A 57,671-nucleotide genomic window follows, 5' to 3' on the forward strand; every position below is an offset into this window, starting at 1 on the left:
ATTATTACGAAGCTTAATCCTAATGAAATTATTATTATACCAATGGTTAGTTTTGAGTTTTTATTCCTCAACTCATGGCGGCTAAGTATTTTTCCTTCGTCAATCATAATATTCGCCTTCCAGCCGCCAAGAGGATATTTCACTTGGTTATATTACACAGTCATATTAATACTCTAGGCTATTTATCTATAGGATAAATGAGCATTTTCCTAAAGTGGTTTGATTAATATTTATTCTGTGGAAATAGAAATACAATGAGTTGTTAAATCAGGATTTCATCTTGACGATAGTGGTTAGCTGAAAGGTGCTGGCACCTTTTTACAGCATAAATCAGGTAACAAGCTAAGTGTGATGCCTTTCACGAGGCTGACTTACAGTGTAAGATGCGTGCATATTTATGTGGGTAGTTTTGGGTTTGAGTCCATCGCTGTGTCCACCAATAATTAATTAAAGACAACGACTAGAGAAAAATTCATATAAATGAAGCACATAAGAAACTTTTCTATTATTGCCCATATTGACCACGGTAAGTCGACACTATCGGATCGCATTATCCAGATTTGTGGTGGTTTATCTGAGCGTGAAATGGCGGCTCAAGTGCTGGATTCCATGGATCTGGAGCGTGAGCGTGGTATTACCATCAAGGCACAGAGTGTGACACTTGATTATCACGCGAAAGATGGTCAAACCTATCAACTCAACTTTATCGATACCCCTGGTCACGTTGACTTCTCTTATGAAGTTTCCCGCTCGTTGGCGGCTTGTGAAGGGGCTCTATTGGTCGTAGATGCAGGGCAGGGCGTTGAAGCTCAGACGCTGGCAAACTGCTATACCGCGATGGAAATGAATCTGGAAGTGGTTCCAGTTCTGAATAAAATCGATTTACCTGCTGCAGACCCTGAGCGTGTTGCTGAAGAAATCGAAGACATTGTTGGTATTGATGCAACTGATGCTGTGCGTTGCTCGGCAAAAACCGGCGTAGGTGTACCTGATATTCTTGAACGGCTGGTGCGCGATATTCCACCGCCTCAGGGCGATCCGGACGGCCCATTGCAGGCGCTGATTATTGACTCCTGGTTTGATAACTATCTGGGCGTTGTGTCATTAATCCGTATCAAGAATGGTTCGTTGCGCAAAGGCGATAAAATTAAGGTCATGAGTACTGGTCAGACCTACAACGCCGACCGTTTGGGGATTTTTACACCAAAACGTGTTGATCGTGATGTGCTAAATTGCGGCGAAGTAGGCTGGTTGGTTTGTGCGATAAAAGACATTCTTGGCGCGCCAGTCGGCGATACCTTGACATTGGCTCGTAACCCGGCTGAAAAGTCATTACCTGGTTTTAAGAAAGTTAAACCACAGGTTTATGCAGGACTGTTCCCGATTAGCTCCGATGACTATGAGGCTTTCCGCGATGCGCTGGGCAAGTTGAGTCTGAATGACGCCTCTTTGTTCTATGAGCCAGAAAGTTCAACTGCATTGGGTTTTGGTTTCCGCTGTGGCTTCCTTGGCTTGCTGCATATGGAAATCATCCAGGAGCGTTTGGAGCGCGAGTACGATCTGGAGCTTATCACGACGGCCCCCACGGTGGTGTACGAAGTGATTACTACTGCTCAGGAAACGGTCTATGTTGATAGCCCTTCCAAACTGCCTGCTCTAAATAATATTGAAGAACTGCGCGAACCTATTGCCGAATGCCATATGTTGTTGCCACAGGAATATCTGGGTAACGTCATTACATTGTGTATTGAAAAGCGCGGCATGCAGACCAACATGGTTTACCACGGTAACCAAGTGGCACTAACCTATGAAATTCCAATGGCGGAAGTGGTTCTTGATTTCTTCGACCGTCTGAAATCGACATCTCGTGGTTATGCATCATTAGATTACAATTTTAAACGTTTCCAGACTTCCGACATGGTGCGTGTTGATGTATTAATCAACAACGAGCGGGTGGATGCCTTAGCGCTTATCACTCACCGTGATAACGCACAGTACCGTGGTCGTGATCTGGTTGAGAAAATGAAAGAACTGATCCCGCGCCAGCAATTTGACATTGCGATTCAGGCCGCTATCGGCAACCACATCATTGCTCGTTCGACTGTGAAACAGTTACGTAAAAACGTACTGGCGAAGTGTTATGGCGGCGACGTTAGTCGTAAGAAGAAACTTCTGCAGAAACAGAAAGACGGTAAAAAACGTATGAAGCAGGTCGGTAACGTTGAATTACCGCAAGAGGCTTTCCTGGCTATTCTGCACGTCGGAAAAGACAGTAAATAAGGAGTTTTGATGGCTAACATGTTTGCCTTGATTTTAGCGATAGCAACGCTGGTGACAGGGGTTATCTGGTGCTTCGAGCGGTTTAAATGGGGGCCGGCCCGTCAGGCAAAAATTGCGGCTGTTAATGCGCAAACTGCGGCTATCAAGGCGCAAACCGGGAGTGCTGTTGATAACAAGACTCTGGCTCCGGCGGCAAAACAGCCGGGCTGGATAGAGACTTGTGCTTCAGTCTTCCCGGTGTTAGCTCTGGTCTTTATCGTGCGTTCGTTTATTTACGAACCCTTCCAGATTCCTTCTGGTTCGATGATGCCCACGTTATTGATCGGTGATTTCATTCTGGTAGAGAAATTTGCTTACGGTATTAAAGACCCGATTACTCAAACTACGCTGATTCCTACCGGACAGCCGAAACGCGGTGATATTGCCGTGTTTAAATATCCGTTAGATCCTCGTTTGGACTATATCAAGCGCGTGGTGGGTTTACCGGGTGACCGCGTAAGTTATAATCCAATCAGCAAAGAAGTGACGGTTCAGCCAGCATGTAATACCGGCGCTTCTTGTGATAGCGCATTGCCGATTACTTACAGTGCATCTGAGCCGAGTGATTTCGTACAAACATTCCGTTATAGCGGTAATGGTGAGGCTTCTGCCGGTTTCTTCCAAATTCCGCTAAATCAGGCGGTACCTGATGGTGGTGTGCGTTTGAGAGAGCGTACCGAAACCCTCGGCCCGGTTGCACACCAGATTTTGACCGTTCCTGGGCGCCAGGAGCAGCTAGGTGCTTATTATCAGCAACCTAATCAGCCGTTAGGTGTATGGGTTGTTCCAGAAGGTCATTACTTTATGATGGGTGATAACCGGGATAATAGCGCTGATAGCCGTTACTGGGGTTTTGTGCCAGAACGTAATCTGGTCGGCAAAGCCACTGCTATTTGGATGAGTTTTGAAAAGCAAGAAGGTGAGTGGCCAACGGGTGTGCGTTTAAGCCGTATTGGTGGAATACATTAATACTGGCTCTACCTTGAGTCATCGGGGTGGCAGCGGCACTGAATACCGCTGTCACTTCAAGCCCGCAGGGTATTTAAACGCAGCATTATATTTCCACTCGTTGTAGAATAACCTTTCGAGCGATAAAAGTTGGCTCTTTTATGGGGGCCACTGCAAACGAAACAGTTTTGTCTTGGTAATATTGGCCGATCAGACCTGTTCCGTCTGCTGTAGTTTTTGACGCATTCTTGATCTATTGGTAACTCATGAACCCCATCGTAATAAATAGGCTACAGCGGAAGCTGGGCTACACTTTTCAACAGCAGGAGCTCTTGCTGCAAGCACTGACTCATCGTAGCGCCAGTAGCAAACATAACGAGCGTTTGGAGTTCCTGGGTGACTCTATATTAAGTTTCGTTATTGCCAATGAGTTGTACCGCCGTTTCCCTCGTGTTGATGAAGGGGATATGAGTCGGATGCGAGCAACCTTGGTTAGAGGTAATACGCTAGCCGAAATGGCCCGTGAGTTTGACCTCGGTGAGTGTTTACGCCTTGGGCCGGGTGAATTGAAAAGTGGTGGTTTCCGCCGTGAATCAATTTTGGCAGATACAGTCGAAGCGCTAATCGGCGGTATATTCTTAGACAGCGATATTCATACGATTGAACGGCTGATTCTCGCCTGGTATCACAGTCGATTAGAAGAAATCAGCCCTGGTGATAAGCAGAAAGACCCAAAAACGCGCCTGCAAGAATATTTGCAGGGCCGTCATCTGCCATTACCTTCTTATCTGGTTGTGCAGGTTCGTGGTGAAGCACATGATCAGGAATTTACTATCCACTGCCAGGTGAGTGGCTTGAATGAACCGGTAATCGGTACCGGCTCAAGTCGCCGTAAAGCTGAGCAGGCGGCAGCGGAACAAGCGCTGAAACAGTTGGAGCTTGAATGAGCGAAGTAGAAAAAACGTATTGTGGATTTATTGCGATTGTAGGTCGCCCGAATGTGGGTAAATCTACCTTGCTGAATGAATTGCTGGGGCAGAAAATCTCCATCACTTCACGTAAACCGCAAACCACACGTCACCGTATTATGGGGATCCACACTGAAGGGCCTTATCAGGCCATTTATGTTGATACCCCAGGGCTGCATATTGAAGAAAAACGTGCGATTAACCGTTTAATGAATCGCGCGGCCAGCAGCTCTATCGGTGATGTAGAATTAGTTATTTTTGTGGTTGAAGGGACGAACTGGACTGCTGACGATGAAATGGTGGTTAATAAACTGCGCAGTTTGCAATGCCCGGTATTATTAGCTATCAACAAAGTCGATAACGTAACAGATAAAACTAAGCTGTTGCCACATATCCAGTTCTTAAGCCAGCAGATGAATTTCCTGGATGTTGTTCCTATCTCTGCGGAAAAAGGGATGAATGTGGACACCATCGCCAGCATCGTGCGCAAGCATATGCCGGAGGCTGAACATCACTTCCCAGAAGACTACATCACGGATCGTTCCCAGCGTTTTATGGCCTCAGAGATCATTCGTGAGAAGCTGATGCGCTTCCTGGGTGAGGAGTTGCCTTACTCTGTGACAGTGGAAATTGAACAGTTTGTACCAAATGAGCGCGGTGGTTATAACATCCATGGTCTGATTTTGGTGGAACGCGAAGGCCAGAAGAAAATGGTCATCGGTAATAAAGGTTCAAAAATCAAAACCATCGGTATCGAAGCCCGTCAGGACATGGAACAAATGTTCGAAGCTAAAGTGCATCTTGAGCTGTGGGTGAAAGTGAAATCCGGCTGGGCAGATGACGAACGTGCATTGCGCAGCTTAGGCTATACCGACGATCTGAAATAAGACTCGTCGATGGAAGGTTGGCAACGCGCATTTGTCCTGCATGGGCGACCTTACAGTGAAACCAGTTTAATGCTGGATTTGTTCACTGAAGGGGAGGGCCGCATGCGGGTGTTGGCAAAAGGTGCGCGGGGTCGTCGTTCCAATCTAAAGGGCTGCTTGCAGCCTTTTACACCCTTACTGGTTCGCTGGACCGGGCGTGGTGAAGTCAAAACATTACGTAGTGCCGAGCCGGTTTCATTGGCTCTCCCATTGACCGGCTCAATGTTGTACAGCGGCCTATATGTTAACGAGCTGCTCTCACGGGTTCTCGAACACCAAACTAATTACTCTGCGTTATTCTTCGACTATCTGCATTGCTTACAGTCACTCGCGGGCAGCGATGGTTCACCTGAATATGCTTTACGCCAGTTTGAATTGGCGATACTGGCCCATCTTGGCTATGGCGTTGACTTCCTCCATTGCGCTGGCAGTGGTCAACCGGTGTCAGACACCATGACCTACCGCTATCGTGAAGAGAAAGGGTTTATTGCCAGTTTGGTTGTTGATCACTACAGCTTTACCGGTCGCCAGTTATTGGCTCTGGCTAATCGTGAGTTTCCCGATGCTGATACCTTGCGTGCCGCCAAGCGTTTTACTCGCATTGCGCTGAAGCCCTACCTGGGGGGAAAACCGCTCAAAAGTCGCGAACTGTTCCGCCAATTTGTGATTAAACCGCCATCTGAACCCTTACCCTAGCACCGACCGCTCGATGGTTTACACTGCTCATTATCAATTTTCCCCTGCTGTAGCCTATCCGCTGGCCGCCTACTCGGTGTAAACTGCCAGGCACTTACACGTTTATTGGCAAGCATTTTTGCATGCTCATTAACCTATTAAAGATGCATCCATATCTGGAGGGCTGTCATGGCTGATTTGTTGCTGGGCGTTAATATTGATCACATTGCGACATTACGAAATGCACGTGGGACCATTTACCCCGATCCTGTTCAGGCAGCTTTTATTGCTGAGCAAGCGGGTGCCGACGGCATTACTGTCCATTTACGTGAAGATCGCCGCCATATCACTGATCGGGATGTGCGCATCCTGCGTGAAACCATCCAAACCCGCATGAATCTGGAAATGGCCGTCACCGATGAAATGGTGGGGATTGCCTGTGAGATAAACCCTCACTTTTGCTGTTTAGTACCAGAAAAACGTCAGGAAGTGACGACCGAAGGTGGGCTGGATGTTGCCGGTCAAATTGATAAAATGACCGTCGCGGTGAGTCGCCTATCTGAGGCCGGTATCCTGGTTTCACTGTTTATCGATGCCGATATGCGCCAAATTGATGCTGCTGTTGCGGTCGGAGCTCCCTACATTGAAATCCACACTGGCGCTTATGCTGATGCTACTTCAGATTTGGCACGGCAGGCTGAGCTGGTTCGAATCGCTAAAGCGGCGACCTATGCTGCCAGCAAAGGGTTAAAAGTTAATGCAGGTCACGGCCTGACTTATCACAATGTCCAACCCATAGCCGCCTTGCCGGAAATGCATGAGCTAAATATTGGCCATGCAATCATTGGTCAGGCTGTTATGTCGGGACTTGCTGCTGCGGTGACCGATATGAAAGTATTGATGCGGGAAGCGCGTCGTTAATGGCTATTCTTGGGTTAGGTACTGATATTGTTGAGATTTCACGGATAGAGGCGGTAGTTGAACGCAGTGGTGAAAAGCTGGCCCGGCGCATCCTTAGCCCAGCGGAATGGCAACATTATCAGCAACACCAGCAGCCAATTCGTTTTTTAGCCAAACGTTTTGCCGTTAAAGAGGCGGCCGCTAAAGCATTCGGTACCGGTATCCGTAATGGTCTGGCATTTAACCAGTTTGAAGTGGTCAACGATGTATTGGGTAAACCAACGCTACGTTTGCATCAACGAGCGGCAGAGTTGGCGGCCGAACTTGGGGTCAAATCTTTGCATGTGACTCTGGCTGATGAGCGGCGTTATGCTTGTGCGACGGTGATTATTGAAAACTAAAAGATTTCTCTGGCTGCCAGAGCGTGGCTAATCGATCTTAAGGGGTGGCATGAAAATGCCGCTCCTTTTTGTTGCCCACTCTACTTGCTGGTAGGTCATGACGCCGATATTCCCCCATTTTCCATCTGAAAGCTGCGCGCTTTATACCCCACCTGCATGTGAAAATTCCCCAGAATAAATCTTAATTTTGCGATCTGCCCGACAAGTTGGTTAACCAATGCTTCATTTGGTCAGCCAATTGGTGGTACTTGTAATACCAAATGGCTGGATATGATGAACAATTTGCACGTATGAGTACGAATTGGCACAAAAATTTCCAGTTTTAAGGCGATATTATAGCCATAAAAAATCACTAAATTTGGCCTGACCAATATAACAACAGTGATATCAGCAAAATTTGATGTTTAACTACTGGGGAAAGTAAAAGATGGAATGGATTAATATCCTATGGGTGGTATTGGGTATTGGCTTAATGCTGGTGCTGAATATACGCTATCAGATCAATTCAATGATTGCATTGCTGCTGGCAGCTCTGCTGGTGGGAACTCTCGCCGGGATGGACTTGCTCAAACTTCTGCATACCATTAAAGCGGGGTTTGGCGGGACACTCGGTGAACTGGCGATAATCGTCGTATTTGGTGCCGTTATCGGCAAGCTCATGGTCGACTCTGGTGCTGCTCATCAGATAGCCCAGACACTGCTGAGCCGGTTTGGGCTTAAGTACGTTGAATTTGCAGTCATTATCATCGGGCTGATCTTTGGTCTGGCGATGTTCTATGAAGTTGCCTTTATCATTCTGGCGCCATTGATCATTGCTATTGCTGTTGAAGCTAAGATCCCATTTCTTAAGTTGGCAATCCCAGCGGTTGCTGCTGCGACCACCGCGCACTCTCTTTTCCCACCACAGCCAGGGCCAGTTGCATTGGTGAGTGCGTATGGTGCTGATATGGGGATGGTTTATATCTACGGCGTTTTGGTTGCCATCCCTTCGGTGATTTGTGCCGGGCTGATTTTGCCCAAATTCCTTGGCAACCTGGAACGGCCAGTGCCAACCTTCCTGAAAGCAGAGAATCCGCTGGATGAGAACAACTTACCGTCGTTCAGTACCTCAATCCTGGTGCCGTTAATCCCTGCTTTTATTATGATTTTTACCACCGTTGCCAACATCTGGCTGGTGAAAGGGACAACCTCGTACACTATCCTCAACTTCCTCGGTTCATCACCTATTGCCATGTTTATCGCCATGCTGGTTGCCTTTGTACTGTTCGGTACCGGGCGTGGTCATAAGATGGAATGGGTTATGCACTCATTTGAGGGGGCAGTAAAAGGCATTGCGATGGTCATCTTGATCATTGGTGCGGGTGGTGCGCTCAAGCAGGTCATCATTGATACCGGTATTGGCGATACTATCGGCATGTTGATGTCAGCAGGCGGTGTGTCACCTTATATCATGGCCTGGCTGATTACTGTGCTTATTCGCCTGTCAACCGGGCAAGGTGTGGTGTCGGCAATGACTGCCGCAGGTATTATTGGTGCTGCCGTTATGGATCCTGTGACACATACCATTACCTCGGTCGATCCGGCGTTGTTGGTGCTGGCAACGGCGGCCGGTTCCAATACCTTTACCCACATTAATGATGCTTCATTCTGGCTGTTTAAAGGCTATTTCGACTTGTCCATTAAAGACACGCTAAAGACCTGGGGCTTGCTTGAGTTGACTAACTCAGTGGTGGGGCTGGCAATGGTATTGTTGATCAGCCTGTTTGTTTAGTGCGGATTTGAGTTGATTTTATTATCAGTGCTTCAGTGGAGGCACTGATAATTCAGCCGTAAAATCAGAGACGATCGGCGTGATGCAGTTGGACAAATTTGTCCCACAATTGTTCGTTAGTTTCAACCCAAGCCGGATCGATAGAAATCGTATTATCAATAGGGCAAACCAACTGACAGGTTGGAGTTTCGTAATGACCGACGCATTCTGTACAGCGCATTGGGTCAATTTGATAGATTTCTGCGCCCATAGAAATTGCCTCGTTAGGGCATTCTGGCTCGCACATGTCGCAATTAATACATTTACGAGTGATCAACAGGGCCATGGTTCCTCTTACCTTAGGTCGGTATTCTTAACAGCGGGGGATTATACCCCTCTGGCATCCTTAGACCAGTTTTTTCACCAGTGCGGCACTGTGCTTAATATGATCTTGCGCACTTTCAAGGTCTTGCTGAATCATTGCCATAAATAGCAGATCAGTTAGCGCGTATTGTGCGGTGCTCGATGAAATGGCTGCGCTGCGTATGGCTGGTTCTTCGGAGATGGTGTACAAACAATGATCAGCCCGTTGCTGCAAGCTATTTGGGGTAAAACTGGTCAATGCCAACACTTTGGCACCACATCGTTGTGCTTCTTCAGCCGCCAAATTAATCTCACGGCGCTCACCGCTGAAGGAAATAGCCAATAGTAGATCTCGCGAATCCAAAGCCTGCACCGCCGCTAATTGTGCATGCATATCTGTTTCGGATACCGCCATAACGCCAATCTTCAATAGCTTATAAGCAAGGTCTTTCGCCACTAAACCAGAGGCCCCCAAGCCCGTCAAAATAACGCGGCGCGCTGAGCGCAGCATATCTAATGCGTCAGTCAGGCGCTGCTCGCTATTGATATCCAACGTCGCTCGTAGTGCAGCAGCCTTTTCGGCCAATAACTTTTCGCCCACTGTTTTTAAACTGTCGGTACTTAAAATTTGGTTATGAAGAGTGACGGCTTGCTCAGGAGCCGCCACCATCTCACTCAAGGCTTGCTTAAGTGCCGGGAAGCCCTTATAGCCTAACTTTTGTGCGAATTTCACTACCGCAGATTGGCTAACGCCGGTTTGCTGTGCCAATTTTTGAGAACTGAGGTAGCGTGCCAGCTCAGGATTGGTCAGCAAGAAATCAGCTAACTTACGATCATTTTGTGCCAGCGTTGGATAGAGCTGACGAATGCGAAGAAGACTACTCATAAATCAGTTCCTGAATATGGGAGGTTATTCTGCCAGGTTGGTTAATAATACCCATAAATAATAAAATCAAAGGGCCAAGTGAGGGAGCATAGCACCCTTTTTTTGTGCGAGTCCGGTGAATGGGACAAGAAAACAGTCACTTTTATACATTTTCAGTTATAACGAAATCATTATGAACAGAAAATCTAATGAGGAAAAATCATGAACTTGGGTGCTTTGATTTCTGAAAGTCGCAATCCAGACACGATGGATCTGGATACGCTCTCCACATTGGAGATGTTGACCCGCATTAATGATGAAGACAGAAAAGTACCCGAGGCAATTCGTTTGGTGCTACCACACATTGCTCAGGCGGTAGACTTAGCGGCTAAAGCCTTACAGGACGGAGGCCGGTTGATCTATCTGGGGGCGGGTACCAGTGGGCGGCTTGGTGTTTTAGATGCCTCGGAATGTCCGCCGACCTTCGGTGTGCCTCATGGTAGGGTTATCGGCTTAATTGCCGGAGGCCCCGGTGCATTACTCAAAGCGGTGGAAGGTGCCGAAGATGATGCATCACTCGGCGAGCGGGACTTGCGAGATTTGCAGTTGACCACAACAGATATGGTGGTCGGGCTGGCCGCTTCTGGCCGTACCCCCTATGTTATTGGCGCACTGCGTTATGCCCGCCAACTTGGATGCCCCACTGCGGCTATTTCCTGTAATCCTGATTCTCCTATCGCGCAAGAAGCGCTGATCGCGATTTCGCCGGTTGTTGGACCAGAAGCGCTTACTGGTTCCACCCGGATGAAGTCGGGCACGGCACAAAAACTAGTCCTGAATATGTTATCGACCGGCGCGATGGTGAAGTTAGGTAAGGTCTATCAAAACCTGATGGTGGATGTAAAAGCCACTAATGTGAAATTAGTCGATCGCGCATGCCGCATTGTGGTTGAAGCCACTGGAGCCAGCCGTGCCGAGGCGGAAAATGCCTTATCGCAAACTGAATTTGAAGTTAAACCGGCTATCTTGATGATCCTAAAAGGGGTCAGTGCTGAGCAAGCTCGTTTGGATCTACAGCAACATAATGGATATTTGCGGGCGGCATTGTAAGGTTGGTTATCGCGGACCTTTAGCTGCCAGTAAAATGATATTGTATTGAACCGTAATAACAGATTTTAATTGATTAAATTTATGGGATTCCAATGACCAAGGCTTCGAATGCAGAACCAGCAAGTACAATAGTCGAGCCACCATCGACAAGTGCCAAACGTATTGTCTTCTTTGATTTAGATGGCACTTTGCATCAGCAAGATATGTTTGGCAGTTTTTTGCGTTTTCTGCTGCGCCATTTGCCACTGAATCTATTGTTAGTTATTCCATTACTGCCTGTTATTGGTTTGGGGCTATTGCTCGGTGGGCGTTGTGCGCGCTGGCCGATGAGCCTGCTGTTGTGGGCGATCACTTTTGGCCGACGTGAAGCTCATCTGAGGGAGTTGGAATTGCGTTTTGTGAATGAGTTTCGCCAAAAAGTTACTGAATTTCCAGTGGTGATGATGCGGTTACGTCAATATTTAAGGAGCAGCGACGCGCAAGTATGGCTGATCACTGGTTCGCCACAACGGCTGGTCGAGCAGGTTTATCACGATTCGGACTTTATTCATCATTTACGGCTGGTGGGTAGCCACATGGTACGGCGCAATGGTGGGTGGGTGCTGCCACTGCGCTGTTTAGGGCCAGAAAAAGTGGTGCAGCTAGAACAGCGTTTAGGTTCACCGCTGAAACTCTACAGTGGTTACAGCGACAGTAAGCAAGATAACCCGCTGCTGCATTTCTGCGAACACCGCTGGCGGGTCAGTAAGAACGGTGAATTACAACAGTTGGATTAAGCCACCATGGGTGTCAAAGCCCACAGTGGCTTATTCGCCACATCACACTAGTGAGTCACATCATTTTCGTGATGACCAAGCCGCCAGATCCGCTCAGCGTGTCGCCCCAGTAACCACAAACTGATGCCGAGCAACAGGAAGAAAATTGTTTTCGGCATTGCATCCCAGAAGAATTCAAAGAAACGGGTATACAAGTTGATGGCCAAAAATGTCAGGCCAAAGCCGCGTAACATGGCATCATCGCGTTTTAACCCTAGCCAGATGGCCGCTGCTGCCGCGAGAGCAAACAATAAACTCCAATGAAGCAGTTCAATTTGGCGTACTTGATACCAATGGTCGATATCGCCGTAATTACCAAAAATAGACAGTAGCCACAGGGCAATAAACAGATAAAGCAGCCCCATGGCCTGCGAAACCCGATCCAGCCGACGTGCAGCCAACTGCGGTTGTAGTGTCAATGCACTGGCGCAAAGCAGCAAGCCAAAGGCGATAAAGCGAACAGGGTAGCTCATTCCCAACCAGTATGCGCCCCAACCGGACAGATAACCGGTTTCTGCGCCAAATGCATTCCCCAGTGACAGTAGAGCAAACAGCCACACCAGTGGTGAGCGCCCAAACCAGCCAACCACCCCGTAAATCACTGTGCCAAGCAACAATAATACCGAGATGCGGCCACTGCCGTTATCCAGCCATTCGCCAAGTTGGCCGATAGCGGCGGCAGTAAAAATGACACCGAGGAACAGCACGGCCTCATTGCTATAGATTTTGCTGGCATCTTGTCGGCGGCGGTAAAACCCCCAGCTGTAACAGGCCGCAGCCAATATGCCGGTGACGGCCACTCGAACGGGGGGATCAAAACGGAAAAATTGGCTGATCCAGGCGAGCAGGAAGGTATCAGCCATCAAGCTGCCAATGGCGATGACCAGCGATGCCAGTGCTGCCAGAAAGGCGTAACCCGCCAATCTGCGCCAGTCGAAAGGTTGAATATCAATTTTCCCCAGTAAGTGCTGATGCTCGTCTGCGGGAATAACGCCTTCTTTGGCCCATCCATCAAGGGCTTTGCGTACAATGGCCGCATTCTTCTTGCTCAGCTTCATATTTTTGGCTTCCATATCGAGTTATTTATGATTTACATCGGGAATGGTTCTTACCCTGTCGAAACATTAACCGAACATTATGCATTGAGCTACTTTATAGTGAATTTAGTGGGTATAGCGGCTGTCGATTGCTGTGTATAATGCACGCCGCAAAAGTGCCAGAGAGGTTAATGTGTCTACTGATAATAATTTGTCTTCTGAATGTGATTCGCCAGCGGAATACAGTGATGAATACTGGATGCAGCGGGCATTGGCATTAGCGCTACGTGCGCAAGCAGAAGGTGAAGTTCCGGTGGGCGCAATATTGGTGCTGGATAATCAGGTGATTGGTGAAGGTTGGAACCGGCCGATTCGTGATAACGACCCTACCGCGCATGCTGAAATCATGGCGCTGCGTCAGGGGGGGCAAGTTGTGCAGAATTATCGCCTGATAGATGCCACTTTATATGTCACTCTGGAGCCGTGTGTGATGTGTGCCGGAGCGATGGTGCACAGCCGGATCCGCCGGTTAGTGTATGGCGCGAATGATCTGAAAACCGGCGCAGCAGGATCATTGGTCGATATTTTGCGCCACCCGGGAATGAACCATCAGATAGAGATAACGGCGGGTGTGCTGGCCGACGCCTGTGCTCATCAATTGAGTGCGTTTTTCCGCCTGCGGCGCGAACAGCAAAAAGCACTGAAACTCACCATGCGCGAATCAAATGATAAATGAGTTTTTAAACTCAGAGGTTAATGACAAACTTCCCGCAGTGGTGAAAACAGGCAGATCGTAAAGACGCCGTAAACCCATCCCTGGGGGCTCGAGCCGCGCCATCCCTGGCGCGGACGCTTTACTCTTCTACCTGTCTTCACCAGCCAAGATCGAGTGTTCGAGGTTTTTCAACAGCGGATAAGTTCTTAAACTCTCTAATTATTGATTGACCAGCCGGGGCCAACCACCGGATAAGCTTTGCCGAGTTCTGCTTCAATCGCGGCGTGCTGTGCTGCTTTTTTCTCTTTTTCCTGCAAATAACCCACCAGACTGACCTGATAGCGGCGGATGTTTTCGACGTAGTTATAGGCTTCGTGACCGCGAGCATAGCCATAAGTGGTGCTTGGGTAGTAGCGCTTTTGACTCAACATAGGTAGCCGCATTTTGACGTCAACCCAACTGTCCGGATTGCCATTCTGGTTTTTGGTCAACTTGCGGGCATCGAGCATATGGCCGTAACCCAGATTATATGCCGCCAGTGCGAACCAGATTCGTTCATCTTCGGGAATGGTATCTGGTACCTTTTGCATCAACCGCTGTAAGTAAACCGAACCGCCTCTAATGCTTTCCTCTGGATCAACCCGGTCTTTGACGCCCAAACCACTTGCGGTGGCTCGCGTGAGCATCATCAGGCCACGTACCCCCGTGGGGGAGGTGGCTTGTGGATTCCAATGGGATTCCTGATAAGAGATGGCAGCCAGTAACTTCCAGTCGATTTCACCGGCATGTTTTTCAAATAATGGCTGGAAAGAGGGTAGAACATTGTCGATGGCGGACAGGAATGTTTTCGTATCGACATAATCAAAACTGCCGACATGACCCAGATATTTTTCCTCCAGACGCGCCAAACTGCCGTCTTCTACCATTTCACTGTAGAAATCAAGCATCGCCGCATACAGGCTGTCATCATGGTTTTGTTGGAAATACCAGGTCACCGGCTCTTCATCCGTGACATCAAAAGCCACTGCCAATTGCGGATGGATACGTTGCAGCAGAGCAATGGTGACCGAATCGCCAAGGGTATAATCGAGTTTGCCATCCGCGACCTGCTCCAGTAACTCTTTTCCTGAGCGATCGACAGACGACCCCCAGTTCAGATCCGGATATTTGGTCTGTTTAAGTTGTTTTAATGTGGTCATATGGGCCGAACCGGAGGCCACAATCAGTTGCCCTTTCAGATCACTGAATGACTTTGGTCGTGGAGAACCCAGCCGGTAGACCAATTGTTGCGACACAGAATAATAGGCAGGGCCAGTGCGCGCCCGGTTAAGACGTTCACTGTTATAAATCAGCCCGGCAGCAATTATGTCTGCATCATCACTATCTAAAGTATCAAACAGATCGTTGATATTATGACGCGGGGTCATCACCAGCTTAACCCCCAGATAGTCAGCAAAACGTTTTGCCAGCTCATAGTCGAGACCGGAAGGGCCATCCTTTCCGGTGGTGTAGATAAGCGGTGAACTTATTGTGCTAACTCGCAGTTCACCACGGGCTTTTATACGGTCAAGTTGCCCCTCTTGGCCATTACGCCAAGGAATATTGGGCCACAGTGCAAGGGCCAGAAGTAAGGCAACTACACCGATGACAAAGTAATTTAATTTTATGCGCGTCAAATAGTTATCTCTCGGCAGCGCTCTTTATAGATGTGTCGTGAAGCTGAAATCGACATGGTTAAATCCCCAGTGGAGTGGCATTTTGCGCAACAATTCGTCAGTGTGCAACTTTATTGCGAGCTTATTTATTCCGTATTCACCTTCTTAAGATAACGACACTTTCTGATGCAATTATTAATAATAGCTACGCAAACGGTTTCGTCGGCGGCTCAGATTCACTATAATGGCGCGCGTTTTCCCCTGTTTTGCGCCAATGAGTGCTGCGCCCAATGAAGTGCTGTTCCAGTCGCTTCGAAGAGAGAGAAACTTAGATTATGGAAATACTGCGTGGTTCGCCCGCTTTGTCGGCTTTTCGCATTACCAAACTGCTGTCCCGTTGCCAGGATGCTCATCTGCCAGTAGATGATATCTATGCAGAATATGTTCACTTTGCCGATGTTAGCGCCCCATTGAGTGCTGACGAACACGCCAGACTCCAGCGGCTGCTACAGTATGGGCCATCTCTCCCCGAACATGCGCCACAAGGGCGTTTACTGCTGGTTACCCCAAGGCCAGGCACTATTTCTCCGTGGTCTTCCAAAGCAACAGATATTGCTCACAATTGTGCATTACCACAGGTGCTGCGCCTCGAGCGCGGTCTGGCTTTCTATATACAAGGCCCGAACCTGACTGAATCTCAATGGCAACAATTATCGGCACTGCTGCATGACCGCATGATGGAAACGGTCTTTACTGATTTGCAGCAAGCCGGGCAACTGTTTTCTCACCACCAGCCAGCCCCGGTGCAACGGGTGGATATTCTGGCGCAGGGCCGCAGTGCACTGGAGCAGGCCAATATTAAATTAGGTCTGGCACTGGCTCCAGATGAAATTGATTATCTGCTGACCGCCTTTACTGGCCTGGGGCGCAACCCGACAGATATTGAGCTGTATATGTTTGCTCAGGCCAACTCTGAGCATTGCCGCCATAAGATTTTTAATGCGGATTGGAAAATTGATGGTGTTGACCAGCCTAAGTCGCTGTTTAAGATGATCAAAAACACCTTTGAACATACACCGGATTACGTGCTGTCTGCTTATAAAGACAATGCCGCGGTGATGGAAGGTTCTCAGGTTGGGCGCTTCTTTGCTGCGCCAGAAAATGGTGTTTATGGCTACCATCAGGAAGAGGCACATATCCTGATGAAAGTTGAAACTCACAACCACCCGACGGCGATATCGCCGTGGCCGGGGGCGGCTACCGGCTCTGGCGGGGAAATCCGTGATGAAGGTGCTACCGGGCGTGGTGCCAAGCCGAAAGCCGGGTTGGTGGGGTTCTCTGTATCTAACTTGCGTATCCCCGGTTTTGAACAGCCGTGGGAAGAGAATTTCGGTAAGCCGGATCGCATAGTGACGGCGCTGGACATCATGACCGAAGGCCCATTGGGTGGCGCGGCATTTAACAATGAATTTGGTCGTCCGGCACTGCTGGGTTATTTCCGTACCTATGAAGAGCGCGTGAACAGCCATAATGGCACTGAGTTACGCGGCTACCATAAGCCGATTATGTTAGCGGGCGGAATTGGTAATATCCGCGCGAATCATGTGCAGAAAGGCGAAATTACCGTCGGTGCCAAACTGGTGGTGCTTGGCGGCCCATCAATGAATATTGGTTTGGGGGGCGGTGCTGCTTCTTCCATGACATCCGGTCAATCTGATGCCGATCTGGATTTTGCTTCGGTACAGCGCGATAACCCGGAAATGGAGCGCCGCTGTCAGGAAGTGATTGATCGCTGCTGGCAGTTGGGTGACCACAACCCAATTCTGTTTATTCATGATGTCGGCGCGGGCGGTTTGTCCAACGCCATGCCGGAGTTGGTGAGCGATGGTGGCCGTGGTGGTCGCTTTGAACTGCGCGATATCCTCAATGACGAACCGGGCATGAGCCCGCTGGAAGTGTGGTGTAACGAATCCCAGGAGCGCTATGTTCTGGCTGTTGCTCCTGCGCAAATGGCACAATTTGCAGAAATTTGCCGCCGTGAACGCGCGCCATATGCTGTTATCGGTGAAGCCACGGAAGAAAAACATCTGACCCTGAATGACCGCCATTTCGACAATCAGCCGATTGATATGCCGCTGGATGTGCTGTTGGGTAAAACACCGAAAATGCTGCGTGATGTCACCCGTCTACAGGCGAAAGGTGAGGCATTGCAACGGGCTGAAATCAGCATTGCTGATGCAGTGAAACGTGTTATGCATTTACCAACAGTTGCCGAGAAAACCTTCTTGATAACCATTGGTGACCGCACTGTAACTGGTATGGTAACCCGTGATCAGATGGTTGGCCCATGGCAGATTCCGGTAGCTGACTGCGCAGTAACCAGCGCCAGTCTGGACAGTTATTATGGCGAAGCTATGTCACTGGGCGAACGTGCGCCAGTGGCCTTGTTGGATTTCGCCGCTTCTGCTCGCTTGGCCGTCGGCGAAGCTTTGACCAATATTGCGGCGACTCAAATTGGCGAACTTAAGCGCATTAAGCTGTCGGCTAACTGGATGTCCGCAGCGGGTCACCCCGGTGAAGATGCCGGTTTGTATGACGCGGTACGTGCAGTCGGTGAAGAGTTATGTCCTGCACTGGAAATTACCATTCCAGTGGGTAAAGACTCCATGTCGATGAAGACCCGTTGGCAGGAAGGTGGCGAGCAGCGTGAAATGACCTCGCCGCTCTCCTTGGTGATTACGGCTTTTGCCCGTATCGAAGATGTTCGCCACACCGTGACGCCACAGCTGCGCACCGATAAAGGTGATAATGCGCTGCTGCTGATTGATTTGGGCGCGGGCCATAATGCGCTGGGTGCTACGGCGTTGACTCAGGTTTATCGCCAGCTAGGGGATAAACCGGCAGATGTGCGCGATGTGCAACAGCTGGCTGGTTTCTTCAACGCGATGCAGCGTTTAGTTGCTGATCAGGCCTTATTGGCCTATCACGACCGCTCTGACGGCGGCCTGTTAGTGACACTGGCTGAAATGGCTTTTGCTGGTCATTGTGGTGTGGAAGTCGATATTCAATCCTTGGGTGATGATGCGCTGGCTGCCTTGTTTAACGAGGAGTTGGGGGCCGTTATTCAGGTGCAGGCCGAGCAGCGCGCCGCAGTGGAAAAAGTGCTGGCAGACCATGGTCTGGCGAATTGTACCCACTATCTGGGCCGCGCTGTTGAGGGGGATGTTTTTGACATCCGCAGTGGCACTGATGGGGTATACAGCGAAAAACGCAGTACCTTGCGCTTATGGTGGGCGGAAACCACCTGGCAGATGCAGCGGTTACGCGATAACCCAGATTGCGCCGATCAAGAGCATCAGGCGAAACAGGATGAACGTGATCCTGGCTTAAATGTGAAACTGACCTTTGATCCGGCAGAAGATATCGCCGCACCTTACATCATCAAGCAAGTGCGACCAAAAGTGGCCGTGCTACGTGAGCAAGGGGTTAACTCTCACGTCGAGATGGCTGCCGCTTTCCACCGCGCTGGTTTTGATGCAGTTGATGTGCATATGAGCGACTTGCTGGCAGGGCGTACTGATTTGCAATCCTTCCAGACCTTAGTGGCTTGCGGTGGTTTCTCTTACGGTGACGTGCTGGGGGCGGGCGAAGGTTGGGCGAAGTCTATTTTGTTCAATGATCGGGTACGTGATGAGTTTGAAGCATTCTTCCATCGTCCTGAAACATTGGCATTGGGCGTGTGTAATGGCTGTCAGATGATGTCTAATCTGCGCGAGCTGATTCCGGGCGCTGAGCACTGGCCACGTTTTGTCCGCAATCTGTCTGATCGTTTTGAAGCACGTTTCAGTCTGGTTGAAGTGACAAACAGCCCATCACTGTTTATGCAGGATATGGCGGGTTCACGGATGCCAATTGCTGTTTCACATGGTGAAGGGCGAGTTGAAGTGCGTGATGCCGCGCATCTTGCGACACTGGAGCAAAGCAATTTGGTGGCGTTACGCTTTGTGAATAACTACGGTGTCGTGACCGAGCAGTATCCGGCTAACCCGAATGGTTCTGCTAACGGCATCACGGCGGTAACCAGTGCTAGCGGGCGGGCTACGGTAATGATGCCGCATCCTGAGCGCGTTTTCCGCACTGTCAGTAACTCATGGCATCCAGAAGAGTGGGGCGAAGATAGCCCGTGGATGCGTATGTTCCGTAATGCGCGTAAGCAATTGGGCTAAGTTAATTTGTTTTGAATATGACAGCAGGGGCATCGGATGATGCCCCTTTCTTTTATTAGGCTGTTTTCACTATTATTTAAATATTAGTGGAAAAATCTTTTTAGCTGATACTTTCTCACTATTATAAACTTCTACAACCAGATCGTAATCTCCGGGAGTTATATTCTCCAGGGTTAAGTCTATCTTTTTTGAATCTTGATTAATAAATCCGGATGTTTCATGGAAAATAGTGCTGTCATCATTTATTAGATAAATATAATAACTGACAAACTCAGTTGAGCTTAGGATAAAAGAAACATAATTTTTCTTATTAGTGAGATGATAATTATATTGGAAGTCGTTCACCTCAAATTGAGGTGAGGCTGGGGCTTCTGCATCATGAAGATGAGCTATTTTCTGTATGCCTTCTCGCATCGAGTTGGGTGACATTAATAATGTATGTGTTACGGCATATATGCTCTGGATATTGATTAAAAAAATTAGAGTTACTGCGGCGAGTATTTTGTTTGTCGCGTTCATATAGACCTCGATGTCATTTTTTAAGTATCGTGGGTTATTGTTTTTTGCATTAAAAATGCAATTTTTTATTTTCTTGTTATAGGGTTTTCCTTCTATCCAGAATGGGGTATTTGTCGTAGTGATAAAATTTCATAATTTATAACGTGATGATAATTTCAACAGTATCACTGCGTGGTGTGGTTGGTAGTGGTAAAGACAATGAATAAAATAATAAAACCTCACATTTAACTAATTGATTTTAAATATTTTTATTATTTTGTCGGTAAATTGCGACAATGACACTTGATTCTGTCTCAAAAAGGAGACATTTATATTTTTGATTTATAAGGATTTTATTTTAACGGGAGCTGGGTGTCGGGAAACAGCGACAGAATGTGGTTGAATCACTTGGTTTGATCAGAACTCGGGTGGGAGCAAGGCGCGGTTATAATTTATTTTAATTTAATATCAATTGGTTGGGATTTGTTTTTGAAACTTGGCACGCAAGCTGCATTATCATTTACAGTTGCTCATTCACCTCTTTATGATAGTCCCGCTGTAAAGCGGAATATGCACTTCATAAGCCATCGAATGATGCCTAAGACTGGTACCTATCGTCCACCCAAACCGATATCGTGTGAATGCACATATCAAACATCGGACGACACGTTGAGTGAGGTGCCGCCTATGTCCTGCTGTGATGAGTAGTTCATCAATTTTGGACATGTCTGGATGCTATTCGTCTCACCCTCCCGATGATTGCCTCGGCTTCATCAAACTGGAGACGATGTTTAAGGGCATCCACATATTTTGCGACGGGGCATTTATTGCCCCGTTGTCACATTTAAAGTTCTCCATTTTCACTGCAACTGATGATAAAAGCAGGTCTGATGATGATTCTGACGATAATGGACAAACAGCCTTAATGAAAAGCACTTAGCTTAAAGCCAAGTGCTTTTTTTTTATCTCTACTCTGGTTAGAGCATGTAAATTGAGAGCAGGGATTGTAATCCTGGCAAAGTCAGTTAGCATCACAACAGAATGATAGGTAATGAGATGATTTCGTTGAAAAGATGGCGTTTGTTCCCCCGTTCTTTACGTCAATTGGTGCTCATGGCATTTCTGTTGGTGCTGCTCCCTTTATTGGTGCTGGCATATCAGGCTTATCAAAGCCTTGACCATCTGAGCGCCCAGGCGGCCGATATTAACCGCACCACGCTGGCAGATGCCCGACGTAGCGAGGCAATGACCAGTGTGGCGCTCGAAATGGAGCGCAGTTATCGCCAATACTGTGTGTTAGATGATGCAACACTGGCAAAGCTCTACCAGCATCAGCGCAAACAGTACGCTCAAATGCTGGATACCCACGCGCCTATCCTGCCCGATGCCCGTTACTACCAGACCTTACGCGGATTACTGACACAACTTTCTGATATTCAATGTAAAAATAGCGGGCCAGAACAAAATGCTTCGGCGTTATTAGAGCAATTTTCGCGTTCGAATGCCGAAATGGTCCAGGCTACCCGTGATGTGATTTTCTCCCGCGGGCAACAGTTGCAAAAAGATATCGCTGAGCGCGGCCAATTCTTTGGCTGGCAATCCCTATTGCTGTTTTTGGTCAGTGTGCTGCTGGTGGTGTTATTCACCCGTATGATTATCGGGCCGGTTAAGGGCATCGAGCGAATGATAAATCGGTTGGGGGAAGGGCGGCCGCTGGGGAATACGGCGTTGTTTAAAGGGCCGCGAGAGTTACGTTCGCTGGCACAGCGCATTATCTGGCTTAGTGAACGTTTAGCCTGGCTTGAATCACAGCGCCATGAGTTTTTACGCCATATTTCCCATGAGTTGAAAACGCCGCTGGCCAGTATGCGCGAAGGTACTGAATTGTTAGCGGATGAGGTTGCCGGCCCGCTGACTCAAGATCAAAAAGAAGTCGTGGCTATCCTGGATAACAGTAGCCGCCATTTACAATTATTAATTGAACAATTATTGGACTATAACCGTAAACTGGCCGATGGCCCCGGTGAGCTGGAAAATGTTGAATTGGTTGAAATGGTCGAAGATGTGATTTCAGCCCATAGCTTACCGGCGCGAGCCAAGATGATTCGTACCGAGACGGATCTTAAAGCGGATATTTGTTGGGCAGATCCGACACTATTGATGCGGGTATTAGATAATCTCTACTCCAATGCGGTGCACTATGGCGAGGAATCCGGTACCATTTGGGTGAGAAGCCGTCAGGTGAATAACCGCGTGCAAATTGATATCGCCAATACCGGTGCCTCGATCCCGGAATCTGAAGAAACAATGATATTTGAGCCTTTTTTCCAGGGAAGCCATCAGCGAAAAGGGGCCGTCAAAGGCAGCGGGCTGGGGCTGAGTATTGCTCAGGATTGCATCAAGCGTATGCAGGGCGACTTGCAATTGGTGTCCGTGGATTACGCCGCAGTCTGTTTCCGTGTTGAATTGCCATTAACCGCTGAGAATGAATAAATAATGTACAAATGGTCTATGAGCAGCGTTATTAAAAAGACCGTCTTTTTGTCATGTCAGACATCAACTACTACCAATAAACGGGTGGGAAGGTCTGGTTCGGGTATTTTTTGGCCAGCTTTGTTGCTGGCCCCGCTATTACTCACGGGATGTACTGATAACCCGACTGCGGGTCGTTTCTCCCAAGCTGTTCAGATGGTGATACCAGAAACGAAAATCGTTGATTATCGGACCTTATCCTGTGATGTATTGTGGGATCTTGATGATAAAGAGACGCTGGAAAATTCCCTTTATTGGCTGCGGGCAATGGATTGTGCTGAGCGTTTGGGTTCAACTCAAGCACGGACATTAGCCAAAACATTACCGGTAGTGACGTGGTCAGCCGCCTTTAAGCAGGGTATTTTGGTGAGCAGCGCTGAACCGTCGATTGCCGAGCGCCGTCAAGTGGTTGAGCGCTTGAACAGTTATAGCCAAAGTTTCCCCGGCGCTGTGCGCCCACTGATTCAACTGTGGCGTGAGCAGCAAGTTCTGCGCATCTCTCTGGCAGAAGAGCGCACGCGTTATCAGCGCTTGCAAGAAGAGTCCGACGCGCAAATTGACCGCCTGAGAGAAAGCCAGGTTCGGTTGCAATATAATTTACTGGATACCACCCGTAAGCTGGAAAACCTGACAGATATCGAACGGCAGCTTTCATCACGTAAGCAAATGCAAAACGAGATCCCGGAAACCGATGCTGACAGCAAAGCCGCTGCGGCCCTTAAACCAGCAGAAACCAAGCCAGTTGAAGCTAAACCTCAGCCCAAAGTTGAGCCTGCTAAACCGGTTGAAACCAAGCCTGCGGATGTTAAACCCGCTGAAACTAAACCAGTTGAAATCAAACCGACGGAAACGAAGCCTGTCGCTCCGAGTCCTGTTGAAAGCAAACCAACCGAGCCGCCAGCAGGCAGCAAAGCCGCGCCACAACCAGTAGAAAAACCGGCTGATACTTATGCCGCACCAGTCGTACCGCCAACTGACGTTCCACCAGCGACAAATAAGGAATCACATGACGCCACGCAAACCGGCCAATCTACTGCTGGTTGACGACGACCCCAGCTTACTGAAATTGCTAGGGATGCGTTTAACCAGTGAAGGTTTTAATGTCACCACAGCAGAAAGCGGGCAGGAAGCATTGCGTCTGTTGATGCGCGAAAAGATTGATCTGGTTATCAGTGACTTGCGTATGGATGAAATGGATGGCATGGCGTTGTTTGCTGAAATACAAAAGCATCAACCGGGCATGCCAGTCATTATCCTGACCGCACATGGCTCTATCCCAGATGCCGTGGCTGCGACCCAACAGGGGGTGTTTAGTTTCCTGACTAAACCGGTTGATCGCGATGCCTTATATAAAGCAATCGATGCAGCTTTAGAGCTTTCTATTCCTGCCGGTGATGATACCTGGCGTGAAGAGATAGTGACCCGCAGCCCTGTGATGTTGCGCTTGCTAGAGCAGGCCAAAATGGTGGCGCAATCGGATGTCAGCGTGTTGATTAACGGCCAAAGTGGTACCGGTAAAGAAGTGTTGGCGCAAGCTATCCATGCCGCCAGCCCTCGGGCGAAAAAAGCTTTCATCGCGATCAACTGCGGTGCCTTGCCTGAACAGTTACTGGAATCAGAGCTATTTGGTCATGCCAAAGGGGCATTTACCGGCGCAGTCAGTAGCCGCGAAGGGCTATTTCAGGCGGCTGAAGGCGGGACACTGTTTTTAGACGAAATCGGTGATATGCCGCTGTCTTTGCAGGTGAAACTACTGCGAGTATTGCAGGAGCGCAAAGTGCGCCCTTTGGGCAGCAATCGTGATTTGAGCATCGACGTGCGGATCATTTCAGCGACTCACCGTGATTTACCCAAGGCGATGGCAAAAAATGAATTTCGCGAAGATCTCTACTATCGTTTGAATGTGGTGAATCTCAAGATCCCCGCATTGCATGAGCGTTCAGAAGATATTCCGCTGCTGGCTAACCATCTGTTACGTGAATCAGCCAAACGCCATAAGCCATTTGTTCGCAGCTTCTCAACCGATGCCATGAAACGACTCATGACCGCCAGTTGGCCAGGTAACGTGCGCCAGTTGGTGAACGTGATTGAGCAATGTGTGGCATTAACCTCTGCACCTGTTATCAGTGAAGCACTGGTTGAACAGGCGTTGGAAGGGGAAAATACCGCGTTGCCGACCTTTGTCGAGGCTCGTAATCAATTCGAATTGAATTATTTGCGTAAACTGCTACAAATCACCAAAGGCAATGTGACGCAGGCAGCAAGGATGGCGGGGCGTAACCGTACCGAATTTTACAAGTTACTGTCACGCCATGAGCTAGATGCCAACGATTTCAAAGAATAACTGTTGTTAATCAATAACAACACTGATAACCGAGTTTAAATCCCATGAGCAGAAAACTTTCCATTGCATTAGCCCAGTTAAATTGGCTGGTCGGTGATATCGAAGGCAACACTGAACGTATGTTGCAAACCTTACATGAGCAGCAGCAGGCGGGAGCTGATCTGGTCATGTTCTCTGAGCTGGCTTTGTCCGGTTATCCGCCAGAAGATCTGCTGTACCGTGATGATTTCTACCAACGCTGTGAAGCGCAGTTGGATCGTTTGCAGGCGGCAACGCAGCAAACCGCCGTGTTGCTGGGGCATCCATGGCGCGAAGAGGGTAACCTGTATAACGCGTTATCCCTGTTTGCTGACGGTAAATTGCTGGGGCGTTATTTCAAACAGCAATTACCCAACTACGGTGTATTCGACGAAAAACGCTATTTCTCTGCTGGCCACGAAACCTGTGTGGTGGAGTTAAAAGGCTACCGCCTGGGCCTGCTTATCTGTGAAGATTTATGGTTCGATGGCCCGGTTGATGCGGTTAAAGCTGCGGGGGCTGAAATTGTATTGTCGATCAATGCCTCGCCGTATAACCGGGAAAAACCCTATATTCGCAAAACGCTGATGGCGGCACATTGCCAGCGTACCGGCTTGCCATTGGTGTATCTCAACCAAATTGGTGGGCAGGATGAGCTGATTTTTGATGGCTGTTCCAAAGTATTCGATGCTGCCGGTAATATGACCCACCGTCTGGCGGCATTTGCTGAGCAAACCACCTTATTGCAGTTCAATGACTGTGAAGTGGTGCCGATGATGGCACCTGCTGCTGAGTTGCCGCCATTGGCGCAGGTCTATGAGGCCTTGGTTTTGGCAGTGCGTGATTACGTCACTAAAAACGGTTTTAATGGCGCGGTTCTCGGCCTGTCGGGCGGGATTGACTCAGCACTGACACTGGCAATCGCCGTGGATGCATTGGGTAAAGATAAGGTTCAGGCATTGATGATGCCGTTCCGTTATACCGCTGATATCAGTATCGCTGATGCCAAAGAAGAAGCTGAAATTTTAGGTATCGAATTTGATGTGCTCTCCATTGAGCCGATGTTTGATGCCTTTATGGGCCAATTATCACCGATGTTTGCTGGCACCGCGCGCGATACCACTGAAGAAAACCTTCAGGCGCGCTGCCGTGGTGTGGTGCTGATGGCGTTGTCGAACAAGCGCCGCAGCATCGTATTAACTACCGGTAACAAAAGCGAAATGGCTGTCGGCTACGCCACACTGTACGGTGATATGGCGGGCGGTTTTGATGTTTTGAAAGATGTGCCTAAGACGTTGGTATTTAAACTATCCGAATATCGTAACACTGTTTCATATGTTATTCCGCAGCGGGTGATTACTCGTCCGCCGTCGGCGGAACTGGCGCCTGATCAGAAAGATGAGGATAGCCTGCCACCTTATGATATTTTGGACGCCATTCTCGAAGGGTATGTCGAGCAAGATAAGTCAGTTGCCGATTTGGTTGCTGACGGTTTTGATGAAACTATCGTGCGTAAGGTCATCCGCCTGGTAGATATCAACGAATATAAACGGCGTCAGTCTGCTGTCGGGCCGCGCATTACCGCCCGCAATTTTGGTAAAGATAGACGCTATCCGATTACATCAGGCTTTGGCCGCAAGAATTGGTAAAACAGGGATTCACCATGAAAAAAATTGACGCGATTATTAAGCCATTCAAACTCGATGATGTCCGTGAGGCATTGGCTGAAGTTGGTATCACCGGGATGACGGTAACCGAAGTGAAAGGTTTTGGCCGCCAGAAAGGGCATACCGAATTGTACCGTGGTGCTGAGTATATGGTGGATTTCCTGCCAAAAGTAAAAATCGAAATTGTTGTTGCTGACGATATTGTGGATACCTGCGTAGAAGCGATTATGCAAACTGCTCAGACCGGTAAGATCGGCGATGGTAAAATCTTTGTCTTTGATGTCTCCCGCGTCGTTCGTATCCGTACCGGTGAGCAGGACGAAGAAGCGATTTAAATTTGGCGACAGGTGGGGCGACTGCACCGATGGGCGCTCCGGCGGCGCACGCCGCTACGACCATTCGGCACATTTCCCCATCTAATGGCGCTCAAGAAGCCCGTTTCGTTTCCACGAACGGGCTTTTTAACTCTCAATGCAGCAACCTTGCAACTTCAAGTACAACGGGTTTATGCCGGGACAAATAACCCCAGCCAGTAGAACAGATTCAGCACAATACCGGCGATAATCACTGCAACCACAGGTGCGGCAATTTTCATTACCGGGCGGCCAATCGCCTCGTTGAGGAAATAGAGTGCGGTGGTGATAGTAAAACCGGTGTAACCGGCCATTTTGATTGACGCGAAAATAGCCCCGATTAACAGCGCATATTCCATCAGCAGATTCATGGCATTACGAATATTGTCGGAAGCATTTCGCACTGACGGGAAGCGGCCCAGCCACTTGCCGATTGAGCGCAGCATCAATACTTCCAGCGATATCACTGCTGCACCAATTATCCCTGCCAGTAATGGATTTGGCACCAGATAACCCACCACAAACACGAATGTGAAACCAGCTACGGCATAAACACCGGTCGCCAGCGCGGTAGTGGCAATTAATGGTACAAAGCCAAGACCGCGCATAAACTCAGCCAATGATGCCTGATGGATTAATGCCAGCGATTCTTCCGGTGTGATGCCCGGAGCGTAAGCTTTTGCCAGGGTATAAATCGACACTTCGCTACCGCCGAAGATCTTCATACTGGCTACTGCAGAAATTAACCCACCGACGATCGCCAGCATCGGGAGATTTTTAATAATTCGCTGGGTTCGCTCTTCGAAAACAGAGTGCCCGCCACCACCTCCCAGGTGGGTTTTTGCTTTTAAATCTTGCGCAATGGCGATGCCGATAAGCAGTATCATACCGACGAAAATCTCAATGGATTCAGGGAATAAGCCGGTAAAGCGAGTGATGATCAGGCGAGTTAGTAGCACTATAAAGGCAGAGACGACGGCAGTTTTCCAGCCAAATTGGTAGAAAATGGCGACCAATGGGAACAAAGCGAAGGCGGAAATCACCGGGCTGCTCAGTTCTCCTAATGAGCCAATAAAGTTCACCGGCAATGAGGTCAACGCGGTATTAACGGCCGGCAAACTGGTCAGTGCTAAAATACCCCAAGCCGCGCCTAGCGCGAAGGCCAGATAGCTATTAATTGCCAACACACCAATAATGTCGGTCGGCAGAAACAGCAGCCAGGAGTTAAGTAAACCGGTTGAGAGTGTGAAAGAGATACCGACGGAGGCAATAAAACCGACACTCAGGCCAAAAGCGATACTGCCTGCCTCACGGCGACTCATATTCCCTTCAACCAATTGCGGCAGAATAGGGCGAATGCCGTCATGGAACACGGCGACACTGCGGTGAGAAAGCAGCGCGGTCATCCCGGTCAACAGGGCAACCACAACAATATGAATATAATCCACGGTGGTCCCCTTAGCGCAGCTGTGTAATTAGCAGCGGGATAGCATGCTCAATATGTTCAACCGATAGGCCAAACGCCACTTTGCCCTCAGTGACAAATTTTTCTATTTGTTCTGGTTTGGCTTTGATTCCCGGCTTGGCGATTGTAGCACTTTTGTTATAACCAATAATCGCGATAGCCATTGATAATGCGGCCCCGGCCCCAGTGTTACAGGCTCCAATATAATAATCCAACTGGCCTTCTTTCACTTTTACTGCGGCATCCATATCCGAGAGAATAAATGTTTCAAAAGCATTCGGTGCCGTCTGCTCAATCATTTCGCGAATTAACTCTCGTTGCAGCCCGGCAATGCCAATCTTCTTCATAATCACTTTCCTTGCGTGGCAAAAAATTTATTAGGATTGTGGCGCAACATCATTTCCACCTGAGCGTGGGAAATTCCTGCGGCCAGTAACATGGGAACAAATGAGTCAACTAAATAGCTAAATCCACTGCCGCCATTGGCTTTTAAATGTGAGCGGCGGGTTATGTCCATTGAGAGCATGACTTTATCCAATAATCCACGCTCAGCGAGTGTGACTAACATCGCGATTCGGCGTTCATCAGGGAAATAGCTATTTTTACCAATGGTATCGAATTGGACATATACACCCATATCGATCATTTTCATAATAAGGTCGGGCTGTTCTTTCAGGTCACAATGGCCGATGACTACGCGCTCCAGCGAGACACCATGTTGCTTGAGCAGGGCGATTTGCTCCAACCCCATGGTACTGAAACTGGTGTGGGTTGAGATGGGCAGGCCGGTGGCATGGTGAGCTAATGCTGCGGCATGAAAGACTTTAGCTTCGTCAGGAGTAACCACCCCCTCGCTGGTGCCAATTTCGGCAATAACACCGGCTTTCAGTTCTGTGCCATCAATGCCTGTCTCGATTTCATCAATCATGGTTTGCGCCAATTGCTGAGCGCTACTTTCGCGCACCATTGGCGGGTAAAAGCTGTCGGTATAATAGCCGGTTGACGCGATAACATTGATGCCACTGTCACGCATCAAATTCAATAAAAATTGTGGATTCCGGCCCATATATCGATTGGTCACCTCGACAATATTCGCCACTCCTTTACTTACCAACTCACGCATTTCGTCACAGATGGGTTGATATTGGTCCAACCGACAATCCAGATTATTTTTAAATCCGGATAAATCAATATGAAGATGTTCGTGCGCGTAGGTGTATCCATTGGGATTAATCATCGGGCAGGCTCCGAAGAAAGTCAGTGTGTAAGACTATCATGGGAATACATTAAATAAACTAACGTATTGGACTGATAGCTTTTTTTATTGATTAACCCAGCATATTGCCCTGGCTGTCATAGCAGCCAAGTATGCGGGGAGTGCCACTTTGAATACCATCTATCAAGACGACATCACTGCGAGTCACAAATATCTGGGTGCGGAAACTCATGATAACCGGGCTACCCACTGGGAATTGGCCCGCCAGACGCAGACAATAATCGATACTGTCATCGTTAATTGGCAATACAGAGGATTGACTGAATTGGTTATCGTGCCAAATTAATGCATTTTGCAAGTGGCCGCGGCGATAATAACCGCCGCCAAATACATAGCTATTATCAGCAAAATGATGGGAAATCTCGGACAGATATAGCATGGATATCTGTTCTGGCTGGTCGCCATGCTGATTGGCGGGCATGGTTCCGGTGAGCGCATGGCCTGGTTCGCTATGTGTTATCCCTAATTGGGCCAACTGGGGGAGGGTGGTACAACTGGTTGCTGAGGGGGCATTTACCTGTTCAATGGTGATATCTTCTGCTTGCAGGATATCCCGCGCGGCCAATAAAGTTTGCATATTGGTTGTTGGCAAAGTTTGCCGCAACTGGGGGTCATACACCATACAGGGAAAGTGTGTTATCCCGACCAATCTTACGCCCGGCATCTCTCGCAGAGACGCAATAACAGCCGGTAAATGATTTAACTCGAACCCTGCTTCCTGTCCGGAATAGAGTAAGTCTCCTGATTGGCAAACCTTCAACATTAAGGGTTGGATAATATGTTGGCGATGTGCCGCCTGTGATATTTCCAATGCCTTTTCCAATGAGAAAACGGTTATGACTTCAGGCCGCTGGCGGATAATTTCCGCCACCATGCCAGAGGGGGGTTGCACCAGATGGCCAATATGAGCAACAGGAATGGCGTGGCGATGGAGTTGTCGAGCTTCTTTAAAATCCACTGCCACCATGCCGTGATAATGGGTGCCCTGATAACTGCAAGCCAGCAGCCGGCGACACAACTCCGGATTCCGGCCAAACTGCTTGCTCATCAAATACAATTTTACCTGGTGATGATGGGCCGTTTGCAGCAGTAAGTGGGCATTAGCTTCAGTTTGTTCCACATCGATGACATAGCTATCAGGATAAATTTTTCCCTGGTGCCAGAACGAGATAGCCGCATCAATAAGTTTAGTGTTTTGTTTTAATAGGGTTTTTAAAAACATTTTATGTCCTGGACGCCCTAGGCATAATTACGTTTGTTAAATTATTATTATTTTGAATATTTTTTATAAAAGAGACCCTGGTGTTGTATTTTTTTTGCGACTGCCCTGCAAACTAACTATTATCGCAATAATGGCGTGTCGCTAGAAAGGTATAGACCGTAAAGGTTCGCGAGTAAATATCCGATTTCATTTTCTGCCGGTTTTAGTGAAAAATAGGCTAATAAATCCTGATTTATTTCCCGAATATAGTGAATTTCTTCGCTTTGGATAATTTCCGCTAATATTGCCGGATCCAACGCAGCGATCTCTTCTCCCCGGCGGGTTCGCATTAATGCATTCGCCATATGGGTGATAGCCATCACCCCTTGATCACCATGTATCGGCAATTGCCAAAAATTCTCTAACCGATTGATAACCTGGTCTAATCCCTGACCAATGTCATGGTCAATAACCCCTGACTGACACAGAATATTCAGACGCGCATCAATACAAATCTTCAAAGAGTGGCCTCCCGAAAATAGCTTGGTTTGCTAACCAGATTGATATGATTAATAGCGAGGTTCTATCTCGCCGTTCTGTACTGCTCGCTGGTGGTTAAGCAGTAATGTCTCATTAATGCCTTTTTCCAGCAGCAATTTGATCGGATGATTGTCGGGCCGGATAAGGATAACTGCTTGTGAGGCTTGAATATAACGCTCATCGCCTTGCAGTTTTATTGCCTGCAAATCCTCATGAGGGACATTATCCGCCAGATTCCAAATAGCAGCATCAATATCACCACGATTTATATGTGCGATGCAATCGCTATAAGGTAATTCAACCAATTCGATAGGTTGCCCGGCAAATTTAATCTCAGTGAGCAGACATTGGTCAGGGGAACGCGGATCTAGCCCCACCCGCCGAATATTATTTTGCTCACCACGACGGCAAATAAGTTGGTGACCATCCACGTAGGAGCCATTGCCCAGATTCAGTGCCAGAGCGACTTTCCCTTGATCCAGATAACTTTTCGCTGCCAGATGTGAAACCACGGCCATATCGTAAATACCGTCTATCAGACATTCTATCCGCACTTCAGCCCCGCGCATATGGGCAAAATAAAGGGGAAGTAAGGTAAATTGCTCTCTTAAACCACTGGCCAAACCTTCATAAAGCTTGGTGTAAGGTAGTGGCATGGCACACACCATATTACCCAGATCAGCCTGTTGCAGTAACAGCGGCATATTCAGATCAATCAATAAGGTGCCATTACGACCCCGGCGTTCAACGATGATAGCACCATCCGCTTCCAGCACTTTTAATGCATGCTGTACCACGCCAACTGAGATGCCGAAATTATCGGATAGCTCATCAATGGTTTTAAGCCGATTACCCGCGCGCTCACCAATTAAATAGCGCGCCATGGACACCAATGCCAACCCTTCTTTTTTTATGAATTTCTTACTCATGGTAGGTCAATTCAGCCTTAATTCACCCTGTGTTACCGGGCAATAAATTAGTAAGGGATAATGTCAGCCACACGATTAATTTTCAGTTATATGAATATTTAGACATTCGTCCGAATGCCTCATCGTGGCAATATTAAATGAGGATATATGAGATCTAAATCACGTTCTACCACATTTAAAAGTAATAAGTAGACGGATTTTTTATAACGGAGATGCAGGGGAGCGAGAATGGCATCCCCTGAGAAATGAAATGAAATTCAATAATTAAATGACTTTATGTGGGCCAAAGCACTCATAATGAATGCGCTCTGCAGCGACTCCTTGCGCTAATAATTGGCGGCCGGCAAATTGCATAAAAGCTAACGGGCCGCAGAAGTAATAATGTCGGTTGGGATCGGCTGCCAGCCACTGATGTGAGCTGAGATCCATCAACCCTTGACTATGATAATCCTGCTCATGATTATCTTGGGCGGTTGGCTCGCGATACCATACATGGCGGCTGAGATTGGGCATCTTGTCTGAAATGGCGGCAACTTCGTCGGCAAAAGCATGCACTCGCCCATTTTCAGCGGCATGCAACCAATGCACTGGTGCGGAATGTTGCTGATTGTGCAAGGTATTGAGCATACTCAACATCGGGGTTTGACCCACGCCCGCGGAAATCAGTGCCACTGGTGTATCCGGCGTAATATCGAGGAAAAAATCACCACGCGGAGGCGCGATGCGAACACAGTCGCCTTCGTTCAATTCACGGTGCATATAATTAGAAACAGTCCCTTGCTCTTCGCGTTTCACCGCAATACGGTAGGTTTTTCCGTTTGGTGCAGCCGTCAGGGAATATTGGCGGATTTCCTGATATTCAAGCCGTTCATCTTCAATATAGATACCCAGATATTGTCCTGGTTTGAAATCCAATACCCGGCCACCGTCTTCAGGTGCTAACACAAAACTGCAAATAACCTCACTCTGCATCTCTTTTTTGATGATGCGAAAACGGCGTAAGGTGCGCCAGCCGCCGGTGCTGCTTTCACCTTGCTGATAAATTTGGCTTTCCCGCGTAATAAACACATCAGCCAGTACCCCATAGGCTTTCGCCCAGGCATCTAACACTTCCTGACCAGGAGAAAACATTTCATCCAGCGTACTGATCAAGTGATGGCCGACGACCGAGTAATGCTCAGGCTGAATGTTTAAACTGGTGTGTTTCTGGGCAATACGTTCAACTGCGGGCAGTAAAGCGGCTAGATTGTCGATATTTGCTGCATAAGCACAAATGGCGTTGAACAGGGCTTCGCGTTGATCCCCATTAAACTGATTGCTCATGTTGAAAATGTGTTTCAGCTCGGGATTGTGCTCAAACATGCGGTCATAGAAATGCGCCGTTAGCTTGGGGCCAGTGGCGGCCAGTAACGGAATAGTGGATTTAACGGTGGCGATGGTTTGACTATCCAGCATGCGGTGCTCCTTAAATATTTATCCCTTTCGCCCTGACTGCAACGCCAATGACTTCAGGTGTTATTGTGTGTGATTTAATACATGTATTTTAAATGCATCTTATAGATTGCAGCCTAATTTGTAAATGGACATCATTCTTAGAAGGGATTAGCGCGCCGCGTCAGTTCACAGAATATGAAAAAATCACATAGTGAATATGAGGATAATTCCGTTGCCTTGGATGAAGTCTGAGCAGGTCAAAGCCTTACGCTGCTTGAAGCCAATCGTTTGCGTAAAAACCTCTGTCAAGACCTATCTTAACGGGGGGGAAACAGTTTACACTGTGTGACAGAATCCAAATGGGTGGTCCACTAGGTATATTTAGCAAGCTAAGTCAGGAGAGCCGGATGTTAAAGCGTGAAATGAACATTGCCGATTATGATGCAGATCTATGGCGTGCAATGGAGCAAGAAGTGGTGCGCCAGGAAGAGCACATCGAGCTGATTGCCTCTGAGAACTACACTAGCCCGCGCGTTATGCAGGCTCAAGGTTCACAGTTGACTAACAAATATGCTGAAGGCTATCCGGGCAAGCGTTACTACGGTGGCTGTGAGTATGTCGATATCGTTGAGCAGTTGGCTATTGACCGCGCAAAAGAGTTGTTCGGTGCGGATTACGCCAACGTTCAGCCGCACTCCGGTTCTCAGGCGAACGTGGCCGTTTACTCTGCATTGCTGCAACCGGGTGACACTGTTTTGGGGATGAATTTGGCGCACGGCGGCCATTTGACCCACGGCTCACCGGTTAACTTCTCTGGCAAACTATACAATATCGTGCCTTACGGTATTGATGAGTCTGGCAAAATTGATTATGAAGATATGGCGCGTCAGGCCGAAATTCATAAACCAAAAATGATCATCGGCGGCTTCTCGGCTTATTCCGGTATTGTTGACTGGGCAAAAATGCGCGAAATCGCCGACAGCATCGGCGCATGGTTCTTTGTCGATATGGCTCACGTAGCGGGTCTGGTTGCTGCGGGCGTTTATCCTAACCCAGTTCCACATGCACATATCGTAACCACTACCACGCACAAAACACTGGCTGGCCCACGCGGCGGTTTGATTTTGGCGAAAGGTGGTGATGAAGAGCTGTACAAAAAACTGAACTCCTCGGTGTTCCCGGCGAACCAGGGTGGCCCGTTGATGCATGTTATCGCTGGTAAAGCGGTGGCGCTGAAAGAAGCAATGGAGCCTGAATTCAAGGTCTACCAGCAACAAGTGGCTAAGAACGCAAAAGCTATGGTGGCTGTCTTCCTGGAACGCGGCTACAAAGTGGTTTCTGGCGGTACAGATAACCACCTGTTCCTGCTTGATTTGGTTGATAAAAATATCACCGGTAAAGATGCTGATGCGGCTTTGGGTCGTGCCAATATCACGGTAAACAAGAACAGCGTGCCTAACGATCCGAAAAGCCCGTTTGTCACTTCTGGTGTGCGTATTGGTAGCCCGGCAATCACTCGCCGCGGCTTCAAAGAAGAGGAGTCGCGCGAGCTGGCTGGCTGGATGTGTGATGTGTTGGATAACATTACCGATGAAGCCACTATCGAACGTATCAAACAGAAAGTTCTGGCTATCTGCGCCCGTTTCCCGGTTTACGCATAATCTTGTCAGGCTCGCTCTAAGCTAATGAAAACCCGCGAAATGCGGGTTTTTCAGACTGCGACAAACCCTAACGGCTCGATCTTGCAAGGTGAGGACAGGTAGAAGAGTAAAGCGTCCGCGCCAGGGACGGCGCGGGTCGAGCCCCCAGGGAAGGGTTTACGGCGTCTTTACGATCTGCCTGTTTTCACCGTTATGGGCACTTTGCCATTAACCTCAAACCCGCGAAATGCGGGTTTTTTGTCATTTACGTTACGTAAATGTGAAGTCAATCGCAAATTACATGTTTGCCTAATGACAAAGTTGCTAGCACACGGGGCCTCTGTCACAGTGACCGGCTGACCTCGGAGGGATTCATGGTATTGCAATCAACACGTTGGCTGTCGCTCAGCTATTTCACCTATTTCTTTTCTTATGGCATTTTCCTGCCTTTCTGGGGCATCTGGTTGCAAGGGGAAGGGATACCGCCTGAAACCATTGGTATTTTACTCGGCGCTGGATTGATTGCCCGCTTTCTTGGCAGCTTGATTATTGCTCCCAGTGTTAAAGATCCCTCCCATTTGGTCACTGCAATCCGAATTTTGGCGCTCCTGACATTAGCCTTTGCGGTTGGCTTTTGGTTTGGCAATGGCTGGGCCTGGTTGATGGTGATTATTGCCGGTTTTAACCTGTTTTTTGGCCCATTAGTACCACTGACTGATGCGCTGGCGGCGACCTGGCAAAAACAGATAACCATGGATTACGGCAAGGTTCGACTATGGGGGTCGCTGGCTTTTGTTATTGGTTCTGCATTGACCGGCAAGTTAGTTTCGGTTTGGGGTCACCCGGCGATTCTTTACAGTTTGCTGTTCGGCGTTTCAGCCATGTTACTGGGGGCATTGCTGAAACCCAGCGTGATGCCTCAGGGAGAAGTTAAGCACGCTAATGTGGCTGCCACCGACTGGAAAGTGTTGCTATCTGAGCCGCAGGTGTGGCGCTTTTTATTGTGCGTGACCTTATTACAAGGCGCACATGCCGGTTATTACAGTTTCAGTTCAATTTACTGGAAAGATGCGGGTTATTCCGCCGCAACTATCGGCTATTTATGGTCGCTGGGCGTGGTGGCCGAGATCCTGGTATTCGCATTCAGCAATGTCCTTTTCCGCCGCTGGACTGCTCGCAGCCTGCTACTGCTTTCGGCCGTGAGCGGCATTATTCGCTGGAGTTTGATGGCTTCGACGACGGAACTGCCGTGGCTGATCCTGATGCAAATCCTGCATTGCGGCTCATTCACTGTTTGCCATTTGGCCGCGATGCGCTTTATTGCCGCGCGGCGTGGAGCAGATGTGATTCGTTTGCAGTCCGTTTATTCTGCACTGGCGATGGGCGGGGGAATTGCGGTGATGACGGTTATCTCAGGGTTCCTGTTCGAACATTATCAGGGGGGAGTGTTCTGGGTAATGGCATTGATAGTGATCCCTGCGCTATTTATTCGCCCTCGGGTGGTGGCAAACCCGAAAGATCTCGCCCATTAGGGCAAATCCAACAGGCGGCGTAACTGCTTGTTTTGTTGCTCAGTTATGGGCAATAACACCTGAATCAGCGGGGGCGTTGATTCAGGTTGTCGCACCGCATAAGGCGTTAGCACCACCGCTGTACCAGGGGGCGCACCCGATTGGAGATACACATCATGGGGCAAGTATTTAATATGCAAAGGTAAAAGCGTTAACTCACGAATTTGCTGCTCAACTTGTTGTTCTAATTCCGAATTATTACGTGTCAGTAGTAAAATCTGCTTTTCCTGTAATGCATTTTCTTGCATCAACCAGGCACCAAAACTAATGGCTATCAGAGCAACTTCGTCGCCAGAAAATTGAATCTGATACTCTTGCTCGAATATAACCAATGCTTGCCGGGTGGTTCGTAGCAGCCGGGGATATTGTCGATTCACCTCTTCCAGTGATGAGTTATCAATACCGATATTGAAATAACAGCGTTCAATAGCAGGGGCGAGATGTGCAAAAAGCTGGCTCATCAGCATCTCATTGCTGCCCAGCGTCATTCCGGAGAGCTGTTGAAAACGCATGACTAATTGGTTAACAGCATTGATCAGGCGGGAATCCTCTGTTGATTGGGTGCTGTGATAACGGTGCGCTTTAATCATGGTTAGCATCAAGATAAGTATGTCGCGTTCGATTTTATTGAGCGGGTTATCTAGCAGTGGGTTAAATGAATCAAATAAACGGTCAGCGGCCGCCAGTGCGGGCTTGCATATCAACCATTGTTGTTGGGTGAGGGATAACTCTGGCGGAGCATGTTGCCGATTTTCCCAAGTACAATAAGCCAAATACAGTTGCAAGAATTGGCGATCTTTTTCATTAAGTTGGCGGTTCAGAAAGGGTTCACATTGGGCGACGATTTGAGGTAAGGCTTCTGAAATCAGTTGGTTATCCCATGAGAGTGCATCATATAAACGGGGAGCAAAATAGCGCTCAACAAATTCAGGGCAATAGCGTACTCCCCGGCGTAGCCAGTGGATTAAGCACAGCCTTTTATCCAGCCGATTACCCTGAATCAAGCAGCTATCATCGGCATTAGCACTCAGTTGCAAATGGTAGAAACGCTGGATTTCATTCGCAACCTCGGCTATATCTTGCCGGGTAGTTGGCTGCCCAACACCGTTGAATTGACTGATAGTGTCCAGTTGTACTGTGCTTGCGGGCATAAATAGCATCAGTAACATATGGCAGCGGCGCTGTTGAGCGGATAGTGGTTGACTGGATAACTGGGGCACAGAAGAAGTGTCCGAGTGCATATAACCTTCCGTGATGGATGCGTTGTTATTCATCAGCCTTAAGCATAGCAAAAGAGATTCTATCCGGTTTACTGAGGTCAGGGGCTTTTACATCGACTTACAACTTACATCACAGTTATTGCTGAATTTCCAAGGATTGATCCATGCGGCCCATGTTATGTTATAACAAAATAAGTGCATTTAAGCGGCTGATAGCTCTACTGTTAGTGAGTAGCTCTTTCATTTATAGCCAAATAGCGGAGGCGCATCCGCACAGTTTTATTGATATGGATGCCACTTTTGTCAGTGAAAAACAGACATTAGTGGGAATAAAAATGGTATGGACGATGGACGAAATCACGTCTGCGGATCTGCTATATGATGCAGAAAACGCTAAAAGTGACTCTGAAATTTGGAAGAAATTGGCAGCCGAAGTGATGGCTAATGTGTTGGGGCAGCACTATTTCACTGATATTTATCGTGACGGTAAGCCGGTGAAATATAAAAATTTACCGACAGAATATCATTTGTCCCGCAAAGGCCATCAGGCGGTTTTGGAATTCGTGTTACCTCTGGCTGAACCGCAACCCTTGGTCGGAAAGCCTTTTATTATCTCGACTTACGATCCGACCTATTTTGTGGATATGACCTATGCCGATAATAAAGCAGTCAGGCTGTCGGCTGAGATGGCAAAAAGTTGCAAATTAACCTTATTCACCCCCAACCCCAATGCTTCCTTACAGGCTTATGCGTTGTCTTTGGATAAAAATGATTCACCGGGAGAAGATATGGAACTTGGCAAACAATTCGCCCAACGGGTAACTGTGCAATGTCAGTAGGTCTCACTCCCATTGCACGACCAAGACATTGGCTAATCAATTTATGGCCGTTGTTGCTGTTCCTCGTGTTATTGGCCGGTGCCGCTCAACTTGCCTGGCTCTATTGGCCGGAACTGCTGTTCAAAACGGTAGTCTGGCAAAAAAGTATGCATCAGCAGATGGCCCAGTTACTGCAACAGGTGAAAGCCAATCCGCATCAAACCGGCCTGGCGTTGATGATGTTCAGCCTGATTTACGGCGTGCTCCATGCTGTGGGGCCGGGGCACGGTAAAGTGGTGATAGTGACTTATCTGGCAACCCATCCGGCGCAACTCAAAAACAGTCTGAAACTGACTTTTGCGGCGTCGATATTGCAAGGTGGTGTCGCGATCATGCTGGTAACGGTGTTGCTTGGTATGTTGCAACTCTCGTCGCGTTATTTGCATCAAAGCAGCTTCTGGTTGGAAAAAGGCAGTTTTCTGCTGGTTATCGCGCTTGGGATTTTGTTATGTTTTCGCGCAATAAAGCGGCTTTACCATCAAGTAAAACTATTGAAACCGCAGAAAATTAGCATTCAGCGTATACAGCCGTTGAGTGCAGATCATGTTCACAGTGAGAGTTGCGGTTGCGGGCATCGTCATATGCCGAGTTCTCAAGAACTGCAAGCGGGCAATGACTGGCGTACCCGTTTGGCGATTATTTTGGCGATGGGGATGCGGCCTTGCTCCGGTGCGATCATGGTGCTGCTGTTTGCTAAAGTGATTGGGGTTTACTGGTGGGGTATTTTGTCGGCAATTGCGATGGCTATTGGCACATCATTGACCATTTCGTTGCTGGCGCTGTTTGTTCACTATGCGCGGCGTCTGGCAGTGCATTTAAGTCGTAAAAGAGCACCTGCGGCCTGGGGAGCAATAGCCTGGGCGACATTGGCCTTAGCCGGCGGCCTCATTTTATTGTGTGCCGGAGTGCTGCTGTATCTTTCCAGCCAGCCGGAAATGATGGGGGGGATAAGGCCATTCGGCCGTTAATCCTCACAATAAAAAAGCCAGTCAGTGTTAGCCGACTGGCTTTTAATGTGCATCCGTTAATTGTGTTTAATTAACGTTTTAAGGCATCACTCACTTCGGCCTGAACTATGGACTGAAGAATACCTTTCACAACGCGCGGGTTACCGGCCACGATATTGCCAGAGCTGAAGTGATTATGGCCACCGGCAAAGTCAGTCACCACACCACCTGACTCACGAACCAACAGCTCGCCACCAGCAAAATCCCACGGCTTCAGGCCAATTTCAAAGAAACCGTCAACACGGCCAGCGGCGACATAAGCCAAATCCAGTGCCGCAGAACCGGTGCGACGAAAATCTGCACACTGTTCAAACAGTTTGCCGACAATACGGATATACGCCGGAGCATGTTGTTTCACTTTGAATGGGAAGCCGGTTGCCAGAATGGTGCCGTCTAAATCCTTGGCATTGGTGCCACGCAGACGATAACCATTTAATTGAGCGCCTTGACCACGAGTAGCTGTAAACAGTTCGTTACGCATTGGGTCATAAACTACGGCAACTTCGGTACGGCCTTTGATGCGTACCGCGATAGAGACTGCGAAGTGAGGAAGACGTTTAATGAAGTTGCTAGTGCCATCCAGTGGATCAATAACCCATTGTACATCTTTGTCTTCGCCTTCCAACTCACCGCATTCTTCACCAATAATGGTGTGTTTTGGGTAAGATTTACGGATAACGTCAACAATCATAGACTCGGCATCGCGGTCAACGTTGGTAACAAAATCGTTGCTGCCTTTTTGGCTCGCTTCAACGGAGTCAGGCGTTTCATAATGTTTGGCAATCAGGTTACCGGCCTTACGCGCAGCGCGTACGGCGATAGTCAGCATTGGATGCATGGGTATCTTCCACTAGGATGTTAAAGAACGAGAAACGGCGCATAGTATAGCAGGGGTTCGGATAAATGCCTATACCCGTCACCCTTCAAGATGCAGGGGTGTTGGCTGCCCTTGCTTACCCTGGTCACTTAGTTATCTAAGCTCCCAGAGGCTCACTCGGTTGCCGCCTACCTGCAACTCGAAGTAGCTTGGGTATATGTCTGTGTTAAGATATGCCGATTCCCCGTTATCCTCAGAGTTTGTATGTTACACAATATTCGTATCGTTTTGGTTGAAACCTCACACACCGGCAATATGGGTTCGACAGCCAGAGCCATGAAAACCATGGGATTAACCAATTTGTATCTGGTCAATCCTTTAGTCAAACCGGATTCTCAAGCCATTGCGCTATCCGCTGGGGCCAGCGATGTGATTGGCAATGCCACCATCGTTGATACCTTGGATGAAGCGCTGGCGGGATGCAGCCTGGTGGTGGGTACCAGCGCACGTTCTCGCACCTTACCTTGGCCAATGCTCGAGCCGCGAGAATGTGGGGTTCGCAGTGCACGCGAAGCCGAACATGCGCCGGTCGCACTGGTGTTTGGTCGTGAGCGGGTGGGCTTAACGAATGATGAACTGCAAAAGTGCCATTATCATGTCGCAATCCCGGCTAACCCGGAATACAGTTCGCTGAATCTGGCTATGGCGGTGCAAATTTTAGCGTATGAAGTGCGCGTGGCCTTCCTTGATCGCCAGCAGACTGCCGCGCCAATAGTAGAAGAAGAGGAAGCTCCTTATCCGTTAGTGGATGACCTGGAGCGTTTCTATCTGCATTTGGAGCAGGTTTTATCTCATACCGGCTTTATTCGCCAGGCCCATCCGGGGCAGATTATGAGCAAATTGCGCCGTCTGTTTACCCGTGCGCGCCCGGAAGCCCAAGAGCTGAATATCCTGCGCGGGATGCTGACATCTATTGAGAAACAAGATAAATATCCACAACGTGGGGCAGATGGTAGCGAGCATAATGCTAAAAATTAATGCTTTATATCAATTGGTTATTATGAAAACTAACCCAAATTATTAGAAATGGAATAGTTAAATAATACTTGAGTGATTTACTAGGTTAAATAGTTGACTAAAACACTCAAGAATGTCAGAATTCTGGCTTGTTTTCACCAACAGGTAACTTTAGCTATGAGACTGACTTCCAAAGGCCGTTATGCCGTGACCGCCATGCTTGATGTGGCATTACATTCCCAGGACGGGCCAGTTCCTCTGGCAGATATTTCTGAACGTCAGGGGATCTCATTATCCTATCTGGAGCAGCTTTTTTCACGGTTACGCAAAAATGGCTTAGTGGCCAGCGTTCGTGGTCCAGGTGGCGGTTACCTGCTGGGTAAAGATGCATCCGCAATCGCGGTCGGTGCTGTTATCACCGCCGTTGACGAATCTGTCGATGCGACTCGTTGCCAGGGTAAAGAAGGTTGTCAGGGTGGCGATCGTTGCCTGACTCATACCTTGTGGCGTGATTTGAGTGAGCGCATCAGCAGCTTCCTCAACAACATCACATTGGCAGAACTGGTGAATAACCAAGATATTCTTGAGGTTGCGGATCGTCAGAATAACGATACGCGCCGTACGGCTAATGGCCGACCGCAAGAGACGATCAACGTCAATCTGCGCGCATAAGCAGAGTCTGCGGAATTTTACGTTTTGGAAGTGATGTACGGAGCATAAGAGCAATGACCGAATCAAAAATAAAGACACCGATCTATCTGGACTATGCAGCAACGACCCCGGTAGATCCTCGTGTCGCTGAAAAAATGATGCAGTATCTGACTCTGGACGGTATTTTCGGTAACCCTGCCTCTCGTTCTCATAAGTTCGGCTGGCAAGCAGAAGAAGCTGTTGATATTGCACGTAATGATATTGCTGCATTGGTAGGTGCTGACCCTCGTGAGATAGTCTTCACCTCCGGTGCAACTGAGTCTGATAACCTCGCGATTAAAGGTGCCGCTAACTTCTATCAGAAGAAAGGCAAGCACATCATCACCTGTAAGACCGAACATAAAGCTGTGTTGGATACTTGTCGCCAGTTGGAGCGTGAAGGCTTCGAAGTGACTTATTTGGCACCGCAGTCTAACGGTATTATCGACCTGAAACAGCTTGAAGCTGCGATGCGTGAAGACACCATCTTGGTTTCTATCATGCATGTGAATAATGAAATCGGTGTGGTGCAAGATATCGCGGAAATCGGCGAAATGTGCCGCAGTCGCGGGATCATTTTCCATGTTGATGCTACGCAAAGCGTCGGTAAATTACCGATTGATCTGAGCAAACTGAAAGTCGATTTGATGTCCTTCTCTGCCCATAAAGTTTATGGCCCGATGGGCATTGGTGCGCTGTTTGTTCGCCGTAAACCTCGTATTCGTATCGAAGCCCAGCAGCACGGCGGCGGTCATGAGCGCGGTATGCGTTCGGGCACTTTACCAGTGCATCAGATTGCGGGCATGGGTGAAGCTTACCGCATCGCCAAAGAAGAGATGGAAAGCGAAGCTGCCCGTCTGCGTTCACTGCGCCTGCGCTTGTGGAACGGTATTAAAGATATCGAAGAAGTTTACCTGAATGGCGATTTAGAGAATGGTGCACCTGGCATTCTTAACGTCAGCTTCAACTATGTTGAAGGTGAATCGCTTATCATGGCATTGAAAGATCTGGCAGTTTCATCGGGTTCAGCCTGTACTTCCGCGAGTCTGGAACCTTCTTACGTGTTGCGCGCGTTGGGGATGAACGACGAACTGGCTCACAGTTCAATCCGTTTCTCTCTGGGGCGTTTCACCACTGAAGAAGAGATCGACTACGCCATTGCGCTGGTACGTAAATCCATTGGCCGCTTGCGTGATTTGTCTCCGTTATGGGAGATGTTCAAGCAGGGCGTGGATATCAGTAGCATTGAATGGTCTCACCATTAATTCCAGACTTTAAGACTCAGGAGTAATCACATGGCTTACAGCGAAAAAGTAATCGATCACTACGAAAACCCACGCAACGTTGGGTCATTCGATAATGCAGACCCAACCATTGGTAGCGGCATGGTTGGCGCACCCGCTTGTGGTGATGTCATGAAATTGCAGATCAAAGTTAACGAAGCTGGCATCATTGAAGATGCGCGTTTCAAGACTTATGGCTGCGGCTCTGCCATTGCTTCCAGTTCTCTGGTAACTGAATGGATGAAAGGCAAGTCTCTCGATCAGGCTGAAGCGATCAAAAATACTCAGATCGCGGAAGAACTGGAGTTACCGCCAGTCAAAATTCACTGCTCAATTTTGGCAGAAGATGCCATCAAAGCAGCTATCGCCGACTACAAAAGCAAACATACTGCCAAGTAGTCTAATATAGATACCCCAAATAATTTGAGTTACAGGAAGGCGGCTAGCGCACTTGTAGCTTGAAGTATGAGGGGGATAAGTTATCAGAGTTGAGGAAGGTCTATGTCGATATCAATCAGCGACAGTGCTGCACAGCGGGTCAGCGCCTTTTTAAATAACCGTGGTAAGGGCTTGGGTCTGCGCTTAGGCGTTCGGACGTCGGGCTGCTCCGGTATGGCGTATATCCTGGAATTTGTTGATGAAATGAATGATGACGACATCGTTTTTGAAGACAAAGGTGTGAAAGTGATCATCGACGGCAAAAGCATGGTCTATCTTGACGGCACCGAATTGGATTTCGTCAAAGAAGGTCTGAACGAAGGCTTTAAGTTCAACAATCCGAACGTCTCCAGTGAGTGCGGATGTGGCGAAAGCTTTAACGTCTGACCCCTGTTTTGTCCCTACCTCAGGCACTTGTGCTTCATACAGCTCTCTTGCGTTATAAGAGGGCTGTATAACTTTCAGCTAAGCCATCACATATTCTTGAGCATGCTATGGATTACTTCACACTATTTGGGCTGTCGCCTCAGTACCTGATTGACGGTAGCCAACTCACGACCCGCTATCAGGAATTGCAGCGCCAATTCCATCCTGACCGTTTTGCCAATCAGCCTGAACGCGAGCGTTTGGCCTCATTACAGCAAGCCGCGACCATCAATGACGCCTACCAAGCCCTCAAGCATCCGTTAAAACGGGCTGAGTATATGCTATCTTTGCAGGGTTTTGATTTAGGCAATGAACAACATACTCTGCGTGATACCGCGTTTCTGATGGAACAATTGGAGTTGCGGGAAGAGCTTGATGCTATCGAACGCAGCCCGGATGCCGAAACGCAACTCGCTGCATTCAGTAGCCGCCTGGCTTTGATGACAAAAATGCGCAGCCAACTAATGGTTGAGCAATTGGATCAGCAACAGTGGGAACAAGCCGCTGATACGGTTCGGAAATTACGATTTCTGGATAAGCTACAGCAGCAGGTTGAGCAGCTAGAAGAGCGGCTGTTTGATGACTTCGTTTGATTTAAATATCGTATAAATTAATTAAAAATAAATAAAATCAAAGTGTTAATTAAGTTTTAATCACTGCAATGTCTGAATAGTTCTTATTAGAGCAGGATCGCTGGATAGATTTTGCTCTTTAGACTCATGATTGATGGAAGCTCAACATGGCCTTATTACAAATTAGTGAGCCTGGTTTAACTGCGGCACCACACCAACGTCGGTTGGCCGCAGGGATAGATTTAGGCACCACAAATTCATTGGTAGCCACGGTGCGCAGCGGTAAAGCGCAAACGCTGGCAGATGAACAGCTGCGGGATCTTTTGCCGTCGGTGGTTCACTATCAACAAAATAACATTGATGTCGGCTGGAATGCGCGCGATTTAGCTGCATTGGATCCGGTCAATACTATTAGTTCAGTCAAACGCATGATGGGCCGTTCTTTGGCCGATATCGTGCAGCGCTACCCTAATCTGCCTTACCAGTTTCAGCCTAGTGAAAATGGCTTGCCGATGATCCAGACTGCCAGCGGGTTAGTTAATCCGGTGCAAGTGTCTGCGGATATCCTAAAAGCATTGGCACAGCGGGCGCGTGCTGCATTGGAAGGTGAACTTGACGGTGTAGTGATTACCGTTCCGGCTTACTTTGATGATGCTCAGCGTCAGGGAACCAAAGATGCCGCCCGCTTAGCGGGGTTGCATGTGTTGCGTTTGCTTAATGAGCCGACCGCAGCGGCTATCGCCTATGGCCTGGATTCAGGCCAGGAAGGGGTGATTGCTGTTTACGATTTGGGTGGCGGAACATTTGATATCTCTATCTTGCGCTTAAGCCGTGGTGTGTTTGAAGTGCTGGCAACAGGCGGTGATTCTGCGCTGGGTGGGGATGATTTTGACCACCTATTGGCAGATTGGCTGCGCGAGCAAGCCGGTATTGATTCCCGTGATGATCATGGTGTCCAGCGGCAATTACTTGATGCGGCGATCGCGGCCAAAATTGCCTTGAGTGATGCCGAAGTTGCTGATGTCTCGGTAGCTGGCTGGCAAGGGCAAATTACCCGTGAGCAATTTGAAGCGCTGATCGCTTCATTAGTTAAGCGCACATTAATGGCTTGTCGCCGTGCGTTAAAAGATGCTGGCGTGACGGCTGACGAAGTGTTGGAAGTGGTGATGGTGGGCGGTTCGACCCGTGTGCCGTTGGTGCGTGAGCAGGTGGGGCAATTCTTTGGCCGCACGCCACTGACCTCGATTGATCCCGATAAAGTGGTCGCTATTGGTGCGGCGATCCAAGCAGACATTCTGGTGGGAAATAAACCTGACAGTGACATGTTGCTGCTGGATGTTATCCCGCTGTCATTAGGGCTGGAAACCATGGGCGGTTTAGTGGAAAAAGTGATTCCACGCAATACCACCATTCCGGTCGCCCGCGCGCAAGAGTTCACCACCTTTAAAGATGGTCAGAGTGCGATGACTATCCACGTGCTACAAGGTGAACGCGAGTTGGTGCAGGATTGCCGTTCCCTGGCCCGCTTTGCCTTACGTGGTTTGCCGCCGCTGCCAGCGGGAGGGGCACATATTCGTGTGACTTTCCAGGTTGATGCGGATGGGTTATTGAGTGTCACGGCGATGGAAAAATCCACTGGCGTGGAGGCATCGATTCAGGTGAAGCCTTCCTATGGGCTATCCGATGATGAAATTGCCAATATGATTAAAGATTCAATGGCGAATGCGCAAAGTGATATCGGCGCGCGTAAGCTGGCGGAACAACAAGTCGAAGCCTCTCGTGTGCTGGAAAGTTTACAAGGCGCACTGGCGGAAGACTCGGCATTACTCAGTGAGCAAGAAAGTACTGCTATCGCTCAGGCGATGGCGGCATTACAGCAGCAGATGCAAGGCACTGACCCACACGCAATCGAAGCTGCGATAAAAGCGTTAGATGCACAAACGCAAGATTTTGCCGCGCGCCGAATGGATGCTTCTATTCGCCGTGCTTTGGCTGGCCATTCAGTGGATGAGGTTTAATCATGCCCAAAATAGTATTTCTGCCCCATAAAGACCTTTGCCCGGATGGTGCCGTACTGGAAGCAACTCAAGGTGAAACCATATTGGATGTCGCCTTGCGCAATGGGATCGACATCGAGCATGCCTGTGAGAAATCCTGTGCCTGTACCACTTGCCACTGTGTGGTGCGGGAAGGTTTTGATTCTCTGCCAGAAAGTAGTGAACTGGAAGATGACATGCTGGATAAAGCCTGGGGTCTGGAGCCGGAGAGCCGCCTGAGTTGTCAGGCCAGAGTGACGGACGAAGATCTGGTGGTTGAGATCCCGCGTTATACCATTAACCATGCGCGAGAGCATTAATCATAAGCGAGGACATGATATGAGTTTAACCTGGCAAGATACCCGCGAAATTGGTGAAGCGCTATATGATCAATTTCCGGATACCGATCCGAAGACGGTGCGTTTCACCGATATGCACCAATGGATCTGCGACTTAGAAGATTTCGATGACGATCCGCAGGGATCAAATGAAAAAGTGCTGGAAGCGATCCTTCTGGTCTGGTTAGATGAGTTTGAATAAATACCTGAGGGTCGCACGAGCGGCCCTTTTTTCTATTGTTACTTTATAGCTGGCTGTTACTGTATAGCAGACAGTATTTTTCGAGTAGAACGTTTTGAACCGCCGTGGCTAACACAGGGCCGCGTATAACTAGCTGAATAACAGCAAAAAATAATAATGAAGAGGTTGTCATGACAGAAATAATGCAAGTATCCCTATCAAATAACCCAGCTGACGCCCGTTGGGGTGAGAAAGCTTTGCTCAGCACCGATGCTGAGGGGATAACGATTCATCTGACCGGTAATGGCAAGTTAGGGGCGATTCAACGTGCCGCCCGTAAAATCGACGGGCAGGGCATCAAACACGTAAAATTGGCCGGGGACGGCTGGGGTTTGGAACAAAGCTGGGCATTCTGGCAGGGGTTCCGTGGGCCAAAAGGCCAGCGCAGCGTGGAGTGGGCAGAACTGCCAGAGAACGAAAAAACCGAGCTGGAACAACGGCTAAAAATTATTGACTGGGTGCGCGACACCATTAATGCACCGGCAGAGGACTTGGGGCCAGAGCAACTGGCTAAAAACGCGATCGATTTACTGTGTTCAGTATCATGCGATGCTGTCAGCTATCGTATTACTAAAGGTGAAGATCTGCGTGAGCAGGGGTATGCCGGGATTTACACTGTCGGTCGCGGTTCTGATCGTGCACCAGTGTTGTTGGCGTTGGACTATAACCCAACCGGTAATCCCGATGCGCCAGTGATGGCGTGTTTGGTCGGTAAAGGTATTACTTTTGATTCAGGCGGTTACAGCTTGAAGCAGAGCGCTTTTATGGATTCGATGAAATCCGACATGGGGGGTGCTGCGACAGTTACCGGTGCATTAGCATTGGCTGCGGCTCGTGGCTTGAAAGAGCGGGTAAAACTGTATTTGTGTTGCGCAGATAATATGGTGAGCGGTAATGCCTTTAAGCTGGGTGATATCATTCGCTATCGCAATGGTAAGACGGTTGAAATCATGAATACTGATGCAGAAGGGCGCTTGGTATTAGCCGATGGCCTGATTGATGCTTCGGAACAGAATGCACCGCTGATTATTGATGCAGCAACCTTAACCGGCGCAGCGAAAACTGCCTTGGGTAATGATTACCATGCTCTGTTTAGCTTTGATGATCAACTGGCGCAAGAGTTGTTAAACAGCGCCAACAGTGAGCACGAACCTTTCTGGCGTTTACCGCTGGCCGAGTTCCATCGCAGCCAGTTGCCGTCTAATTTTGCTGAATTGAATAATGTCGCGGGTGCAGCCTACAGTGCTGGTGCCAGCACCGCTGCTGCGTTCTTGTCGCATTTCGTGAAAGAGTATCAGCAAGGCTGGTTGCATATTGACTGTTCTGCCACTTACCGCAAAGGCGCGGTTGAACAATGGTCGGCCGGTGCTACAGGTCTGGGTGTGCGTACCATTGCAAATCTGCTGCTGGCGAAAGCAAAACAGTAAGTTTGGTGAAGCAAGGGGCTAGCACACCTATGGGCACTCCGGCGGCTCACGCCGCTACGACCCAAACGGCATGCTTCCCCTTCGTCAAGCTTTGTAAGTTATCAATGGGGGCGCATTTGCGTCCCTTGGTTTGATCTGTTTGATGTACTTCTGGAGTAGAGCATGAGTGTGCCGCAGTCCCCTGATGATAAGCACGATCATCACCATCACGATGAAGACCAAAGTCTGGAATCCTTGCTAAAACTGGCGGCGACAGAGTCTATTTATCGCACCGCCTTTTTCCGTGCATTGTTAGATGCAACAGTTTTAGTGCTGGTGGACGATTCAGAGCAGCGCGGTGAAGACGGTGAAATGACATTCACTACGGGCAATGGGGTGAATATTCTGCATTGGGAAAAGCAGGATGGCGAATCGGTCATTCCATTCTTTACCTCGGTAGAGGTGTTACAGCAGGCGTTGGATATTGCCGAAGATCAACCCATTGACAGTGATAATCAGCCTTTTATCGCGATGCCAGTGCGGGTGTTATTTGAAATGACACAGGGCGCGCATCTGTTTTTGAATCCTAAATCAGAGCACGGTAAAGAGTTTTGGCCGCAAGAAGTGGCGATGTTACTGGAAAACGGCGGTTTGGCCCAAGCGGCAGAAATGGTCGTGGATAAAGAGAGTCAAATTCTGCTGGGGCAGCCGGAAGAATACCCGACGGCAATGGTTGATGCTTTGATTCAACTGTTCAGTCAACGCAAACCGGTGCGGCGTGCATTTCTGGCGCTGATGCATGATAAGAGTGTGGATGAGAAACCTAACTTGTTGATTGGGCTGGAAGTAGATGGCTCTATTGATGAGATTGACCAACTGATTCAAGAGGCCGGCACTGTAGCCAGTGACCATGCGCCTGATGATGGCCCGGTCGATTTTTGCGTGGTAAATGAGAACGAACGGGGAGTCAGTCACTATCTGATGACCCATACCCAGGCGTTTTATCAGCGCAGATGGGGTAGTTGGCTGCGCAATGTGATTCCTTCAGTTAATCATTAATTATTAGTCATGGGGCAAGATATGAACCACAACGGATTGCAGCGGTTAATGTCGAAAATGAAAGGGTACAGGGCTGCCCTGTTCGTCAGTACCTTCTTGTTATTGGCGGGCTGCGATGATGGGAGCAAAAATAAGGATGTAGTAGCACCATCAGCCCCAGCGACTACACAGGTGAGTGAATCGGCAGCGAAAGCGCCGTCGAGACAAATAAACGATGCAAATAAGTTAGCGGAATTGACAAAACAGCATGCTGGTCAGCCGCTCACTTTACTGGATGCCTCTGAGCTACAACTCGAGGGGGCCAGTGCTATGGTGCTGACTTTTTCGCAACCATTGGATCCCAAACAAGACTTCTCCGCACGGGTTCATTTGGTTGATACCGTCAGTGGAAAAATAGACGGAGCCTGGGAGCTGTCTGACAACCTGATGGAGCTGCGGCTACGCCATCTTAAACCTGAGCGTAAATTACTGCTGACTGTCGATGGCACGTTGCAAGGTATCGGCGGAGGCGAGCTGGGTAAACAACAGCAGCAGGAAATAACCACTCGCGATATCAAGCCAAGTGTCGGTTTTGCCAGCAAAGGTTCTTTGTTACCGGGTAAATTGGCCCAAGGCTTGCCGGTGATGGCGCTCAATGTTGATAGCGTTGATATTAATTTTTTCCGCATCAAGCAGAGCAGCCTGGCGAATTTCCTCGCAAGCTGGCAGTACCGCAGTGCGCTGTCGAACTGGGAATCAGATGAATTACTGAAAATGGCCGATCTGGTCTATACCGGCCGTTTTGACCTTAACCCTGCCGCCAATACCCGCGAAAAATTATTACTCCCATTAGCCGATATCAAGCCGTTGCAAGAGTCGGGTGTCTATCTGGCGGTGATGCAACAAGCCGGGCAATACAGCTACACCAATGCCGCCACCTTATTTACCCTGAGTGATATTGGCGTTTCGTTGCACAGCTATCATGACCGGATGGATGTCTTTACTCAGGCGTTGGCCGGTGGGGCGGCACTGAAAGGTGTGTCGCTACAGTTGCTGGATGAAAAAGGCCAGGTGCTGGTACAAGCTGAGACTGATGGTCAGGGCCATGCGCAGCTAGAAAAGAATGCTAAAGCAAAATTGCTACTGGCCGCGCAAAACGGGCAGACCAGTCTGATTGACCTCAATGCGCCGGCGCTGGATCTGGCTGAGTTTGATATTGCCGGGCCAGAAGGTTTCCAGAAACAGTTTTTCGTCTTCGGCCCGCGCGACTTGTATCGTCCCGGAGAGACGTTAATTGTCAATGGGTTGCTGCGTGATGCCGATGGTAAACCTCTCACTGCCCAGCCGGTTAAAGTGGATATTCTCAAGCCCGATAATCAAGTGGTGCGCAGTTTTGTCTGGCAGCCACAGGATGGTTTGTATCAATACCAGTACGCGATTGCAGAAAATGGCCCGACCGGCGAGTGGTCATTGCGCATGAATTTGGGCGATAACCAGCCGCGCCTGTACAAATTTAAAGTGGAAGACTTCCTGCCAGAACGGATGGCACTTGAGATTGCCACCCATAAAGAACCGATCGCCACCGACAGCGAAGCCAGTTTTGTCATCACTGGCCGCTATCTGTATGGCGCTCCGGCAGCCGGTAACCGATTGCAAGGCCAATTATTCCTGCGCCCACTGCGCGAAGCGGTGGCCTCATTACCCGGTTTTGAATTTGGTTCGGTTATCGAAGAGAACCTTTCGCGTACCCTGGATGAGTTCGATACCACACTCAACAGCGACGGCCAAACTGACGTTGAAGTTGATAACAGTTGGCAGAATGCGCAATCACCACTGAAGCTGATTTTACAGGCCAGTTTACTGGAGTCCGGCGGGCGGCCAGTCACGCGGCGTGCTGAGCAAGCTTTGTGGCCAGCCGATGCGCTGGTCGGTATTCGCCCGTTGTTCAACAAGCAGCAAGTTTATGATTATCGCAGTGACAGTTATAAATCACAGGCGATGGTCGATCAGGACAGCACGGCTGATTTTGAGATTGTTTATGCCAATGCTGATGGTGAAAAACTGGCGGCGAAGGGTCTGAAAGTGAAGCTGGTGCGTGAGCGCCGCGACTACTACTGGCAGTGGTCAGAAAGTGATGGCTGGCAGTCACTGTATGATAAAAAAGATCTGACACTGGCAGAGCAGTCAGTGAATGTTCCGGCAGGCGGTAGCGCTAAAGTCAGCTTCCCGGTGGAGTGGGGCGCATATCGTATTGAGGTGAGTAATCCAGATAATGAATTAGTCAGTAGCTCCCGATTCTGGGCCGGTTACAGTTGGCAGGATAATACCGCAGGCAGCGGTGCTGTCCGGCCAGATCAGGTCAAACTGGCACTGGATAAACCGGCTTACCGCCCCGGCGAAAAAGTAAAACTGCATATTGAAGCACCGGCTGCCGGTAATGGCTATCTGCTGGTGGAATCCAGTGATGGCCCATTGTGGTGGCAGGAAGTGACCATTCCGGCTGGGGGCGCTGAAGTCGAAGTGCCGATTAATAAAGAGTGGAATCGTCATGATTTATATCTCAGTGCGACAGTGATTCGCCCTGGTGATAAGTCACAGCAGGCGACCCCAAAACGCGCCATTGGTTTGTTGCATCTGCCGCTGGTTGATGAAACCCGCAAATTAGCACTAGAGCTGGAATCGCCTGAGCGCATTCGTCCTAATCAGACCTTAACGGTCAAAGTGAAAGCCAGTCGCAGCGGTGCGCCGTTACCTGAAAAAGTGCAGGTATTACTATCGGCGGTCGACAGCGGGATTCTGAATATTACTGATTACGCCACGCCCGATCCCTATGACGCCTTCTTTGGCCGCAAGCGCTACAGCGCCGACCAATATGATGTTTATGGGCAACTCATTGAAGGGCAGGGGCGTTTGGCAAGTCTGCGCTTTGGGGGGGATGGAGATGACGAAGACGCGCTATCCCGCGGCGGTAAAAAACCGATAACTGAAGTCACGATCGTGGCGCAACAGGCCCAGCCGGTGACATTAAACGCGCAAGGTGAAGGCACTATTGAGCTGGCTATTCCGGACTTTAACGGTGAGCTACGCCTGATGGCGCAAGCCTGGAGTGAGGAAGATTTCGGTAAAGCTGAGTCTAAGGTGGTGGTCGCGGCTCCGCTAATTGCCCAACTCGCTACTCCGCGCTTCCTGGCGGGAGGGGACAGTACCCAACTGGCATTGGATTTAAGTAATCTATCCGGTCAGCCGCAAACGCTGTCACTTAACTGGGCCGCCAGCGATTTACTGACACTCAATGGCGCGCCAACCCAAACTATTTCGCTGGCAAATGGCGAGCGCAAAACTGTGCTGATCCCGGTACGGGCGTTGAATGGTTTTGGTCAGGGCGATATCGGCCTGACTATTACTGGCATGGTGTTACCCAATGAGAAATTGCCCGACTATCAGCATCATTGGAAAATAGGTGTGCGGCCAGCGTATCCTGCCCAGACGCGCCATTTCGCCAATGTATTGCATAGCGGTGAAAGTTGGAGCCTGCCAGCGGAGGCCACCAAAGGTCTGGCTCCTGAAACGCTGCAAGGGCAACTGCTGATAACCAGCCGGCCACCGCTGAATTTAGTGCGCTATATCACTGAATTATATGCTTATCCTTATGGCTGTCTGGAGCAGACAGTGAGCGGGTTGTATCCGTCGTTGTACAGCAATTATGCTCAACTGACGGCGCTCGGTATCAAGGCCGACAGTGACGAAAAACGGCGTAAAAGCATTGATGTCGGTATCGAGCATTTGCTCAGCATGCAGCGCTATAACGGCGGTTTCGGTCTGTGGAGCAATGATAGCCCGGAAGAATTCTGGCTGACGGCGTATGCCACGGACTTCCTCTATCGCGCCAGCCAGCAGGGTTACAGTGTGCCGGTGGCTGCGCTCACGGCGGCGAATAATCGTTTGCAGCGCTATTTGCAAGATCCGAGTCAAATTGAAATTCGTTACAGTGAACAGACCAAACACACGCGCTTTGCGGTGCAAGCTTACGCGGGCCTGGTACTGGCACAACAGCAGCAGGCTTCACTGGGTGCCTTGCGCCAATTGTATACTCGCCGCGATGATGCGCGTTCCGGTTTGCCGTTGGTGCAACTGGGCGTCGCACTGAAATTGATGGGGGATATGCCGCGCGCCAAAGAAGCCATTACACAAGGGTTGAATACCACCCGCAGTGATAAAGACTACTGGCTGGAGGATTACGGCAGTTCATTGCGCGATGATGCTCTGATTTTGGCGCTGCTAACTGACAATAACCTGCTGGCGCAAGATCGTGATACGCGCCTATTGGCACTGTCTGATGCGCTGACCAGCCGTAACTACCTGTCAACGCAGGAGAGCAATGCGGTATTCCTCGCCGGCCGCACATTGATGAGTGGGGCAGAAACGCCGTGGCAAGTGGCGATTGCACCGCAAGTTGAGCCAATTGAACAGGCCGAAACATTGACGCAAAGTGCGGCATTGAATCAAAACTGGTCGGCACAACAATTGGCGAGCGGGATGCAATTACAAAACCGCGGCGACGTTGCATTGTATAGCCGCGTGAATGTGGTGGGATATCCGCAGCAAACGCCAGCGCCATACAGCAACAATTTACATATCACCCGCAGTTATATTGGGCTTGACGGTCAGCCGCTGCGCTTATCCCAATTGAAGAGTGGCGAGTTAGTTCTGGTGCATTTAGATGTCTGGGCTGATAAACGGGTACCCGATGCGCTGGTGGTCGATTTGCTGCCAGCCGGTTTGGAACTGGAAAACCAGAACCTGGGCGACAGCAGCGCCAGTCTGGGGGAGAGTGCCAGCAGTGTGACCGAGTTGATGCAGGATATGCAGCAGTCCGATATCAAACATCAGGAGTTCCGTGATGACCGCTATGTTGCCGCCGTTAATGTTGATGCTTACCGCCATACGACATTGTTATATCTGGCGCGCGCAGTGACGCCAGGTATTTATCAGGTGCCTGCGCCACAGGTGGAGTCGATGTATGTTCCAGATTGGCGGGCGCTGGGCAGCACGGTGCCGCAGCTCGAAATAGTTAAGTAAACACTTACTCCCCTTTTGCGGTTACAGGTAAAAGGGGAGTTACCTATCCTTGATGCTAAAAACATACTTTTCCCGTCATCGCCGTAAAATCTGGCTGCTGGCGCTTATTGTGGTGCTGCTTCCGGCTATCTTGTGGCTGGCGGACAAGCGCTGGCCGCTTCCATTGACTGAAGTACAAGTCGCGCGGGTGGTGGTCGCCGAAGATGGGACACCGTTATGGCGCTTTGCCGATGCTGACGGGGTTTGGCGCTATCCGGTGACGCTGCAAGAGGTGTCTCCTTATTACCTACAAGCGCTGCTGACCTTTGAAGACCGCTGGTTTTATTCTCACCCCGGCGTGAACCCATTGGCTCTGGCCCGCGCCGCCTGGCAGGATTTGCGCGCAGGTAAGATTCTGTCTGGTGGCAGCACACTTTCGATGCAAGTTGCCCGCCTGATTGACCCACATCCCCGCACATTAACGGGTAAGTTACGCCAAGTGTGGCGAACGGCTCAGTTGGAATGGCACTTTTCTAAAGACAAAATTCTCGAAATTTATCTTAACCGCGCCCCTTTCGGTGGCACGTTGCAAGGCATTGGCGCGGCTAGCTGGGCATATCTGGGCAAGCCGCCCTCACAATTAACGCCGGCAGAAGCCGCATTATTGGCCGCATTGCCCCAGGCTCCGAGCCGCTTGCGCCCGGATCGCTATCCACTGCGAGCTAAAGCCGCGCGCGATAAAGTGCTCAGTCGGCTGGCGGATTATCAGGTGTGGCCGGTTGAGCAGGTGGCTGATATCAAACAAGAAGATATCTGGCTGGCACCGCGTCAGGTTCCGCAATTAGCACCATTGTTAGCCCGGCGCTTAACGGCGGGTAACCAGCGGGAAGTGATTAACACCACTGTGGATGCAGGTTTGCAGCGCCAACTAGAAGACATGGCGGCAGGTTGGCGTCACCAACTTCCTGAGAAAACCTCATTGGGGTTGCTGGTGGTAGACCATACCACCATGAATGTACGTGCTTACCTCGGCTCGGTCGATTTCCAAGACAACAGCCGCTTCGGTCATGTGGATATGGTCAGTGCCTGGCGCTCGCCGGGATCAACACTGAAGCCATTTCTATATGCCATGGCATTGGATGATGGTCTGATCCATGCTGAATCACTGTTGCAAGATGTGCCGCGCCGCTTTGGCGATTATCGGCCCGGTAATTTTGATACTGGTTTCCACGGCCCGGTCAGTGCCAGCGAGGCTTTGGTGCGATCCTTAAATCTGCCAGCGATACAGTTACTCGAAGCTTATGGCCCGAAACGTTTTACTGCCAACTTACGTAATGGCGGTTTGAACTTACGTTTTCCACTGCACAGTGAACCCAGTTTGGCGGTGATCCTTGGCGGCACAGGGTCCCGGCTGGACCAATTAGTCGCAGCCTACAGTGCTTTTGCGCGGGGCGGAATGGCGGCAACATTGCGGTTCGAACCTCAACAGCAGTTGCAGGAGCGGCGCTTGTTTTCACCGGGAGCGGCGTGGATTACCCGACGAATTATGGCGGGGGAAGCTCGCCCATTACCAGACGATATTTTACCCGCCACGGTACCGTTGGCATGGAAAACCGGTACCAGCTATGGCTACCGTGATGCTTGGGCGATTGGTATTAATGCGCGCTATACCATTGGTGTGTGGGTCGGTCGGCCCGATGGGACACCGGTCGCTGGGCAGTTTGGTTACGCCACTGCTATCCCTATCCTCAATCAAGTCAATAACTTGCTGATGACGGGGTTACAGCAAAATGGCCGCCAATTACCTCTCGACCCCAGGCCGTCGTCTGTCAGCCGCGCAGAGATTTGCTGGCCGGGGGGGCAGCCGCTCGCCGCTGGCGACAGTAATTGCCGGCAGCGGCGGCAAAGCTGGGTTCTGGATGGCACCCTTCCGCCGACACTTGCCGCACCTGGGCAGGAAAATACGCAGGGCAGCCAGTTCACTATTTGGTTGAATCCACAAGGCCAGCGAGTTGCCGCTGATTGCCAGGGCGCTACGGCGGTCGCATTAACGTTGTGGCCCCTA

Annotated in this window: 48 protein-coding genes (1 of these 48 running past the window's edge); 34 read left to right on the forward strand and 14 right to left on the reverse strand. The window is 49.3% G+C overall.

The features are described from left to right. Positions 1-480: 480 nt before the first annotated feature. The 8 genes from lepA to gntP all read left to right on the forward strand — a co-directional run bounded on the left by lepA (position 481) and on the right by gntP (position 8,908). Positions 481-2,280 carry a translation elongation factor 4 gene (gene lepA / locus HU019_RS12040; protein WP_174848504.1) on the forward strand — a complete coding sequence of 600 codons (1,800 nt, stop codon included), beginning with the start codon at positions 481-483 and terminating at the stop codon, positions 2,278-2,280. 9 nt (positions 2,281-2,289) lie between these two features. Beyond that, positions 2,290-3,288 carry a signal peptidase I gene (gene lepB, locus HU019_RS12045; RefSeq protein WP_174848505.1) on the forward strand — a complete coding sequence of 333 codons (999 nt, stop codon included), beginning with the start codon at positions 2,290-2,292 and terminating at the stop codon, positions 3,286-3,288. A gap of 245 nt (positions 3,289-3,533) precedes the next feature. Further along, the gene (gene rnc, locus HU019_RS12050; protein WP_005172746.1) at positions 3,534-4,214 is read left to right on the forward strand and encodes a ribonuclease III; all 681 of its coding nucleotides are present in this window, start codon (positions 3,534-3,536) and stop codon (positions 4,212-4,214) included. After that, positions 4,211-5,122, forward strand: coding sequence for a GTPase Era (gene era, locus HU019_RS12055; protein ID WP_174848506.1), 912 nt, complete (start codon positions 4,211-4,213; stop codon positions 5,120-5,122). The genes rnc and era overlap by 4 nt, the downstream gene beginning before the upstream one ends. Before the next feature lie 9 nt (positions 5,123-5,131). Beyond that, positions 5,132-5,857 carry a DNA repair protein RecO gene (recO, locus tag HU019_RS12060; protein WP_005172741.1) on the forward strand — a complete coding sequence of 242 codons (726 nt, stop codon included), beginning with the start codon at positions 5,132-5,134 and terminating at the stop codon, positions 5,855-5,857. A 168-nt stretch (positions 5,858-6,025) separates the two neighbouring features. Next, a complete protein-coding gene (gene pdxJ, locus HU019_RS12065; protein ID WP_050076431.1) occupies positions 6,026-6,757 on the forward strand; it encodes a pyridoxine 5'-phosphate synthase in 732 nt (243 codons plus the stop codon). Then, complete coding sequence (gene acpS, locus HU019_RS12070; protein ID WP_174848507.1) at positions 6,757-7,137, forward strand: holo-ACP synthase; 381 nt, start codon at positions 6,757-6,759, stop codon at positions 7,135-7,137. The genes pdxJ and acpS overlap by 1 nt, the downstream gene beginning before the upstream one ends. A 427-nt stretch (positions 7,138-7,564) precedes the next feature. Next, complete coding sequence (gene gntP / locus HU019_RS12075) at positions 7,565-8,908, forward strand: gluconate permease GntP (RefSeq protein WP_174848508.1); 1,344 nt, start codon at positions 7,565-7,567, stop codon at positions 8,906-8,908. 64 nt (positions 8,909-8,972) lie between these two features. Here the strand turns inward: gntP and HU019_RS12080 are convergent, their stop codons facing one another. Together HU019_RS12080 and HU019_RS12085 are read right to left on the reverse strand one after the other, a co-directional pair. Beyond that, a complete protein-coding gene (locus tag HU019_RS12080; protein ID WP_025379234.1) occupies positions 8,973-9,233 on the reverse strand; it encodes a YfhL family 4Fe-4S dicluster ferredoxin in 261 nt (86 codons plus the stop codon). Positions 9,234-9,293: 60 nt separating this feature from the next. Further along, positions 9,294-10,136, reverse strand: coding sequence for a MurR/RpiR family transcriptional regulator (locus HU019_RS12085; protein WP_174848509.1), 843 nt, complete (start codon positions 10,134-10,136; stop codon positions 9,294-9,296). 201 nt (positions 10,137-10,337) lie between these two features. On the opposite strand from HU019_RS12085, the gene murQ reads away from it, so the two are divergent. Continuing rightward, a complete protein-coding gene (gene murQ / locus HU019_RS12090; protein WP_174848510.1) occupies positions 10,338-11,225 on the forward strand; it encodes an N-acetylmuramic acid 6-phosphate etherase in 888 nt (295 codons plus the stop codon). 92 nt (positions 11,226-11,317) lie between these two features. Then, positions 11,318-12,001: a phosphatidylglycerophosphatase C gene (gene yfhb / locus HU019_RS12095; protein ID WP_174848511.1), complete on the forward strand. Its 684-nt coding sequence runs from the start codon at positions 11,318-11,320 to the stop codon at positions 11,999-12,001. A gap of 47 nt (positions 12,002-12,048) precedes the next feature. Here yfhb and HU019_RS12100 read toward each other — a convergent pair whose 3' ends face one another. Next, on the reverse strand, positions 12,049-13,098 hold the full coding sequence (locus HU019_RS12100; protein WP_174848512.1) for a DUF2157 domain-containing protein: 1,050 nt from the start codon (positions 13,096-13,098) through the stop codon (positions 12,049-12,051). Between the two features lie 133 nt (positions 13,099-13,231). Here HU019_RS12100 and tadA point away from each other — a divergent pair, with 133 nt between their 5' ends. Continuing rightward, positions 13,232-13,813, forward strand: coding sequence for a tRNA adenosine(34) deaminase TadA (gene tadA / locus HU019_RS12105; RefSeq protein ID WP_050076418.1), 582 nt, complete (start codon positions 13,232-13,234; stop codon positions 13,811-13,813). A 194-nt stretch (positions 13,814-14,007) separates the two neighbouring features. On the opposite strand, the gene mltF is transcribed toward tadA, so the two are convergent. Further along, positions 14,008-15,468, reverse strand: a complete 1,461-nt coding sequence (gene mltF / locus HU019_RS12110) for a membrane-bound lytic murein transglycosylase MltF (protein ID WP_174848513.1) — start codon at positions 15,466-15,468, stop codon at positions 14,008-14,010. A 314-nt stretch (positions 15,469-15,782) separates the two neighbouring features. On the opposite strand from mltF, the gene purL reads away from it, so the two are divergent. Then, the gene (gene purL, locus HU019_RS12115) at positions 15,783-19,673 is read left to right on the forward strand and encodes a phosphoribosylformylglycinamidine synthase (protein ID WP_174848514.1); all 3,891 of its coding nucleotides are present in this window, start codon (positions 15,783-15,785) and stop codon (positions 19,671-19,673) included. A 72-nt stretch (positions 19,674-19,745) separates the two neighbouring features. On the opposite strand, the gene HU019_RS12120 is transcribed toward purL, so the two are convergent. After that, on the reverse strand, positions 19,746-20,192 hold the full coding sequence (locus tag HU019_RS12120) for a hypothetical protein (RefSeq protein ID WP_174848515.1): 447 nt from the start codon (positions 20,190-20,192) through the stop codon (positions 19,746-19,748). Positions 20,193-21,227: 1,035 nt separating this feature from the next. On the opposite strand from HU019_RS12120, the gene HU019_RS12125 reads away from it, so the two are divergent. From HU019_RS12125 to glnB, 5 genes are read left to right on the forward strand one after another with little or no spacing between them, the layout of a single operon-like run. Next, the gene (locus HU019_RS12125; RefSeq protein WP_174848516.1) at positions 21,228-22,664 is read left to right on the forward strand and encodes a sensor histidine kinase; all 1,437 of its coding nucleotides are present in this window, start codon (positions 21,228-21,230) and stop codon (positions 22,662-22,664) included. Positions 22,665-22,682: 18 nt separating this feature from the next. Further along, the gene (gene qseG, locus HU019_RS12130; protein ID WP_174848547.1) at positions 22,683-23,747 is read left to right on the forward strand and encodes a two-component system QseEF-associated lipoprotein QseG; all 1,065 of its coding nucleotides are present in this window, start codon (positions 22,683-22,685) and stop codon (positions 23,745-23,747) included. Further along, complete coding sequence (glrR, locus tag HU019_RS12135) at positions 23,710-25,047, forward strand: two-component system response regulator GlrR (protein ID WP_005159455.1); 1,338 nt, start codon at positions 23,710-23,712, stop codon at positions 25,045-25,047. Before qseG ends, glrR begins: the two co-directional genes overlap by 38 nt. Positions 25,048-25,091: 44 nt before the next feature. Further along, a complete protein-coding gene (locus HU019_RS12140) occupies positions 25,092-26,714 on the forward strand; it encodes an NAD+ synthase (RefSeq protein ID WP_174848517.1) in 1,623 nt (540 codons plus the stop codon). Positions 26,715-26,728: 14 nt separating this feature from the next. Then, entirely contained in the window at positions 26,729-27,067 is a 339-nt protein-coding gene (glnB, locus tag HU019_RS12145; protein WP_002231018.1) for a nitrogen regulatory protein P-II, read from the forward strand. A gap of 170 nt (positions 27,068-27,237) precedes the next feature. Here glnB and HU019_RS12150 read toward each other — a convergent pair whose 3' ends face one another. From HU019_RS12150 to hmpA, 7 genes are all read right to left on the reverse strand, one after another. Beyond that, positions 27,238-28,533, reverse strand: a complete 1,296-nt coding sequence (locus HU019_RS12150; RefSeq protein ID WP_174848518.1) for a YhfT family protein — start codon at positions 28,531-28,533, stop codon at positions 27,238-27,240. 10 nt (positions 28,534-28,543) lie between these two features. Further along, entirely contained in the window at positions 28,544-28,897 is a 354-nt protein-coding gene (locus tag HU019_RS12155) for a DUF2620 domain-containing protein (protein ID WP_174848519.1), read from the reverse strand. Between the two features lie 2 nt (positions 28,898-28,899). Beyond that, positions 28,900-29,787 carry a phosphotriesterase-related protein gene (locus HU019_RS12160; RefSeq protein ID WP_174848520.1) on the reverse strand — a complete coding sequence of 296 codons (888 nt, stop codon included), beginning with the start codon at positions 29,785-29,787 and terminating at the stop codon, positions 28,900-28,902. Between the two features lie 91 nt (positions 29,788-29,878). Then, positions 29,879-31,048, reverse strand: a complete 1,170-nt coding sequence (locus tag HU019_RS12165; protein ID WP_174848521.1) for a YhfX family PLP-dependent enzyme — start codon at positions 31,046-31,048, stop codon at positions 29,879-29,881. 119 nt (positions 31,049-31,167) lie between these two features. Next, positions 31,168-31,548, reverse strand: a complete 381-nt coding sequence (locus HU019_RS12170; protein WP_050076400.1) for a PRD domain-containing protein — start codon at positions 31,546-31,548, stop codon at positions 31,168-31,170. A gap of 48 nt (positions 31,549-31,596) precedes the next feature. After that, positions 31,597-32,496, reverse strand: coding sequence for a GntR family transcriptional regulator YhfZ (gene yhfZ / locus HU019_RS12175; protein WP_050076399.1), 900 nt, complete (start codon positions 32,494-32,496; stop codon positions 31,597-31,599). Between the two features lie 264 nt (positions 32,497-32,760). Next, complete coding sequence (gene hmpA / locus HU019_RS12180) at positions 32,761-33,951, reverse strand: NO-inducible flavohemoprotein (RefSeq protein ID WP_174848522.1); 1,191 nt, start codon at positions 33,949-33,951, stop codon at positions 32,761-32,763. A gap of 386 nt (positions 33,952-34,337) precedes the next feature. On the opposite strand from hmpA, the gene glyA reads away from it, so the two are divergent. Next, positions 34,338-35,591, forward strand: a complete 1,254-nt coding sequence (glyA, locus tag HU019_RS12185) for a serine hydroxymethyltransferase (RefSeq protein ID WP_077294383.1) — start codon at positions 34,338-34,340, stop codon at positions 35,589-35,591. Positions 35,592-35,944: 353 nt separating this feature from the next. Beyond that, positions 35,945-37,102, forward strand: coding sequence for a 3-phenylpropionate MFS transporter (locus tag HU019_RS12190; RefSeq protein ID WP_174848523.1), 1,158 nt, complete (start codon positions 35,945-35,947; stop codon positions 37,100-37,102). On the opposite strand, the gene csiE is transcribed toward HU019_RS12190, so the two are convergent. Then, positions 37,099-38,382, reverse strand: coding sequence for a stationary phase inducible protein CsiE (gene csiE / locus HU019_RS12195; protein WP_174848524.1), 1,284 nt, complete (start codon positions 38,380-38,382; stop codon positions 37,099-37,101). The two genes, HU019_RS12190 and csiE, sit on opposite strands and share 4 nt — an antisense overlap. 143 nt (positions 38,383-38,525) lie before the next feature. On the opposite strand from csiE, the gene HU019_RS12200 reads away from it, so the two are divergent. After that, positions 38,526-39,200, forward strand: coding sequence for a DUF1007 family protein (locus HU019_RS12200; RefSeq protein ID WP_174848525.1), 675 nt, complete (start codon positions 38,526-38,528; stop codon positions 39,198-39,200). Beyond that, complete coding sequence (locus HU019_RS12205) at positions 39,191-40,207, forward strand: nickel/cobalt transporter (RefSeq protein WP_174848526.1); 1,017 nt, start codon at positions 39,191-39,193, stop codon at positions 40,205-40,207. The genes HU019_RS12200 and HU019_RS12205 overlap by 10 nt, the downstream gene beginning before the upstream one ends. Positions 40,208-40,277: 70 nt before the next feature. On the opposite strand, the gene suhB is transcribed toward HU019_RS12205, so the two are convergent. Beyond that, entirely contained in the window at positions 40,278-41,084 is an 807-nt protein-coding gene (gene suhB, locus HU019_RS12210; protein WP_174848527.1) for an inositol-1-monophosphatase, read from the reverse strand. Between the two features lie 243 nt (positions 41,085-41,327). Here suhB and trmJ point away from each other — a divergent pair, with 243 nt between their 5' ends. From trmJ to pbpC, 13 genes are all read left to right on the forward strand, one after another. Further along, complete coding sequence (gene trmJ / locus HU019_RS12215; RefSeq protein WP_174848528.1) at positions 41,328-42,101, forward strand: tRNA (cytosine(32)/uridine(32)-2'-O)-methyltransferase TrmJ; 774 nt, start codon at positions 41,328-41,330, stop codon at positions 42,099-42,101. 156 nt (positions 42,102-42,257) lie between these two features. Beyond that, on the forward strand, positions 42,258-42,752 hold the full coding sequence (gene iscR, locus HU019_RS12220) for a Fe-S cluster assembly transcriptional regulator IscR (protein WP_004707916.1): 495 nt from the start codon (positions 42,258-42,260) through the stop codon (positions 42,750-42,752). A 68-nt stretch (positions 42,753-42,820) separates the two neighbouring features. Then, a complete protein-coding gene (locus tag HU019_RS12225; protein WP_026018100.1) occupies positions 42,821-44,035 on the forward strand; it encodes an IscS subfamily cysteine desulfurase in 1,215 nt (404 codons plus the stop codon). A gap of 30 nt (positions 44,036-44,065) precedes the next feature. Further along, positions 44,066-44,452 carry a Fe-S cluster assembly scaffold IscU gene (gene iscU / locus HU019_RS12230; RefSeq protein ID WP_005159510.1) on the forward strand — a complete coding sequence of 129 codons (387 nt, stop codon included), beginning with the start codon at positions 44,066-44,068 and terminating at the stop codon, positions 44,450-44,452. Between the two features lie 102 nt (positions 44,453-44,554). Continuing rightward, the gene (gene iscA / locus HU019_RS12235; protein ID WP_004702422.1) at positions 44,555-44,878 is read left to right on the forward strand and encodes an iron-sulfur cluster assembly protein IscA; all 324 of its coding nucleotides are present in this window, start codon (positions 44,555-44,557) and stop codon (positions 44,876-44,878) included. A gap of 107 nt (positions 44,879-44,985) precedes the next feature. After that, a complete protein-coding gene (gene hscB / locus HU019_RS12240) occupies positions 44,986-45,510 on the forward strand; it encodes a co-chaperone HscB (protein WP_174848529.1) in 525 nt (174 codons plus the stop codon). Between the two features lie 146 nt (positions 45,511-45,656). Further along, positions 45,657-47,507, forward strand: a complete 1,851-nt coding sequence (hscA, locus tag HU019_RS12245) for a Fe-S protein assembly chaperone HscA (RefSeq protein ID WP_174848530.1) — start codon at positions 45,657-45,659, stop codon at positions 47,505-47,507. Positions 47,508-47,509: 2 nt separating this feature from the next. Further along, positions 47,510-47,845, forward strand: a complete 336-nt coding sequence (fdx, locus tag HU019_RS12250) for an ISC system 2Fe-2S type ferredoxin (protein ID WP_004713939.1) — start codon at positions 47,510-47,512, stop codon at positions 47,843-47,845. A 19-nt stretch (positions 47,846-47,864) separates the two neighbouring features. Continuing rightward, the gene (gene iscX / locus HU019_RS12255) at positions 47,865-48,065 is read left to right on the forward strand and encodes a Fe-S cluster assembly protein IscX (protein WP_004702435.1); all 201 of its coding nucleotides are present in this window, start codon (positions 47,865-47,867) and stop codon (positions 48,063-48,065) included. A gap of 170 nt (positions 48,066-48,235) precedes the next feature. Beyond that, entirely contained in the window at positions 48,236-49,531 is a 1,296-nt protein-coding gene (gene pepB / locus HU019_RS12260; RefSeq protein WP_174848531.1) for an aminopeptidase PepB, read from the forward strand. Positions 49,532-49,693: 162 nt separating this feature from the next. Further along, positions 49,694-50,569 (forward strand): enhanced serine sensitivity protein SseB, encoded by an 876-nt coding sequence (gene sseB / locus HU019_RS12265; RefSeq protein ID WP_174848532.1) that lies wholly within the window; start codon positions 49,694-49,696, stop codon positions 50,567-50,569. Positions 50,570-50,590: 21 nt separating this feature from the next. Further along, positions 50,591-55,627, forward strand: a complete 5,037-nt coding sequence (locus HU019_RS12270; RefSeq protein ID WP_174848533.1) for an alpha-2-macroglobulin family protein — start codon at positions 50,591-50,593, stop codon at positions 55,625-55,627. A gap of 52 nt (positions 55,628-55,679) precedes the next feature. Further along, positions 55,680-57,671, forward strand: partial view of a peptidoglycan glycosyltransferase PbpC gene (pbpC, locus tag HU019_RS12275; protein ID WP_174848534.1) — the 5' portion only. 345 nt of this gene lie beyond the right edge of the window; the window shows 1,992 of its 2,337 coding nt (coding positions 1-1,992); its start codon is at positions 55,680-55,682; its stop codon lies beyond the right edge, outside the window.

This window comes from Yersinia artesiana, from assembly GCF_902726545.1.
Lineage (GTDB): Bacteria > Pseudomonadota > Gammaproteobacteria > Enterobacterales > Enterobacteriaceae > Yersinia > Yersinia artesiana.

Bases quoted from the DNA above. Each gene is read 5' to 3' on its own strand.
- recO (WP_005172741.1), top strand. From the start codon at position 5,132: ATGGAAGGTTGGCAACGCGCATTTGTCCTGCATGGGCGACCTTACAGT.
- yhfZ (WP_050076399.1), bottom strand. From the start codon at position 32,496: ATGAGTAAGAAATTCATAAAAAAAGAAGGGTTGGCATTGGTGTCCATG.
- HU019_RS12140 (WP_174848517.1), top strand. From the start codon at position 25,092: ATGAGCAGAAAACTTTCCATTGCATTAGCCCAGTTAAATTGGCTGGTC.
- lepA (WP_174848504.1), top strand. From the start codon at position 481: ATGAAGCACATAAGAAACTTTTCTATTATTGCCCATATTGACCACGGT.
- glnB (WP_002231018.1), top strand. From the start codon at position 26,729: ATGAAAAAAATTGACGCGATTATTAAGCCATTCAAACTCGATGATGTC.
- iscA (WP_004702422.1), top strand. From the start codon at position 44,555: ATGTCGATATCAATCAGCGACAGTGCTGCACAGCGGGTCAGCGCCTTT.
- iscX (WP_004702435.1), top strand. From the start codon at position 47,865: ATGAGTTTAACCTGGCAAGATACCCGCGAAATTGGTGAAGCGCTATAT.
- murQ (WP_174848510.1), top strand. From the start codon at position 10,338: ATGAACTTGGGTGCTTTGATTTCTGAAAGTCGCAATCCAGACACGATG.
- HU019_RS12155 (WP_174848519.1), bottom strand. From the start codon at position 28,897: ATGAAGAAGATTGGCATTGCCGGGCTGCAACGAGAGTTAATTCGCGAA.
- fdx (WP_004713939.1), top strand. From the start codon at position 47,510: ATGCCCAAAATAGTATTTCTGCCCCATAAAGACCTTTGCCCGGATGGT.
- era (WP_174848506.1), top strand. From the start codon at position 4,211: ATGAGCGAAGTAGAAAAAACGTATTGTGGATTTATTGCGATTGTAGGT.
- sseB (WP_174848532.1), top strand. From the start codon at position 49,694: ATGAGTGTGCCGCAGTCCCCTGATGATAAGCACGATCATCACCATCAC.
- suhB (WP_174848527.1), bottom strand. From the start codon at position 41,084: ATGCATCCAATGCTGACTATCGCCGTACGCGCTGCGCGTAAGGCCGGT.
- hscA (WP_174848530.1), top strand. From the start codon at position 45,657: ATGGCCTTATTACAAATTAGTGAGCCTGGTTTAACTGCGGCACCACAC.
- rnc (WP_005172746.1), top strand. From the start codon at position 3,534: ATGAACCCCATCGTAATAAATAGGCTACAGCGGAAGCTGGGCTACACT.
- HU019_RS12205 (WP_174848526.1), top strand. From the start codon at position 39,191: ATGTCAGTAGGTCTCACTCCCATTGCACGACCAAGACATTGGCTAATC.
- hmpA (WP_174848522.1), bottom strand. From the start codon at position 33,951: ATGCTGGATAGTCAAACCATCGCCACCGTTAAATCCACTATTCCGTTA.
- trmJ (WP_174848528.1), top strand. From the start codon at position 41,328: ATGTTACACAATATTCGTATCGTTTTGGTTGAAACCTCACACACCGGC.
- HU019_RS12125 (WP_174848516.1), top strand. From the start codon at position 21,228: ATGATTTCGTTGAAAAGATGGCGTTTGTTCCCCCGTTCTTTACGTCAA.
- purL (WP_174848514.1), top strand. From the start codon at position 15,783: ATGGAAATACTGCGTGGTTCGCCCGCTTTGTCGGCTTTTCGCATTACC.
- HU019_RS12270 (WP_174848533.1), top strand. From the start codon at position 50,591: ATGAACCACAACGGATTGCAGCGGTTAATGTCGAAAATGAAAGGGTAC.
- qseG (WP_174848547.1), top strand. From the start codon at position 22,683: ATGAGCAGCGTTATTAAAAAGACCGTCTTTTTGTCATGTCAGACATCA.
- iscR (WP_004707916.1), top strand. From the start codon at position 42,258: ATGAGACTGACTTCCAAAGGCCGTTATGCCGTGACCGCCATGCTTGAT.
- yfhb (WP_174848511.1), top strand. From the start codon at position 11,318: ATGACCAAGGCTTCGAATGCAGAACCAGCAAGTACAATAGTCGAGCCA.
- acpS (WP_174848507.1), top strand. From the start codon at position 6,757: ATGGCTATTCTTGGGTTAGGTACTGATATTGTTGAGATTTCACGGATA.
- hscB (WP_174848529.1), top strand. From the start codon at position 44,986: ATGGATTACTTCACACTATTTGGGCTGTCGCCTCAGTACCTGATTGAC.
- HU019_RS12100 (WP_174848512.1), bottom strand. From the start codon at position 13,098: ATGAAGCTGAGCAAGAAGAATGCGGCCATTGTACGCAAAGCCCTTGAT.
- pdxJ (WP_050076431.1), top strand. From the start codon at position 6,026: ATGGCTGATTTGTTGCTGGGCGTTAATATTGATCACATTGCGACATTA.
- HU019_RS12160 (WP_174848520.1), bottom strand. From the start codon at position 29,787: ATGATTAATCCCAATGGATACACCTACGCGCACGAACATCTTCATATT.
- HU019_RS12200 (WP_174848525.1), top strand. From the start codon at position 38,526: ATGCGGCCCATGTTATGTTATAACAAAATAAGTGCATTTAAGCGGCTG.
- iscU (WP_005159510.1), top strand. From the start codon at position 44,066: ATGGCTTACAGCGAAAAAGTAATCGATCACTACGAAAACCCACGCAAC.
- HU019_RS12085 (WP_174848509.1), bottom strand. From the start codon at position 10,136: ATGAGTAGTCTTCTTCGCATTCGTCAGCTCTATCCAACGCTGGCACAA.
- lepB (WP_174848505.1), top strand. From the start codon at position 2,290: ATGGCTAACATGTTTGCCTTGATTTTAGCGATAGCAACGCTGGTGACA.
- glyA (WP_077294383.1), top strand. From the start codon at position 34,338: ATGTTAAAGCGTGAAATGAACATTGCCGATTATGATGCAGATCTATGG.
- HU019_RS12165 (WP_174848521.1), bottom strand. From the start codon at position 31,048: ATGTTTTTAAAAACCCTATTAAAACAAAACACTAAACTTATTGATGCG.
- HU019_RS12080 (WP_025379234.1), bottom strand. From the start codon at position 9,233: ATGGCCCTGTTGATCACTCGTAAATGTATTAATTGCGACATGTGCGAG.
- gntP (WP_174848508.1), top strand. From the start codon at position 7,565: ATGGAATGGATTAATATCCTATGGGTGGTATTGGGTATTGGCTTAATG.
- csiE (WP_174848524.1), bottom strand. From the start codon at position 38,382: ATGCACTCGGACACTTCTTCTGTGCCCCAGTTATCCAGTCAACCACTA.
- pepB (WP_174848531.1), top strand. From the start codon at position 48,236: ATGACAGAAATAATGCAAGTATCCCTATCAAATAACCCAGCTGACGCC.
- glrR (WP_005159455.1), top strand. From the start codon at position 23,710: ATGACGCCACGCAAACCGGCCAATCTACTGCTGGTTGACGACGACCCC.
- HU019_RS12120 (WP_174848515.1), bottom strand. From the start codon at position 20,192: ATGAACGCGACAAACAAAATACTCGCCGCAGTAACTCTAATTTTTTTA.
- HU019_RS12190 (WP_174848523.1), top strand. From the start codon at position 35,945: ATGGTATTGCAATCAACACGTTGGCTGTCGCTCAGCTATTTCACCTAT.